Here is a 57671-nt window from a genome sequence, read left to right on the forward strand (position 1 = left end):
GGAGCATTCTCTTTAATTTCTATGGCTACGGGTACATTTTTTGCCCGCATACGAACGATGGTCAATCCTCCTTCATTAGTGAGGATGGCACTCCTACGCTGTCCTTCAAAATAGGAGTTAAGTAACATAATAGGCCATCCGGGAGCTGACTTGTCTGTGTCAATTCCATACTCTCCTCCGTAAATGGCTATATTCTCCAAATGGTTTCCGGCATCGACAATACCCGCACGGCCTTTTCCCACATGAATGGTTACGTTGGAAATAGAGCAGTGCTGTGCAAAATGTGCGCGAATGGCAGAGGCATTGGGATTTCCGTCTTCAATACGAATATCTACGTTCATCATTGAACTGTAGAAAGTCCCTGCATTGGCATCGCCTATACGGCCTCCCGGACGGTAGCCGCCGCCGATAAACCAAAAAAGGTATTTCCCTTTTGCAGTTTCCCGGGTAACTTCTTGAAAACCGGGTGCTTGCTTGGCAAGGACAAAAACCGGGCGTTTGCCGCCATAACCAATGATACGAACACCTGAGGGGATGTAAATCGTCTTGCTGAGTTTATACACTCCTTCGGGGATAAAGAGGATACCGCAACCATTTTCTTTCTGTTTGGTTCGGTTCAATGCTTCTTGCAAAGCATCGGAAACATCCATACGCCCGTCAGTTTTCACATTAAAATTCTCGGGAGTGAAATATATAGCTGCCTCATCCACCGGTCGGTCGGTAAAGACCGACCGGGGATTTTGAGCAGATATTCCTACTGAGAGGATAATCATGAGAAGAAGAGTCAATGTTTTTATTCGGTTCATGTTGTGTAAGGGGTTAGATTACAAAGGATAACGTTTGATACTTACTGTCATCTTACCGCTACCGTCAACGCTGTTCACGTAGATGTATGCAGCCCATTTACCGTCGGCAGTCTTCATAAATGCACTATCGTCCTTTTTCAGGTTCAGTACATAGTTCATGGCTCCGCCTAAATCCAGCGTCTCGAAGTCTATATCGTCCACGTAAACAGCCGGATTGCTTCCTTTCAACTGGGCATCATGCACATTGGCACGTTGTTCCATGGGGGTGCTGTTGGTGGCACCCGAGGGGACAATACCACTGATGGCGATGAATTTCGGGTCCGTTGCAGGAGATACGAAAGAGTGTGCATAGTCAAAATCATTCAGTTTGGCCTGGTAGTTATAGATGAAATCAATCTTGCCGGACAAGTTCAGAGCGTTTACTTCCTCTTTGGTATAAGCCTTCATGTCTTCGATAGAGAAGTAGCAGGCACCTTCGTTCTCCAATTCGATAAGACGTTTCATGTCCATCTTGGAGATTTTGTAATTAGGGGTTTTGTAAGACACTCGGTCGCCTGTACTGGAAACGGCAGTAAAGGTAATGCTGAATGTTTTGCCTTTTGCATCTTCGGGCACTACGAAGTTATAGCGTAGTGTGGCGGCAATGAGGTCTGTCTGGGTGGTTCCGATGGCAATGGTCGGGTTGATGTAATGCGCATCGACTTTCTCCATCAGGTTGGCTGTAGAAATGCTACCGTCGGTAGATGCGTCTTTAACGGTTTGGATAGGCACATCTTCACCGGCACCATAATGTACACCGTTAACATCCATTCCGGTCTGTGCTGTGAACCAGGAGTGCAGCTCAAATCCCGTACCGGTTGCTCCGGTAATGGAGGCAACTGCTTCAGCCTTATTTATTCTTCCATTAGTGGTTCCCATGGCATAGGCAAACTCTATTTTTTCTCCGGCTATGGCAGGAGAAACCGTCTTCTTTATCATGTCATTTTTAATGGCAGATTCATCGTCATCGCTACATGCGAAGCAAGAGAGAGCGATGAAGGGCAGCATTGCATATTTCAATAGTTTCATAACAATATTCTGTTTCTTAGAAGTTTATACTGATCGATTATTCTCCTTGCAAAGTGATAGTGACCGTATAGGTCTTCTTCACTTGACGATTACCGGAAATTACAGTGTACTGGCGGGGTTGGCTGAAATCAGTCCACACTCCCATAGTCGGAGTTACGATACAATCTTTGGCAGTACCACATTCTGGCTTCAGTTTCTTGATGTTGGTACCAAATTTAGCTATCCCCGTAATGGTGTTGTTTTCGTCATCGATGGTAACACCGCTTATCAATACGTCCCTATCATCCGGTCCTCTCAATATGAGGGAAGAGATGTAACATTCTTCACTGTCAGTAACCAGCAAACCATTATCATCTACCGGATAATCATTGCATGATTGGGACAAAAGACATACTATGACAAGAGTCAATATTTTATATAGGTTTTTCATACGATTCTTTTTGTATTTAATGAACTTTATGGTAATTGCTTATCTCCACGGAGTATTCTGAGTCAGATTCGGGTTGCGGTTTCTTTCGTTTTCTGGAATCTGGTAGATATAATTCTTTTGGAAATTGAGTTCGGGTGCATTCTTGAATTCATCACGTATGCGTGTGCCATTTGTATCATACAAGGTTAAACCGTCACTGTTTGCCTCTCCCCATATGTCATGGATTTTTCTCCAGCGGCGAATATCGAATGGACGCATACCTTCAGTGGCCAGTTCCACAATACGTTCTTGCTCAATGGCATTGAAGAATGCTTCGGAATTGGCATACTTGTCGGGTGTTAAAGCCGGCAGGTTGCCACGGCTGCGAATCTTATTCAGCAAGGCTACACATTCGCTGGTAGGACCGGACGTTTCGTTGACAGCTTCGGCATACATCAGATACACATCGGCCAAACGCATCAGATAGAAATCCTGCGGACCATCTGTACGCTCCCAACCGGCTTCCTGGCGTATCCATTTACGGAAGATATAACCGGTTTGATTGCTGGCATCATTATTGATGAAACCGTTGGCCTCATTTCTTTCACCGAACATCCAGGTATATTCGTCACCCATTGTCAGGCCGTCCGTTGTAATTTTCTTGTAAGACTCACCATCCCACATGATGGTCGATTTCATACGCCAGTCACGATTCTCATAGCTGGCACGGTTACGCGCTCCATTAGGGAGTGTAGCATCTTTAGACAAGATAAGCTCATCACAGAAATCACCGGTGACAGTTGATTGGTAACGGTTTGCCAAGCGGACAGTAGGCATAATCCAGCATTGTGCATTACCGGTGGTACGGGTACCGAAGTCGCGCAACAAACTTTCACCCTGGCCGAGAGAAGGACCGCCATAAGTAATGGAGAAGATGATTTCCGAACAATTTTCATTATAATATTGGAACAGCTCTCTATAGTTGGGTTTGTCTTCAGTGCCGGGATTACCATCACCAAAGATTGTCAGGCCATAATTGTTGATTACTTTGCTGAAGTCTGAAGCAGCGGCGGCATAATAGGTTTGGGCTACACTGCTGCTCGGCTCGAAGCCTTCCAGTTCGGGCCATCCGTTTTTGTTCCAACAAGCATAGTACAATTCTATTTTTGCTTTAAAGCCCAGTGCGGCAACTTGCGTGGCACGTCCGTACTTATCACCATAGCTTACGGGGAGCTTTTCAGATGCATTCTGTAAGTCGGTGATTAGTTCAGGAATGATGGTAGCAATAGGGGTGCGTACCAATGAGCATGCTTCATCATTGCCGCTGAGTACGTGGCGATAGTAAGGAACATCACCCCAGTTTTGAACCAAACGGAAATAGGCCAATGCACGCAGGAAGTAATTCTCGGCATTGATAGCCTCCAAAGATGCTTTGGTTACGGCATTCTGTTCTGCTTGAATCATTTGCTCTACATACTGAATGGTGTAGTTGGCACGGTTGATAACCCGGTATGCATTGTTCCACATACTGGAAAATCCGCTGCCCGGCGTTCCGGGTCCCCATGAAGAAATATCACCGATACTCTTACCGCGAGTATTTTGGAATTCGCCATGCCCGTCGTAGTAGTAATCAGTTGCAAACAAAGTCCGCACTGCGTTGTAAACACCGTAGGTAGAGGACAAGGCATCATCTGTACTTGTCCAAAAGAGGTCCGAAGATACTTCTGTTGTAGCAGGACGGTTCAGCAGGTCATCTATACAAGAAGATGTTAAACCGACCAGTCCGGCTAATGCTATATACTTAATATATTTCATATTCTTTCTTATTTGTTGAGTTATCAGAATTCTATATTCAAACCGATTGAGTAGGTTTTAACCAATGGGTATAGGTCGTTTCCATGAGGCTTTTCAGGGTCGATACCTTTCCAGGGAGTTAAAGTGAAGAGGTTCTCACCGGATAAGTAGATACGTGCACGGTTGAAACCGATTCTCTGCATATAACGTTCGGGAACGGTATAACCAACCTGTAAGTTCTTCAAACGGAAATAGTTGGTATTATAAGCCCAGTATGTACTTTCTTCACGGTTCTTGTTACCGCCGCTACCATTCAGCAGACGGGGTAGGGAGGCACCACGATTGTCTAACGACCAAGAATCACTCCAATGGAATTGTTGGAATGCATAACGGTTATCCGGTATCTTGGTATTGTTCAAATCATCCAACCATACATCAGAACGTCCGTAGTTACCCTGGAACAAAGCCTGGATATCAAAACCCTGGTAGGCTCCGGTCAAAGTAATACCGAATTGTCCCATCGGGGTATCGCGGTATTTGTCGGTGTATGCTTTCTTATCAAGGTCACTGATTTTACCGTCACCATTCAAGTCTTTGAGGATAATGTCACCCGGTGCGTTGTAGGCATCTCCTTGATAGGGTGCATTGTAGAGTTGATTCCAGCTTTGCACCAAACCCGGATAAGCTTCATATATATAGAGGAAGTGGTAAGGCATGTCGAGCATAATCCACCCACGGTTCAGATAGTCACCCCATTTCTCCAGCTTATTTACGTTATAAGAAGCGTTTACATTGACGCTGTATTCGAATTTGCGAATACTGGACTGCCAGTTCAGATTCACTTCAATACCGCGGTTACGCAGGTCGGCCACATTGATATTCGGTGCCGAATAACCGGTTAATAACGAAGATATGCTGGAACCACGAATCATACCGGTGGTGAAACGGTCGTACCAGTCGAGTTCCGCAGTCAGTCGGTTGTTGAAGAATCCTAAGTCCAAACCTATATTGATGACACGGGTTTCTTCCCAAGAAAGGTCTTGGTTAATCATCTTATTGGCACTGAATCCGGTTGCAAGACCGTTGTTTCCAACAATATAATTGGTAGTTCCCATTGTTTCTTTTTGTTCGTAACGTCCTACTCCGGAGTTATTACCCAGAGAACCGTAAGAAGCACGGAACTTGGCATTACTGATTGCTTTCTTCAACGGGGCGAAGAAGGCTTCTTCCGAAACACGCCAACCTACAGCAGCTGATGGGAAGAAACCCCATTGATGTCCTTTGGCAAAGCGGGAAGAACCGTCGGAACGGAAGTTGAATTCAAACAAGTATTTATCAAATAATGTATAGTTGACGCGGCCTATGAAAGAACGCAAACCTTCGGATTCGGATTTACCGTCGTTGGTCTGTACTTCCTTGGAAGCTGCATCCAGTTCTTCAAGGCTGTTGTGCAAACGGTTCTTACGTCCTGCACCCATGTTGCGTTGGAACCAGTATTCTTCGGCTGCATTGAACATGGCGGAAATATGATGCCCTTTGAAGATTTCCTTTTCATAAGTGATACGTCCTTGGAACAAAGTCTTATGACCTTCGTTATTGGAATTGCTGATGATATCACCTGTATCCGGCATGGTGCGGGCTATACTGTTGGTCTGGAAGTTCATCTGGTTCACCACATTCTGGATGCTTTTGCTGAACTGGTTATAATAGCGCAAAGCGTAACTGACGTTCAACTTCAAATCCTTAAGCGGTTCCCATTCCAAGTAAGCGTTTCCATTAAATTCTTTGCGGGAAGTATTTGTGCGATAAGCTTCGTATTCGGCAACAGCATTACCGGCAGAAGCAGATTCTCCATAAGCCATGGCACCGCCGTATTCACCTGTTTCAGGATGCTTGTTCAAAATACCGGAGATGACATATTTTAAACCTGCAGTTTCCAAACCTGCGCCGCGAGGTGTCTGGCGCTCTGACCAGCTACCATCTGTTCTGATACCTATTTTTACGTTATCACGAACCTTATAATCCACGTTCAAACGCATGTTATAACGGCTGTAGTCATTGTGGATTTGCAGACCTTCCTGGTCCATGATGCCGAGTGAAGTATAGAAATTTATCTTATCGTTGCCGCCGGAGGCTGAAACCGTATGGTTCATGATGGCACCGGTACGGAACATTTCGTCATATTGGTCGGTGTTCGGAAAAAGAATAGGATCTACCAAGCCCATGGCCATCCATTGCTCTACCGTACCCTGCTGGAAACTGGTCGATTTGTTACCTGTGGCAGCAGAGCGCATCTGCATGGTCAGTGCACGGCTATAGTCGGCTAAATAGTCGTAAAACTCTACGGGGCTTGATAAGGCATAAGAACCATTATAAGTCACTTTGGATTTGGCTTCTTTAGAACCGCCTTTGGTGGTAATCAAGATAACACCGTTGGCTGCACGCGAACCGTAAACGGCTGACGAAGCTGCATCTTTTAAGACTGAGATGCTTTCAATATCGTTCATATTAATACGATTGATATCTACATCCGGCATCCCGTCCACTACAATCAATGGGTCAGAATTGTTGATGGAACCCAAACCGCGTACTTTCAGCGAAGCACCGTCTCCACCTGCAAAACCGGTTGTTTGGCTCACTACCAATCCCGGCACCAAACCCGAGAGACTGGAAGATACGTTTGTGATGGAACGGCTGGCAATCTTTTCATCGACTTTTACTGCTGCAACAGAACCGGTCAGGTTTACTTTCTTCTGAGTTCCATAACCCACTACAACGACCTCATCCAGTGTTTGAGAGTCTTCCGAGAGGGTTACTACTACATTGGTTCTACCTTTCAAGGGTACTTCTTGAGTAATGTATCCGATGAAAGATACTACAAGAGTTGCATTAGATGAGGCTTCAATGTTAAAATGTCCGTCGATGTCTGTGATTGTGCCGCCGGTGCTGTCTTTTACTTTTATATTAGCACCGATAACCGCCTCTCCTGTGTTATCTTTTACTGTACCGGTAATTCTGGCATTTTGTGCCGTGACACTTCCGATACCAATAAAGAGTAATAGGAATACCAAAAAATGTTTCATATTAGACTTAATTTTGAATGAATAAATTAAAGGTTAATTTTCATGTGAAGATGATAACCTTCATCTTCTTTCTCTCTACAGAAAACAGTTGAGCTGCTTCCTATAAAGAAAGTGTATTCTCATAGGTGTTACTTCATAGGCGTCCTTTCTTTTTTAAAGTTATTAATGAGGTCTTGTTGTGAGCTATTTATATGCTTCGGTTAATTCTTTATACCATTTTTGCAAAACAAAGAATGCTTTCTTTTTCTGTCCTTTGTCAGAAACCAGTCCTTTACGGTTGAAGTCGTCTTGAATCTCGGGTACATGGCGGCGCGGTGAGCGGAAATCTTTCAATATCCACGGAGTAGTGCCGGCAAGTCCCGGAATACGTTTCAACATGTTCACGTGGCGGATATACAAATCTTCCTGATACTCCTCCGTGAAGCGTTCTTTGGGTGAGCCGTGGTGCCCGTACAAAGCACCGCCTCCGAGTTCACTGATGAATACCGGTTTCTGAGTATCGAATGTCCAGTTCACGCGGTCACATTTCTCAGAGTCGCCATCGTACCAGCCCACATACTCGTTGAAGCTGATGATATCCAATAGCTCTCCCAACGGGTCGTTTACCGTCAGAACACCCGGCTGTACTTCTTCCTTCTCCATAGCTGCGCCAATTAGGCGGACGCTATCGAGGCTTCTTGCTTTGTTTGCCAGATTAGAGAGGAACGTGAGACGCGTCTTGCTGTGCGGAGTTTCGTTGGCAATAGACCAGATGATGATGTTACAACGGTTCTTGTCGCGGGCAATCATGTCGCACAATTGTTGCTCCGCATTTTGGTAAGTATCCTTGTTCTCCCAGTGAATCGTCCAATACACGGGAATTTCGGACCATACAAGGAAGCCCATACGTTCGGCCTCGCGCACCATCTCTTCATTATGGGGATAATGGGCCAGGCGAACAAAGTTGCATCCCAGTTCCTTTGCCCAACTCAGCAATGTGTGGGCATGGTCTTTTGAGTAAGCACGACCACTGTAATAGGGAGTTTCTTCGTGGATGCTGATACCCCTGCAGAAGATTTCCTTGTCATTCAGCAATATCTTGATGCCCTCCGTGCGAATCGTGCGGAAACCTATCTCATCAGAAACCTTATCCGTTTCGGAAGCCAGGTTCACGGCATATAATTTCGGATTCTCCGGAGTCCAGAGTATAGGTTTGCTTTTTATTAGGAATGAAGCATACCCGTTGGCATCGGTCGTGACTTCTTTCTTTACTTTCAGTTCGGGAATATCCAGTGTTATCTTCTGTTCCTTGTCAGAACCTTCCAGTTGCACCCAGCCCTCAATCATGTTCTTGTCATCCTTTGCCAACTGTACGTAATAGTCGCGTATATAGGTTGCAGGCATTTCTATCAGAGTGACGGGACGGGTTATTCCACCGAAGTTCCACCAATCTGCATTGACCGTGGGCACAGCTTCGGGCAGGCGTTTGTTGTCCACCTTGACCACGAGGCTGTTCGTGCCTTCTTTCAGGAGGTTGGTAATTTCAAAGTTGAAAGGAGTAAACCCGCCGATGTGCCTTCCCAGACGTTTGCCGTTCAGCCACACGATAGCCTCGTAATTAACAGCTCCGAAGTTTAGGAAAAGGCGCTTGCCCGGCTGCAAGGAGTATTCAAAATGTTTGCGGTACCATACGGTTCCTTCATAATAATACAATTGCGGACGCTGTGTGTTCCAGTCTCCGGGAACAAACAGCAGTTTATCCGTTTCAAAGTCGTATTCCTGCAACTTGGTCTTGTCGGAATAAGTCTTGTCCTGGGCATAACCTCCGTCATAGGGTTTCAGACGGTAATCGTAGTAGCCGTTTTCAAAAGGATCTACAATTGTTTTCCACTGCCCGTCGAGGGATGTCGTCTGGCGTGCGCTGACATTCATTATCTGAGGTGCTTGCTGGGCGAAAGCCAATACCGGCATCAGCATCAAAAGAAAAGTCAGACTGTTCTTCAAGAGTGTTTTCATACTACTATATTTTGATTTAAAATTAAGAAGAACGATTTCCATGCATTCTTCTGTAGAGTAATGACAAATATACAGGTATGAGGCATTCGTATTCCGAAATCGGCTACATCATAATTACATCAAATGCCGGTTTTGACTACATCATTACTTTCTCACGAATGTTGTAAGGTGTTGGTTATAAGTACGTTTTCTTTCAAGTATGCTTCTTCTGAATAAATCTGTTAAAGATGATGTGGTGGAATACTACTTTAGAGTAAAGGAGTTATCTTTGCTTCATAAACGCAAATGTTGACCGCTATGAAAAGCAAGTCCTATTTTATACTTACCCTTTTGTTATTGCTGTCGGTGCAGTTGAATGCAGGATGGCAACGCCCGGTAACGAACTATACCCGCCATACTTATAAGGCAGGTAATCAAAACTGGATGTTACAGCAACACGATAACGGTTGGATGTATGTGGCCAATAGTAACGGTTTACTCGAATTTGACGGTGCAAGCTGGAATCTTTACCCTATACGTAATGCAAAGGCGCGGGCCATGAGAATAGGGAATGACGGACGGATTTATATCGGTGGAATCGGGTGGTTCGGTTATTTCACTCCAAACAGGCTGGGCGGATTGGACTATACATGCCTTTCGGATAATTTGCCCCCGAATTCAATAGTTGGCGTGATATGGAACATATTGCAGGATAAAGAGAGAATCTATTTCCAATCAGACCGTAGTTTGTTCTACTGGGAAAATAATAAGTTGGAATACTTGGAGTATCCGGGTGAGATTTATACGTCGGCCATTTTATATAATAAGTTCTATATCGGTGCGGCCGAGGGAGTTCTGGTGATGGATGGAAAGAAGTTCAGTTTGGTGCCGGGTTCGGAGATGCTGGGCAGGGTATCGGGACTATTACCCTATAGTGGCAAGATTCTGATAGCCACCCGTTACAACGGCCTTTTTATCTATGATGGCGAGACGGTGCAGAAGTTCAATAGTGTTGCAGATAGCTTTATGCAGCACAATCGTGTGTTTTGTGCTGCTCTTAACCAGTCTTTGCTGGCACTTGGCTCTGTGCAGGATGGGGTTTGTTTGCTTGATTTGGAAAAGGATGAAATGAATGTGATTTCCATTAATAGTGGATTGCAGAACAAAACAGTGCTCAGTATGTCTTTCGATGCGCTGAACAACCTTTGGTTGGGGCTGGATAATGGCATTGACTGTGTACATTTGAGTTCGCCCGTTTCTTCTCTATATGGTAATAAACCGGTCATTGGGTCCGGATATTCTTCTATCGTTTATCAGGGTAAGTTGTATCTGGCTTCCAATCAAGGCCTTTATACAACACTACCATCCACTGAACTGAACAAAGAGATACCGATGACTTTTGTTCCCGGAACCGGTGGACAGATGTGGTCTTTCCTAAACTATGACGGTAAGCTGTTCTGTGCTTCGGACAACGGTGTCTTTGTGATAGACGGCGATAAGATGGAGCATTTGGATGGTATAAAAGGTGTCAGGAGCCTTGTCCCTTTGAACGGTCGCCCGGATGTGCTGATTGCGGGTACTTATGGTAAATATAGTGGGTTGCATTTACTGAAAAAAGTGGCCGGGCGTTGGCAGCCTGCTTTCCGGCTTAAGAATTTCACTTATGCTGCAAAAAGCCTAATGGCTGAAAGTTCGGGTAATGCGTTATGGGTGACAAATAAGGACAGAGGTGTCTGCCGCTTGATTCTGTCGGATGATTTGCAGGAAGTGGTAAGTTTGAAAAAGTATAACCATAGCGCTTTCCCTTCCGGTTATGATATATTTCTGACGCAGGTAAACAGTGAAACAGTTGCAGTGTCACATTACGGGTTGTGGCGCTACAATCAAGCCACGGATAGTCTGGAAGAATATCATGAGTTGGAAAATATGTTGGACGGGAAAGCCGCTTACAGTTATCTCACCATGGATATGGCCCATAATATATGGTACGTTTCAGGTGAAGCTCTCAAGTTGTTGCGCTACGATGCTGTGAAGAATACCTATTCAAAATTGCCTCATGACACATTCTTGAAGGGCTCTTTGATAGAGAACTATGAGCATGTAAATGTATATGACGGGCAAGCTGTGGTGGGAACGGAAGAAGGTTTTTCCCTGGTACGCTTTTCATCGACGGCTGTGGGTAAGGAAAAGCTATCTCTACAGATACGCCGTGTATATCTCACAGGACGACGCGACTCATTGATTTACGGGCGTAGCTATCATTACACAGATTCTCTTGTCACTATTCCCTATAAACACAACTCCCTCCGCATAGAGTATAATGTGAACAGTAACGATGCATCCCAATCGGCTCTTTTTTCCTATCGCTTGAGCGAGGGGAGCGAAAGGGGAGAATGGAACGAGTACAGTGAGAATACTATTAAAGAATTTACGGGTCTGCATGAAGGTAAGTATGTGTTTAGCGTAAAATTGATGACCGATAAAGACCAGGAGTTGGTAATGACTTCGTTCTCATTTGAAATCTTGCCCCCTTGGTATCGCACCTGGTGGAGCTACTTGATATATGCAGTCGCTGTGGGTTTACTACTATATTATATAGCCTATCGCATAGCTGTCAGCCGGAAGCATCTGTTGATGCAAAAAGAGCTGGAGCTCTACAGGCAGAAACAAGAATTCAAGAAAGAGAGTGAATTGAAAGACCAGAAGATTGACTCACTGAAAGAGGAGAACTTGCAGGCAGAGTTAAGCCATAAATCAGAAGAACTAATCCGTACTACCTTGAATATTGTGCGCAAGAATGAGATGCTGATGGGTATCAAGAAAGAAGTATTAGGCATTTCCCATTCCATCAGTGAAGAAAACTTGGTTTCCCTCCGGCGTAAAACACTTCGGTTACTGGGACAGATTGAAACGAATATTGAGCACGATGACGACTTGCAGGCTTTCCAAAGCACCTTTGACTCTGTGTACCACGACTTCTTCAGAAAACTCGAAGAGGCATATCCCGAATTGAACAACAAGGATAAACTGCTCTGTGCATATATCAAGATGAACCTGCTCTCCAAAGAGATAGCTCCCTTGCTGAACATCTCTCTGCGCGGAGTGGAAATCAGCCGTTATCGCCTTCGGAAAAAGCTGGGCCTGGAAGAAGGGGAGAACCTGGCGGAGTTCTTGCAGAGGTTCAATAAGTGATGCGAAGCAGGGGTTGAATACTCCCCGAATCCCCTAAAGGGGAGGTGGATACTTCGTACCTCTGTGTTCAATCCCGCTACGAAATGAGCACAATGATATTTTGATTTGTTGTAATTTATCAAGGTTTTGACTGTGCTTTTTGTAACTTCTTGATTATCAATATTATTCTGGTGTGCTGCATTCACTATACGACTGAATTAGGTTCAGTATGCTACTGTTTCTTGAATCTGTGTTGTTTGTAAATAATGCAGATTGCTATTCGGCTCTTTTCCCGGTTCATAACGGGGCAGAAATGAAGTAAATGATATACCGCAAGGCGCTTGTTGCCTTGTCAACTTGTCCCCTCGTGATACTAACATTTATCTCAAACCCGTTTAGAAATGAACTAATTCAACCCCTAATTCCCATAAGTAACCTACAACATCAACAAACTCTCCGGCCCCATATTGAACAGCAAATCTACAATGCTCAGGTTAGGCAGAAAGCCGTGCTTCTCCTGAAAGACCTGGTAATAGGGTTTGGGAGAGAACTCCGGGTCTTCCAGTCGGAAGTCTTTCTTCGGATGGATGCGTTCGCGGAAATCCGCTTCATTCGGAGTGAATTCAGTCCGGTATTCGGTGGTGCGTGCCATATCGGGCTGTATGTCTATCAGAGAACAGATAAGATGGCAAAGTTTTTCGTTGAAATCGACTAAAAACTCATACTTCTTTTCATAGAAAGGGCGGAAGTCGTCTTTATAATATTCAAAGAAAGGAGTGTGGTTGTAGGCAGATTCAAGCGCATTCCAGTGCAGATGCTGCCAGTTACCGTGGTCGGAGATACGGATATCGCGCATCGGGCATTTTAGGCTATCCGGCTTTACGGTAGGGATGGAAAGTGCCAACTCGCCGTCCGGTGCGGCAATGGTGCAGCGGTTGCGGTAAGTCTGCTTCATATAGTGGTCATGCTGTTCGATGAATACTTTATCGTATGCCAGCAATTTGGTATAATATTCTATGGGAGCCAAATAGGCGGAAGAAAGAAAAACTGTTTTCATCAGTATATTTACGATTAGATGATTTGCGATTTACGATTGAAGCTACTGTTCATTGTTTGTATTTTCATTTTTATTCTTTCATTTGTTTGTCATTCCACTCTTTTCCATATCCTGCCCCATCGGTAACCGCTGAAAGGTCCTGTTCCCTTTTCTTTGGAGAACCAGATGATAGATGCCTTGCCTATGATGTGGTCTTCGGGGACGAAACCGAAAAGGCGGGAGTCCGAAAGATTGATGGCATTGTTGGCACCTACCCAGTAGTAGTCTTTGGTAAAATAGCAGTGTTGCACGGGCTTGCCTTCCACATAAAGGGTGTCGTTCTTGATTTCGGCCTGTTTCTTTTCGTGAAGTACCAGGGTATTTCGCAACAAAGTCTTGTTCCACGGATATACGCGTATGGCTTTGCCTTTGCTGGGGATTATCAGAGGTTTCAGCATCTCCATGGAGTCTTCCTTGACAATCGGTTCTATCCAGCAATTCCCGTTCATGGCTTGTTCCAACAAGTAGTGTTCATAACGGCTGAAACTGCGTATATTCTTTATTGAGTCCTGCCCCAATAGTTTGTTGGGAGCGATGGAAAGGATGGAAAGCAATGAATCCAACTGTCGTTCCCGTTGCCTGGGGTAAGAATAAAGGAACTTCTGGTCGGGTGCATTCTTTTCGGAAGGAATCACTGAAAAAAGCGAATCTATCAGCAAGGTATCTCCGGGAGTACCGATGCAATGGCTGATAAAGACTTCCCGTCGGTCAATCACGGGTTCTGAAAGATTGGCAGGATTGTTGAATACAAGAATATCCTCTTTCTGCACCGGACTGTCCGCCCAGCGATGATATCCCCATAACTTCATAAAAGGAAGCCGTAGACCGTAGCTCCACTTGTTTACAAGAATACATTCACCCCGGTACAGTGAGTTCTCCATACCGGAAGAAGGGATAAGATAGGAAGTTGTCACACAACCCCGGAGCAGTACTACGACGAGCACTACTCCAACCATTGCAATTGCCATCTTCCATCCTTTCATCCTGTCGTTCGAAATTAAAGAATTAAAGAGTGAAAGAAGGAAAGGCTTGAGGTCGTTTCCCCACCTCCCTCTTTAATTCTTTAACTCTTAATTCTTAATTCTTTAACTCTTTAATTCATTTAATGCCGTCCATCCACTTGAATATCCGGTTCCAGCGTATCTTACCGTCAAACCAGCCTCGGTCTTTGTCCAGTGACAACCATACTACGATAGGCTTTCCTACGACATGGTCTTCCGGCACAAAGCCCCAGTAACGGGAGTCGGCGGACTTGTCGCGGTTGTCGCCCATCATCCAGTAGTAGTCCATATTGAAGGTATAGGAGTCGGTCTTTTCACCATTGATGTAGATGCCGTCTTCCTTGACTTCCAGTTTGTTGCCTTCATAGGCAACGATGCAGCGTTCGTAGATGGGCAGGTTATCCTCGGTCAGCTTGATGGTGGCACCTTTGGCGGGAATCCAGATTGGACCGTAGTTGTTGCGGTCCCATTTGGTGTAAAGGTTCAGCGGATACATCTGTCCCGAGAACTCTCCCGGTTCGATGATAATCTTGCTGATGAGTTTCTTGTTGCCCGAAAGGGTCTCGTACATCTTTTTGGTAAGCGGAAGATGATAGACCGGTGCCAGTCTTCCTTGGGCATCCCGGCGGTCCAGTCCCATTTCAATCAGATTCTCTTCCCAGCCCAGACCGTCGGTCATCAGTGTCTGGTCCTCTTTGCTGATGCCCAGTTCACGGAACATATCATCGGTGATATAAGGACCTGTAGTCTGTACAAAGTAGTTGAACTGCATTTCTGCAGGGTTCTCGATGGCCTTGCCGTCGATGTATACCTGTCCTTTCTTGATTTGCAACGTATCGCCGGGCAGGCCTACGCAACGTTTTACATAGTTTTCACGACGGTCAACGGGGCGTATGACAATGTCACCGTACATTCTAGGATTGGAACGGATAAGATTACGTCCGGCATTGTAGTACAGGTCGTAGACAGTACGTTGCTGCTTGCGTGTCAGGCTGTCCATATTCACCTTGTTGGGATACACGCGTTTTCCTTCTTCGTAAGCAAGGGTATAGAAGTCTGTCTGCTGGAAGTTGGTGGCTACCGTGTCGCCTGCCGGGAAGTTGAACACCACAATATCGTTCAGTTTCACTTTGCCGAAGCCCGGCACACGTTTGTATTCCCATTGAGGCCATTCGATGTACGACTTGGTGTTGAATACCGGTAGTGTATGTTGTGCCAGCGGCATGGAAAGCGGCGTATTCGGTACGCGCGGGCCATAGCTCATCTTGCTGACATAAAGGAAATCGCCTACCAACAAGGATTTCTCCAGTGAGGAAGACGGTATCTGGTAATTCTGGAACACATAGATATTTACGAAGTAGACGGCTACCAGCGCAAATACGATGGCATCCACCCAACTCATGATGCTGCGTACGGCAGGATTCTCCGATTTCTTCCAGAACCCCCAGGGTATCTTCTTACTGATGTAGATGTCAAAAATGAAGGGTAGTACAATCAGTCCCAGCCAGCTTTTTACCCAAACCAGAAAGGCAAGGTAGAGCAGGGTGACTATACTGAATTTAATCCATTGGGTGCGTGTTGTTTTTCTCATGATGTTTTAGTCTTTTAAAAATGGAAACAAGTCACTCATTCCCAAAGCACCTTCGTGCTTGGCGGTATATTCGGCAGCAAGGACAGCTCCCAAGGCAAATCCCCTGCGATTCTTGGCATCGTGGGTGATAGTGATGCTGTCGGCTTCGGAGTCGTAGCGGATGCTGTGGATGCCCGGTACTTCTCCTTCGCGGATAGAACTTATGGGTAGCTCATTGGCTGCACATTCCGTAGAGCCCGAAACGGTTCCGTCGGGAGCCTGGAAAGTTCCTTCTATCCATTTGTCCTTACGGTCGAGATTCTCCAGAATACCTTCGGCAAGCGTGATGGCCGTTCCGCTCGGAGCGTCCATCTTGTGGATGTGGTGCGTTTCGCTCATTGTCACATCATAGGCAGGGAATTGGTTCATTATCTTTGCGAGGTACTTGTTGACGGCAGAGAATATGCTTACTCCCAGACTGAAGTTGGACGACCAGAACAGTGTCTTGCCGCCTTCGGTACAAAGTCTCTTCACTTCGTCTCCATGTTCCGCCATCCAGCCCGTACTGCCGGATACCAGTTTGACCCCGGCGCGGAATGCCTTCATATAGTTATTGTATGCAACCATGGGGTTGGTGAACTCTATGGCAACGTCGGCGCTCTTGAAGGCTGCCGATTCAAAGTCTTCCTGATTGTCGACATCGATGATGCTTACAATTTCGTGTCCGCGGCCAAGGGCTATTTTCTCGATTTCCTTGCCCATTTTTCCGTAGCCGATTAATGCGATTTTCATTGTTTCTATCTGTTTTTATTTAGTTTATCAACAAACTATAGGTCGCAAAGATAATCTTTTTCTTACATTTGTGCTCAACATTAACGTCTTGTTAACATGGAACAACTACTGCATTATGTTTGGAAGCACAAAATATTTCCTTTGTCATTGCTCCAGACAACCTCCGGCCGGCCGGTAGAAGTGATAGATCCCGGTTTGCCGAACATGAATGCAGGCCCCGATTTTTTTAATGCCAAACTGAAAATAGACGGTACGCTCTGGGTGGGCAACGTCGAAGTGCATACGCAGGCATCAGACTGGCTGCTCCATAGGCACGACCGTGACAAGGCGTATGATACCGTCATCCTGCACGTGGTGGGCGAATCGAATTGTGATGTGTACCGCACGAACGGTGAGCTGGTTCCCCAGATGGTGCTCACTTGCCCCGACACTGTCCGCTTGCGCTATGAAGAGCTTCGGCAGACAGAGATTTATCCTCCCTGCTATTCCATCCTTGCCTCCCTTCCAAAGCTGACCGTCCATTCCTGGCTGTCCGCTTTGCAGGTAGAGCGTTTTGAGCAGAAAGCATGCGTCATATCCCAGCGGCTCGAACGCTGCAATCATCATTGGGAAGATGTTTTCTTCATTACTCTTGCTCGTAACTTCGGCTTCGGGCTGAATGGGGATGCTTTCGAGGCATGGGCAAACCGCCTTCCATTCCGCGCCGTAGACAAGCATCGGGACAGTCTGTTTCAAGTGGAGGCTTTCTTCCTGGGGCAGGCAGGCCTGCTGGAGGAGGTCTCGGCAGAGGCAGATGATTATTATTTGATACTTCAGAAAGAGTTCCGCTACCTGCAACACAAGTTCGAGCTGCCAGCTCCCATGTCTGTTGAGCAGTGGCGGTTTCTGCGTCTTCGTCCCGATAACTTTCCACATGTACGCCTCGCCCAGCTTGCCTGTCTGTATCACAAGGAGCAGTCGCTCTTCTCGCGTGTTATGGAGGCTGAAACGCTGGAGGCGGTGAAGAAGATACTAGCTGCCAAGACTTCCGCGTATTGGGAGGAGCACTTCAATTTCAGAAAGGTTTCACCCCGGAGGGAAAAGCGGGTAGGGGACGGTGCCTTGAATCTGATTGCCATCAATACGGTCATCCCGTTTCTTTATGCTTATGGCCTGCACAAGGCCGATGACGTTTTGTGTGACCGTGCCACCCGTTTCCTTGAATCCTTGAAGGCCGAAAACAATCACGTAACCCGACTTTGGGATGGTGCCGGTTTGCCGGTATCTACCGCTGCCGATTCGCAGGCTCTGCTTCAACTTCAAAAGGAATATTGTGACAAGAAAGACTGCTTGCGTTGCCGGTTTGGTTACGAGTATCTGAAACATAGATGATAATAATTATCGCCCCATAGCCTTAGCATTTTATTACTTTTATATTATCTTTGCGCATTGAAAAATAATCCGAGTATATGAAGGCTATCCGCTTTGTTTTTTGTCTGTTTGCGGCACTCATGCTGACGACTCTCAATGGTCTGGCTGCCGAAGAGGAGGATTTCAAGACATTTCTCCAGAAATTCACGTCCAGTGCTTCATTCCAGTATTCCCGAATCAAGTTTCCTTTGAAGTCTCCCATCGCCCTCTTGAAGGATGACGGTGAGACGGAACAGACTTTTCCCTTCACCCGCGAGAAGTGGGCATTGCTAGACGAAGAAACGCTGAAGGAAGGACGTACTACCGAAGAGGAGGGAGGTACCTATATTTCTCACTTCACTGTCAATGAGCCTGCCCATAAAGAGTTCGAAGCAGGCTATGATGAATCAGAACCTTCCCTTCGTGTGGTCTTTGAACTGACGGATGGCAAGTGGTATGTCACCGACTGCTATAACGACTGGTACAACTTCGATCTCCCTATCAATGAACTGGAAGAAACTATTCAGGCGGTACAAGAGGAAAACAAGGCTTTCGAAGAACTTCATCCTTGATGAAGTGGGGGCAGAAATCCGCCTCAATCATTATTTTATCCTTCTTCTGTACGATTTATGCCCCTCTTTTTCCAAAAAGAGGGGTTTCTTTGTACCGTACTAATACATTGAAATATGCGGTTACAACTTCTTTTGATGCAACTTCTCTTATGTGTCCTCCCCGGTATGGAGATGGGCGCTTCCTGCCGGCTTACCGCCTGGGTCGTGGAGGATTCTTCCGGAAAAGTGGAAATTACATGTATCGGCGATACGATGGATATTGTATCTCCGGACGGGCTGTCCCTTTGGTATAAGGAACGGTTGACGGGAAACTATGAGATTACCTACCGGGTACAAGTGGTGGTTGAGAATGGTAGCTACGACCGTCTCAGCGACTTGAATTGTTTTTGGGGGGCCGATGACCCCCGGCATCCGGATGACTTCTTTGCCCGCAGTGCATGGCGCAACGGCGAGTTCAAGAATTACAATACGCTGGACCTTTACTATGTGGGCTACGGCGGTAATGATAATGGAACTACGCGTTTCCGTGAATACCATGGAGAGTATTATGGAGTGGACGATGCAAAGATTAAACCCATCTTGAAAGAGTATACCGATGCCGCCCACCTTTTGAAGCCCAACCATTGGTATGAAGTTAAAATCCGTGTGGAGAATGGAGCCACCACTTATGCCATGGATGGTGAAGAGCTTTTCAGCTTACCGGTTGCCGATGGCAAAGGAGACGGCTATTTCGCCTTACGGTTGTGGCAGAACCACGTACGTTTTGCAGATTTCCAAGTAGCAAATATCGATAACCTTAAATAAACAGACATGATGCAATTCAGTAAATGGAAAATAGGAGCGGTAGCGCTCGTTTGCATGTTGCTGCCGGGCAGTGTACATGCACAAATCGTGAAGAATGAGCGCTTGCTTTCTTTTGAGGAGAAGCAGGTTCCGGCGTTTGTCACTACGGCAGCTGGTTCGCAGTTGGGCATTAGCGACGAACATTATAGGGATGGCGACCACAGTTTGAGCTGGACTTTCGAGCCGGGTGCCGCACTGTCTATCAAAAAAGACTTGAAGTTTGAGAAGAAAGACCCGACGGGGAAAGACACCTATCTTTCGGCTTTCATCGTATGGGTGTACAATGAGCAGGCCCAGGACAAGCAGATTCGGTTCGAGTTCCTGAAGGATGGCAAGGTATGCACCTCTTTTCCTTTTGGCATCAACTTCACCGGTTGGCGCGGAGCATGGGTATGTTATGAACGCGATATGCAAGGCACCCCGGAAGAAGGGATGGACGAAATCCGCATTGTAGCCCCCGACGTGAAAGGGAAACTCTTTTTCGACCATCTGATTACTGCCAGCAAGGTAGATGCCCGCCAGCAGACTGCCGACTTGCAGGTACCGTTTGTAAATAAGGGAACCACCAACCACTGGCTGGTTATCTACGAACACTCCTTGTGGAAACCGGACATCCCTCTAACAGACGTGACCGAGGCGCAGAAGCAGGATATACGGGTTATGGAGAAGCGTTTCCGCGGCATGCTCTACACACCTTCCGCGCTTTCGGACAAGGAGATGCAGTCCATCCGTGAGAAGTATGATTTTTATCGGATTACCTACAAGAACGGCAAGGTAGCAGGACGTCCTATCTATTTCGTACGTCACTCCGAGGCATACGAACGTATGGTACCCGATTGGGACAAAGATATGTTCTCCAGACTGGGGATAGAGATAAGCGACTATTTCAACCTGATGAAACGCGTCGCCATCGCCTACAACAATGCGGAGGATGCGGCGCTGAAACACGAGTTGAAGCAGAAATTCATCGCCATGTACGATAACGCCACCGACCAGGGTATTGCCTACGGCAGTTGCTGGGGGAATATCCACCATTACGGATATAGTATGCGCGGTCTGTTTGTGGCTTATTTCTTGATGAAGGACGTGTTGCGTGAGGCAGGTAAGCTGGAAGAGGCGGTACGTACGCTCAACTGGTATGCCATCACCAATGAGGTATATCCCGAACCTGCCGTCAACGGTATTGATATAGATACGTTCAACACCAAGTTGCAAGGCCGCATAGCCAGCATTCTGATTATGGAGGATACACCGGAGAAACTGCAATACCTGCGTTCCTTCTCCCGTTGGCTGGACAATGGCTGCCTTCCTGCGCCGGGATTGGCCGGTTCTTTCAAGCCGGACGGTGCTTGCTTCCATCATTGCAACAATTATCCTGCCTATGCAGTGGGCGGTCTGGACGGTGCCACTAATATGATTTACTTGCTGAGTGGTACCGAGTTCCGTCTGTCCGAGCAGGCACACGAGACGGTGAAGAAAGTGCTTCTCACCATGCGTGTCTATTGCAATCTGAAGCAATGGTCTCTCTCCATGTCCGGACGCCATCCCAACGGGGGAGGAAGCCTGATACCTATCCAATATGCCACGATGGCCATTGCCGGTACGCCGGATGGCAAGCAGAAGTATGACCCCGAAATGGCTGCTGCCTATCTGCGCCTGGTTGCCTATACAGAAGCTCCGGACAAGAATGCGCCCGACTATCTGCCGAAGGCTTCTACCTGCCACGAATTGGAGATGAAGAAGTTGCTCGAAGCCCAAGGCTTCCGTCCGGAACCCGACCCGCAAGGCAATCTGGCTTTGGGTTACGGTTGTGTATCCGTACAGCGTCGCAGCAACTGGGCTGCCGTAGTACGCGGACATTCCCGTTACCTCTGGGCTGCCGAGCACTATCTCCCCGCCAACTTCTATGGCCGTTATCTGGCACATGGCAGCATGCAGATTCTTACCGGAAAACCCGATGAAATGGTTACTTTTGCCACCAGTGGCTGGCAGGAGGCCGGTTTCGACTGGAATCGTATTCCGGGTGTCACGAGCATTCATTTGCCTTTCGACCAGCTGCGTGCCCGGGTATTGAATGTCGATACCTTCTCCGGCATGGAGGAGATGCTCTATTCCGACGAAGCTTTTGCCGGCGGTTTGTCCCAAGCACATCTGAACGGTAACTTCGGTATGGTGCTGCATGAACATGATAAGTATAACGGTTCTCACCGTGCCCGCAAGTCGTTCCATTTCTTCGACGGCACCATTGTATGCCTCGGTACGGACATCGAAAACCTAAATACCGAATATCCAACGGAAACCACCGTGTTCCAGCTTGCCGCCACCACTCCCGAAACCCGTCGGTACTGGGAGGCTTATCAGAGTGACGGACGGACCTATATCGACCCCAACGGCGTGGGCTATTACATTTCCAAAGCCTCCCGTCCTGATGCCCGCTACGAGAAGAACTTCCCGCAAGTGACCGTGGGCGAGCGTAGCACCAAGCCCACTTCCGGCGACTGGGTGTCCTTGACATTACAGCATGGCAAAGCCCCGAAAGGCGCTTCCTACGAATATGCCGTGCTGCCCCGCACGGATGCCGCCGCTTTGAAGGCATTCGCCAAGAAACCCACTTACAAGATTCTCCGGCAAGACCGCAACGCCCACATTGTGCGTTCTCCGGCAGACGGTCTTACTTCTTACGTCTTGTTTGAGACTCCGCAGGCTCTGCCCGACGGCGGATTGTTGCAGAAAGCCGATACATCGTGCCTTGTCATGATACGCGAATATAAGGACAAGCTTCTGCTGACTGTTTCCCAACCCGACCTGGCCTTGTACCGTGGTCCGAGTGACGAGGCTTTCGATAAGGACGGAAAACGTATTGAGCGCAGTATCTATTCACGCCCGTGGACTGACAATGAGAGTCAGGAGATTCCCGTAACCGTTACTTTGAAGGGACAGTGGAAGGTTGCCGAGACATCCTATTGCAAGGTGTTGTCGGCAGACAAGAAGCAGACAGTGCTGCGCTTTACTTGCCGGGATGCTGCAAGTTTCGACGTGGAGCTGAAGAGATAAAGGTAAAACGTAGCTTTGCTTTTTAATCTTTTATATTTACAGAAGTATCCTGTAAAAGAGTGCTTTGCTGAGGCTTTCCGTTTCACTCGCTGAACGAACGTCATTCAGTCAGGGACTGAATGACGTTCAGTCCCTGACTCATTGTACCCCCCTTCAGAAGGTGTTCTGGATGGGGGTGGAAGGAATGTCGGAAGATAGGAGTATGGATGGTAAAAAATACGGAAATAAAGGCTTAATACATTCCGAGCAGATTGCTTACCGCCGCCTCATAATTTGCCAGCTTCGTGGTCTTGTGTATGGTCTTTCGCGCCTTGCGGTCTCCGTCCGGCAGCAGGTATTCCCAGAAGCTTTTCATTTTCGTCAGCAGTTGCGTGTCTCCTCCTTGCAGTAGCTCCCGGTAGCTGTTGAACACTTCGGTGTGCAGTTGTCCCACCTTTTTCGCCATTTCATCGGAAGAAACCGGGGTTCCTTGCTTGTATTCCAGCGCCAGGGCAGGATTGGCGAGCAGCCCACGGCCGATGACGATACCTGCCAATCGGGGGAACCGTGTGGCGATGGAACGGATATCTTCCGCGGTATGCAGGTCGCCGTTGTAGAACAGAGGATGGGTGCACTCCTTGTAGAAAGCCTCGAATCCCTCCAGGTCTACCTCCCCTTTGTATTGCTGCTTGCCCAGACGTGGGTGCAGGATGATGTGTGCGAGGGGAAGCTCGTTGAACAGCGGCAGCAGGGCAAGACACTCCTCCGCCTGCTCCCAACCCAGACGCAGCTTCACGGAGAAACGGATGTCGGGATGCCGGTCGATGGCTTCGGAGAGCAGCGCCTTCACTTCTTCGGGATAGGGCAACATGCCGGAGCCATTGTGGCGGCGCGCCAGCATAGGGAAGGGGCAACCCAGATTGATGTCCGCTTCCCGGTATCCTTTTTCGATGAAAAGGGACATTATGTGCTCCAGCTTGTCCGTATCCGGAGCAATGAGCTGGGGGATAAGATGCAGGCCCGGATTGTTCTCCGGACCGATGTCACGGGCATCTTTCCGCCGGATTTCTCCGTGCTCCATGCGTACGAAAGGAGAGTAATAGGTCTCTATGCCGCCGAATATGCGTGCATGCGCCCGCCGGTAGACGGCATCGGTATAGCCTTGCAGCGGGGCGAAGTGGATGGGTAGTATGTTCTCGTTCATGGCTGCAAAGATACACATTTTTACTTCCGGTCTAAAGTAAGCATAGCTTTTTCAATTCAAAGGAAACTCCTCTAATTCCTATAAAGGGGAGCCGTGCAGCTCTTTCCGGCTTCTTCTTTTTGCGGCATCTCGAACGATATTTGTTTGGTTTGCCCGCTTTGGGTTAGGGTTATCGTTATCTTTCCGGGGTTTTTCGATTCGCAACGTGGGTTTGCAGCATGAATTTTCTCTTCTTTTTCCTTCCACAAGAGGGCGCAAGGGGTATCTGTTGCAAGGATGTCACCATTTTCAAGTCTCAGTTCTCCTGGCTGGTAGAAGATGATTTCCGTTATTCCCAGCTTCTCGTGGCGTGCGGCTTGTATCTTTTCCGTATTGGCAAGTATCTTTATCGGCAGGTCTGCGGCATATTTTGCGACGGTTGATACGGTCGAGATTCCCGGACGTATCAGGTAGGCATATTCTCCTCGTTGCGGGCGGATACCGTGATTGGTATTCAGACTGAACAATGCTGTGTCGCAAGCTATCCGGTATTCGGCTTGGGGCAATAGATTGACGTAGGCGGTCTGTCCATGAAGCACCCAGTCTGTGGCAGTCTGCACGGAACCATTCTTCAGAGTATGTGTTTTTCCGTTCACCATGTACTGCACCTTTCCGTCGCGGTTACATTGGTTGAGGGTAGTAAATACTTCGGCTTTTCCTTCGGTGTTGCGGATGCCTGCCCCAAGACATACATATTCGTCGTCGAAGTAGAACCAGGCTTTGTGGCCTTGCAATCCGTGGCGGTCCAGCATCATGCCGCAGGCTCCGTAAAGGCTGTCGCTGACACCTCCGGCAAAGCTGTTTCCATTATTGCCGCCTTCACCCCAATCGGGGATGGGCAGGGGGGCATTGTCTTGTTCGGCGGTGATACCGGGATATTGGCGGTTATTGAATATCTTGAAGAAATTTCCGTTGTATTCTCGTCCGGTGACGAAAAGATAGTTTACTCCATTGGAGGCATAATAGTTGAATTCACCGTCACCATTGCCAGCTTCGTTGCCTACGGTACGGGTAGAGGTCATGCGAGAGCTGGTCATGTAATTGTTGCGGCGATGCACCATGTAGTCGAAGCGCCAGAACATGCGGTTTCCCGTCAGGCTGTTGTCTCCGCTGATGTGTTGCAGTGCCTGCTTCATGCTGTTGCGGGCATCGGAACTGCTTAGTTTGTAGATTCTCTCAGCCAATGTTTTTATGGCAGAAGAGTATTGGTTGCTACTGATGAACCGCCCTGCATTGTTGGGGTCGTGCTGTTTGCTGTAGAATATCCATTGTACGCCGTCGGTGAAGAGCCGTTGCAGTAATTCCAGTCCGGGGCTTTGGAAACGGGTATCCTTGCAGAGTTCCAAATAAGCTAAGGTTGAGTTTACGAACTCTTTGCCGTAACTGGTGAAGTAGAGTTGTCGCCCGTGGCCGCAATGTTGTCCGAAGAGATAGTCGGGCTGGATGCCTTCGGAAGACTGTATGGTGAGCAGTTGCGTCATCCGTTCTTTGAAGTCTTCCATTTGCGCCTCGTTTTTGGTCAGGATGCTGGCTGCAAACGAACCCATGATGATGTCGGCTCCGTTGGCTCCCGTCATGTGCGAGGGAGCTGCATGCTCGTAACTCCAGCGTAAGTATTTGATGGCCTTGTCAAAAAGTTCCGGGTTCTCATTGATTTCGCGGCTCATCAACACTACGCTGACAGAGAGCTCTTTGGGGTAGGGAATGTAGCGATACCACCAGTTCTTTGCTTGGTGGTTGGTGTCTACCCAGAAGCAGAGTGCTTTGAGATAAGATTCTTTCAGTGCTTTGTTATGATAGAGTGCGTTTTGTGGATGTTGGTAGGCACAAGCCAGGGTGATGAGGTTCTGCACATGCTTACGGGGTGAACCGTCGGTGGCATGGTAATTGAGGGTGACGAATGCACCTTCAGGAGAAAGAGATTTAATCAGTCCGTTGACGGTCTCTTTCGATGGGTTCCGGTCAAGGTACTTCTCATACATACGATTGTAGATGGTCTCAAAGTCGGAAGCATGAGCATGAATATTTGCTAATATGATGCACAAGGCAATTACTGCAATGGTTTTGATATTATGGGTTTTCATGTTGGTACTTGTTATGTTAGGGTGTTTATGAATCAGGGAAGAGCCTCGCGGTTCCTCCCTGACAAAGTTAATTGATTAAGGTCTATAAAAAAATTTTAAGGTTAGAAGTCTTGTGTTGATAGTACGTTTTTCTTCACTACTCGGTTACGACTACCGTGTATTCGCGCACCACGGAAGACTCTTGCTTGTAATTGCCGTTGGTACCTACGAAGGTAGCGGTATAGGTGCCGGGAGCGTTGTAAGTGTATTGGTAAGAGTCAAGACTTTGGGTAACATTCTTCAATCCGGTGCCTGCATCGGGGGAACATGCATTGACCACAAACAGATTGGACACCAGCCAACTGTATTTTAACTCGGTGTTGGCACTGGAACTGTGAATGAAGAAAGCATTCATATCTTTGAAATTCCAGATACCGGAGGTGTTATTGGTAACTGTACCATAGGCACGGTTAGAGGTCATACCCTTCTGGTCGCTCAGGTTGTGGCGGTGCAACATGTTGATGGGGGTAAAGCCGAACGAGTTGGCGGTGAAAGCCGTTTCCTGTCCGTTGGTCATCTTGTTCACAATCTGCATATTGCCGAAGGTGAATCTGGATTGTGTGGCCGATTTGTCTTGACCCCGGTAGCAGATGGCCACAGCGATGCGTTTGCCTAAATAGGGCTTCATGTCCACTTCAAAATCTTGTGCCTTTGGAGTAGCGGGGAAGTCGGCTGCCGGAATCAGGGTTTCCCAAGCGTGCTGTTCCACCAGTACGGAGTCTACTTCAAAGTTGCCTTTCTCCAGTCCGGGGAAGTCGGCAGACACATACATGGTCAGTATGTTTTCCGGTTTTCCATATTGTGGAGTCAGCTTGAATTTTAAAGTTGAAGTTTCTACTTCTCCTTCGTCCACTGTGGTACGTTCTCTATATTTATATTCTTTTCCGGCCTCACCGCTGTAAAATGTGAGGAAGTCCGGATCGCCGTTGAAATGGAACTCTACTGGAGTTCCACTTTTTACGGTAATGGTCTGGCCGTCGAAACTTACACCGTCTCCGGTTGCCACGTTTACATTCAGTTCGGCATCTTTAGTAAATTCACTCTCGCAGGAAGCAAGGGCGAAGGTTGCGATACTGACAGCTATCAATAGTTTATTTAGTTTCATAATATTATTCATTTATTTGGAATGATTATCCTTGTTTCACTCACTTGATTACCAACCCGGATTATTTTGGGTGATAGCTTTGTTCACAGACATTTCACTATCCGGTATCGGGAAGTAATTATAAGCATCTGTTATCTGGAAAAAAGTGTAGACACTATAATTGGGTCCTGTAGACCAATTGGCATTGGCACCTTGCAAGGCGCGGGGAGCCAGCTCATTCATGTTTTTTACATATTCACCCCAGCGGATGAGGTCGTAACGACGGGTATACTCAAAGCAAAGTTCCATAGCGCGCTCGTCTTTTACTGCCTGGCGGAAGGCCTCCTTGCTGAGACTGCCTTCTTCGTAGGGAGCGATACCGGCACGGTTACGCACGTCGTTCAAGCATTTATAAGCCAGTGTAGTGGGAGAAGCACTGACTTCGTTCTCAGCTTCGGCCACCATCAGCAATACATCCGAGTAGCGTAGCAACGGGAAGTTGATAGAGGTGTAGTTCTTGTTCTTCTTCGACCCGTAAAGCTCATATTCTCTGCGGTATTTTCCGCAAGCGCGTGAGTAATTCTTTTCGGAGTCGGCTTCACTCTTTTCGTAGTCGCCAGTCTTTTTGGCAGCGTCACCTTGACCGTAGCTATAGGATACATCCCAGTACTGGTTTTTCACCTCTTCCATTTTGCCGAACTCGAATTGGCGTCCCGTAATACCTTTCTTGCTCACGGCCTCTACATATTCGAATGGTGCAATGCTCCAGTTCATGCGGTTGATGTCGCCGTTCGCCTTGTAGAGCTCATACAGCTTAGGAGTCGACCAGAAGTAGGCATAACCGAATCCGGGGTCTTTGGCATCCAGCAGGGATTGGTCGGTAGACTGGTCTGGACATTTGATGCCTATCAGGTTTCCGATACGTCCCTCCGCTCTTACTTCGGAAGTATAGTCACCGGCGAATTCGGCTTCCCATATACTTTCATTGGCTGTAGTATTGTAGCGGTTAGAACAGAGGTCGATGAATACGTCCCAGTAGTTGGCTGTCAGGCTATGTCCTTCGCCCATTACCTTTTGTGCGTATGTGCTGGCTTGTTTGAAATAATTTTGAATGGCTGTAGCGTCTCCACTGGTGTTGTCGCGGAAGTGCTCGCCGGCACGGAATAAATAAACGCGTGCCAAGATACCCCATGCTGCGGAACGTGAAACGTGTCCTGGCTTATAACCCAGTTCTGCAGCTGTGGCAAGCCCTTCGGCACACTCGGAAATTTCAGTGGTGATGAAGTCATAGATAGTCTGCTTGTCTGTACGGGGAATATCGAGCCCGGTCACGCTATTTGTCGAAGTGGTTTTGAAAGGAACGTCTCCCCAGCCTTGTACGAGCGTAAAATAGTAGTAAGCACGCATAAAACGTGCTTCCGATGCATATTGCAGACGCAACTTGTCGGATATGTCATCCGTCTTATCTATGTTCTCCAAGAATGTATTGGCACGGTCGATACCGGTATAAAGTGTTTGCCAGAGGTTGCTGAACTGTGGTGAGCTTGAATTGGCATTATTACATGCAATGGCACCGCTGGTTTGCGGATTACGACCGCCACCGTAGTGGGACAAATCGTCGGCACCCGTCATGAACATATACTCGTTTCCGTAGAAGTTCTGTGAGGTCAGTGGAGCGTATACAGAGGTCAGGAATGAGAGAGCTTCTTCCGCATTATTAAAGTAATTGTCGGGAGTCAGCTTGGTCGGTTCTTTGTCCAGGAAATCGCAAGATGCCATTGCCAGACAAGCGAAAGATAATATAATTGTTTTTATTGTTTTCATATATATTCCAGTGTTTTAGTGGGATTAGAAACCTAAGTTGATACCGAAACTTACGGAGAGTGCACGTGGGTAAGACGAGAAGTCAAGGCCCGGAGTCAAGCCTCCGCTACGGATAGATACTTCGGGGTCGTAGCCGGAATAACCGGTAATAGTCCAAAGGTTTTGTGCAGCTACGTAAAGGCGTGCGTTGTCAATTTTATATTTTTTCAAGAAAGTCTTGGGTACGGTATAGCCCAGCGTCACAGTTTTCAGGCGCAGGAATGAAGCGTCTTCTACTACGCGTGAAGAAATCACGAGATTGGAACTTGAGTTGGTAGCTGCCGGAATATTACTGTTCGGGTTTTCCGGTGTCCAACGGTCGGTATAGCTGGCATATTGATTCAACTCACGTTTCTTCTGGAAGCCACTGTCGAAGAACAGGCGGTTGGCATTCAGTACATCGTTGCCGTAGCTCCATTGGAAGAATACGCTTAGGTCGAAGCCTTTGTATTCGAAATTATTGGTGAAACCACCGGTATGGATGGGCAGACCGCGTCCTATCATGGTACGGTCATTGGTATCTATGACGCCGTCACCGTTCAAGTCTTTGTACTTGGGCATACCGGGCTGTGTATTGCTTTCGCTTACGTAGTGGGGAATGTTACCCTTCAGCGTGTAGCTGCTGCCGCTTTTGTCAAAATCATCATATTTATAGGTACCTTCGTAGATATATCCGTAAATCATACCCATTGGTTGTCCTATTTTGGCAATATAATTGGGCTGGCTGTTGAAGTTCTGGTCAAATCTGGCGGTACTCAACAAGCTAGTCTGATTTTCGGCAAGTTCCAATACTTTATTTTTATTGAAGGAAATATTGAAATTACTGCTCCACTTGAAGTTTTTGCTGTCTATGTTCACGGTGTTCAACGTCAATTCAATACCGTCATTGCGTACTTTACCGATGTTTTTCATGGCTGTCAGATAACCTGAAGAGTAGGGAAGGGTGGCATCCAGCAACAAGTCGCGGGTAGTCTTACGGTATAGGTCGGCAGTGAAGCTGATGCGTTCATCGAAGAATCCCAGGTCAAGACCTAAGTTCCACTGTTCGGTAGTTTCCCATTTCAAATCTTCATTAGGCAGAGAGATAGGAGCTACACCGACATTTCCGTTGTTACCGTCGAAAGGATATACGGTGTTGGTCATGCTGGTGGTGGCATGGCTTTTAATCATGTCCAATAAGGCAAGGTAGTCATATTCGCCGATACGGTTGTTACCCGTAAGACCCCAGCTCAGACGGATTTTACCACTTGAAAACCATTTCTTATAATCCTTCATGAAGTCTTCTTCGGAGAAGCTCCACGCCAGTGAGCCTGAAGGGAAGTAGCCATAGCGATTCTTCTTACTGAACTTGGAGGAACCGTCTGCGCGGAACGAGGCTGTGGCATAATATTTAGACTTGTAGTTATAGTTCACACGTCCCAGATAAGACAGCATAGACCAGGAAGACAAGGTAGAGGTACTTTTGTCGAAAGTGCCTTGACTCATACCGGCCATGCCCAGTGATTCGTTGGGAATCTGCTTCATGCGTAATGAATAATATTCATAGTCAGAGTTCTGCAATGTTACACCGAGCAGTGCGTTCAAGAAGTGTTTGCTTTTGAAGTTGGTCTGATAAGTCAGGATGTTTTCGTTCAGCCATGTCAGACGTTGTTGGCGTACTACTTCTGCATTCACTTTGTCGGTAGAAGTAGGACCACCGTAGCGGGTCTTGGAATTATTGAAGGTGTCGGTGTGACGGTTGTCGTAAGTCCATCCTCCGGATACTTTTAGCTTTAATCCCTTGATAAACTCGTATTCTACATAACCATTTAACTGGAGGTTGTTGACGTAGTATTTGCGGTAGGCGTTCTTCAGGTCGGCTATGGGATTGAAACGATAGTCATTTGATGCATCCACATCGTCATCCACGAGGTCGTTCAATAAAGAATCGAGAGACTTGCCGGGATAGTTAACCGGGCGGTATCCCCATACGCTATAGAAAAGGTTGTTCATACCAGAGTAAGAACTTGAGGAAGGAGATGAACCACTCTGGATGGAACGAGAGAAGTTGGAGTTGAAGTTTATGGTCAGCTTACCGCGTTTTACCAAAGTATTCAGACGGCTTTGCAGGCGCTCGTAATTGGAGTTGAGCAGGATACCATCTTGGTCGTAATAAGAAAGGGATGCATTGTAGCGTATACCTTCCGAACCGCCGGACAGACGAACATTATGATTTTGCTGCCATGCTGTGCGGAAAATTTCGTCTTGATAGTTGTTTTGGGCAATACCCCGGTAGTCGTCCAGTGTCCATTGGTGACCTTCGTATAGAGGGAGGTATTTTTCGATGGCACGGGTGGGATCTACTTCGAGTTGCAGTTTTACGTAGTCGTAAGCATCCATCATGTCCAGCTTTTTGGTAACGGTGGAGATACCGAAGCTGCCGTCATAGCTGAGCTGTGGTTTGCCAACTTTTCCCTGCTTGGTGGTGATGATAATGACACCGTTGGCACCACGCGCACCGTAGATGGCTGTGGCCGATGCATCTTTCAAAACATCAGTCGATTCGATGTCGCTCGGGTTGATAGCAGCCGCCACGCGTGCATCTTCCACCGGGAAGCCGTCGATGATATAAAGTGGGGTATTGTCTTGTGTTAGCGAGTTGTTACCACGGATAGTGATGGTCATCGTACCACCGGGCATGCCTTCACCTGAGCTTACGTTTACACCGGCGATACGACCGCCCAATGTCTGGTCGAAAGATGCAGAAGGAGTCTTGAGCAAGTCACTCATGTTGACTTTGGATACAGAACCGGTCAAGTCTTTCTTACGGACTTCCTGGTATCCCACAACAACCACTTCATCCAATGCCTGGGCATCTTCTTCCAATGTGATATTGAATGTCCGTTGGTCACCTACTTTGATGTCTTGGGTCTTGTATCCAATAAAAGAGAATTGAAGGATGTCGGAAGGTTTTACGTTGCCCAATGTAAACTTTCCTTCCAGATCTGTGGTAGTTCCGTTGGTGGTTCCTTTCACAACAACGCTGACACCGGGCAGTTCTCCCATGGCGTCGACAACTTTACCGCTTACTTGGCCTCCGGTCTGTGCGTGTATACCAAGTACACAGCAGAAGAGCATTGCAAGTAGCATAAAGGTTACTTTTTGTCTCATAAATATTAATTTAATTAGTTATTAATAAAGGTTGTTTCTTTGTTTTGTACTCACTTCAGAGTTGAATCACATCGCAAATGTAGGGGATGGAATATACAAATGCATTAGTTAATAGTTCGCAAAAAGTACGAATTCGTACAAAACTTGCGAACTATACCACTCTTGTACTTTTATTCCCTTTCACTTTGGTTCTTTGCTTCCTTCACCTCTTCCAGTAGGGCAGAGAGCGTTTTTACCTTGTCCGGATGGGCTTCTGCCACATTGTCTTTTTCGGACGGATCAATGGAAAGATTGTACAGTTGGGGCTGCGGGGCGTTGCCCATTTCTATTTTTGTCCAATACTCCAGTGCCGGCTTGTCGCTGGGCTCTATGTATTTCCAGTCTCCTTGGATAATGGAGAGTGTATTGTCCAGATTCTGTTGTACAATATAGTCACATCCGGCAGTATCGGTTCCCAGGAAGTTGTTGAGCTGGTCGCGGCTGTCGGGAGCGATGCCTGCTTCCAGCGGATGGTTCAGCAGGGCGGCGAATGAAGCGTATACATCAATCATGGAGAAGGGGGCTTGTTGTTTGCCGGGTTTGATGCCATTGGGCCAGCGTACAATGAAGGGAATGCGGGTACCGGCATCGAAAGCGCTGTACTTCCCACCGCGGTAGTGCTTCATGGGAGTATGGCCGTTCAGCAGTTCGCGTGCCTGGTCCTGATAGCCGTCGTCTATGACGGGACCGTTGTCACTGCAGAATACAAAAATGGTGTTGTCGGCAATGCCGAGGCTGTCCAAAGTGTGCATGATTTCACCCACGGTCCAGTCCAGCTGGAGGATGACGTCGCCACGTACGCCCAAACCACTCTTGCCGGCGAAACGCGGATGTGGCACGCGGGGAACATGTACATCTTGCGTACCCATATAAAGGAAGAAAGGTTCGTCTTTATGGGCTGTGATGAAGTTCTTAGCTTTGTCTGTAATCACGTCGGCAATGTCTTCGTCTGTCCAAAGGGCGGATTTGCCGCCGGTCATCCAGCCGATGCGGGGGATGCCGTTGATGATGGTGTTATTGTGCCCCTGGCTGGGTTTCATCTTGACGAGTTCGGGGTTTTCGAGACCGGTGGGCCAGTCACCGACCTTGTGGTCGTAGCTCACAGTGATAGGGTCGTTGGGGTCGAGACCCACTACATGTCCGTTCTCTACAAAGACGCAGGGAACGCGGTCGACGGTAGCGGGGATGATGTATTCATAGTCAAAGCCGATGTCTTGGGTGTTCGGTTTGATGGAGTGGTTGAAGTCTGTACCGCCTTTAGGACCCAGGCCGAGGTGCCACTTGCCCACTGCTGCAGTGGCGTAGCCTTCTTCCTTGAACATATCGGCCATAGTGACGCAGGCGGTATCGATGATGAGTTCGGAATTGCCCGGAGCAATGCCGGTATTCTTCTGTCGCCAGGGATACATGCCTGTCAGCAGGCCGAAGCGGGAAGGGGTGCTGGTGGAAGAAGTGGCATAAGCGTTGGTAAACTGCATGCCTTGTCCGGCAAGGCGGTCAATGTTGGGAGTGCTTACTTTGGTGGCACCGTAACAACTCAGGTCGCCGATGCCCAGGTCATCAGCAATCAGATATACTACATTGGGCTTCTGCGGAGAGTGCTCCGAAGTCTTGTCTTTAGATTGGCTTCCGCATCCCGCTATCAGGGCTGCACCGGGAAGCAGAGACCACAAGGGGGAAAAATGCTTCATAGTTCTTTGACTTTAGATTGTAATTCTGAGGTCAAAGGTAAGAGGTTTTATGGAATCGGGTGTATAAGGAAGTACAAGGGAAGGGAGAAAAAGTACAAACCGTATCATGCGATGGCTTGATGTACAATATTAAGATGTCTCTTCACTGTCTTCCGTACTTTCCTCTCCTACATTCTCTCCTTTGCGGTAGGCCAGTGGGCTGACATGGTAAATGTCCTTGAAGCATTTGGAGAAATAGCGTGAAGAACTGAAACCGATCCGGTCCGCAATTTCAGTGATATTCAGCTCCGGATTGTTGCGCAGCATTAGAGCGCCTTTCTTCAGGCGGATGGTCAGGATAAAGTCGTTCGGAGTTTGTCCGGTGATAGCCTTCAGCTTGGTGAACAGATTGGTGCGTGCCATTGCCATTTCACGGGCAAAGACGTTGACGTTGAACTCCGTATCGTCCAGATGTTGCTCGATGACTGCCATGGCACGGTCCAGAATCTCCTTGTCTATGGGGTTGGTGGCAAGCATCTGTACAAAGGCTTGCGGCTGCTTGCTGAACTTTTCCTGCAGAAGGATGCGCGAGTTCACGAGGTTGTTGCAGCGCGAAATCAATAGATTGGTGTTGAACGGCTTGGTGATATAGTCGTCCGCACCGATGCGCAGTCCCTCGATATTCTGTTCGATGGCAGTACGTGCCGTGAGCAGTACCACGGGAATATGGCAGGTGTTGAAGTCGCTCTTTATCTGTTTGCACAGTTCCGTTCCCGACATGTTGGGCATTACTACATCGCTGACTACGATATTGGGCATTTCGCTGCGCACCAGTGCGAGTCCTTCCGCTCCGTCGGCCGCAGTCAGCACTTCGTAGAAGGGCTTGAAGATACCTGCCAGCATGTCGCGGATGGAGTCGTTGTCTTCCACTATCAGGATTTTTGCATCCGGGAGTCGTTTGATGGGAGCACTCTCTTCCAGCTCCGCCTTGAGCAGGGCATCGTTTTCCGGTTTGGGAATTTCTATTTGTTGCACACTGTCTGCATTCTTATTTATTTGCTCTTCGTCAAACTGTGCGTTCCCCAATTGCAGGTTTACGATGAAGCTGCTACCTTTGCCCAGTTCGCTTTCCACACGGATGGTGCCGTGATGGAGCTCCACGATACCCTTCGTCAATGCCAGGCCGATACCCGTACCCGTCTTGCTTGCATCCGTAGAGTCCATTTGGTCTATCTGGTAGAAGCGGTCGAATATCTTGTCCACTTCCCGGGCATCTATGCCGCTGCCGGTATCGGTTACGCGGATGACGGCATTGCTGCCTTCGGTCTTGATGCTGAGGGTGATGCTGTCTTCCGCCTTGGTATGCTTGACGGCGTTGGACAGCAGGTTGTTTATCACTTTCTGCATCTGTTTTTGGTCATACCATACTTCGAGGCTGTCTGTTTCCTTCTCGAAGTAGAGGCTGATTTGTTTGGCGCTGGCATATTCCAGGAAAAGCAGATAGTTTTCGTATAGGAAGTTCACGATGTTGTGTGGACTTACCTTTATCTTCATGTGCCCTTGTTCCTGCTTGCGGAAGTCGAGCAGCTCGGTGATGAGTTCCCGTAGCTGTATGCTGTTCTTGTAGATGCCCAGTACCTTGTTATATATGGCAGGCGTGAAGTTCTGGAGTTGCATCAGCGTTTCCACTTGGGCCACGATGAGTGTCAGCGGGGTGCGGAATTCATGGGAAATGTTGGTGAAGAAACGTAGCTTTGACTGGTTCAGGGCCTCTACGTCACGGATGTGCTTCTGTTCGTACTTCAGTGATTCCCGCAACTTGATTCTGGACTTGTAGGTACGCACCAGATACCAGAGCAGGATTCCCGTCACTATCAGGTAGATAAGATAGGCAAGGGGAGTCTTGTAGTAGGGAGGCAACACGTGTATGGTCAGGTGGACTTGCGGACAAAGGCTCTCGTCTTTTCCGTTGGGCTTTATAATCAAGTTATAGGTTCCGGCGTTTAGGTTGGTATAGGTGATGTTGTGCAGTCCACGGGCACTGTTCCAGTCGTTGGAGAAGCCTTCCAGCTTATAGATGATGTCGTCTTTGTTGGCGGCTACATAGTTTGAAGTGGCGAACTCTATGCTGAACATGGACTGGTCAGCGTTGAGCGTAATCTCGGGGGTGCAGTACAAGGCTTGCTGCAGGATACCGGTCTCATCTCCCACTTGTATTTCCGTTCCGTTCACAATGAGGCGGGAGAGGATGATTTTGTAGGGTTTTGGTGTGAAGTTCAACTCCATTTCGTGGAAAGAAATCATTCCCTGCGTGCCTCCCAGGAATATTTCTCCGTCACGGGTCACGCAAAGGGCATTCTCATTGACGGCAGTCATTGGGAAACCGTTTTCGGCACTGTAGTTCAGGAATGCCTTTTGCCGGTAGTCGAAGATGGAGAAGCCTTCGTTGGTGATGAGCAGCAGTTTGCCGCTGGTGGGGGATTCCTGCGTCTCGTAGATGCAGTCGCTGGAAAGGCCGTTCTTCGCTTGGTCAAAGTTCTCGAAGTCGTTGCTGGCAGGGCGGTATAAGTCCAGTCCGCTGCCCGAAGTGGCGAACCACAGATTGCCTTTGCTGTCTTGGGTAATGTTGTTTACATTGTTGTTGCTGATGCTGTGTGGGTCGGCAGTATCATGGCGGTAGTTGGTCAGTTTGCCGGTATCGAAACGGTAGCTGAACACACCTTCGCCCGTGGCTGCAATCCAGAGCGTACCGTTGCTGTCGAAAGTGACATCTGCCACCATCTTGATTTTTTTGCCTTCTTTGCTGTCCTGGAACAGTTGTTGGCATTTCCCGTTGGCAGGGTCGAAGAGGCAGATTCCGTTTTGGGTGGCTATCACCAGGTGGTCTTGGTAAGGCGCGATATCGCGGATGATGTCGGAAGGCAAGGTCTCCGGATTACCTGCTTCCATGCGGTAGTGTGTGAATCGCCCCGAGCGTATGTCCAGTCTGTTCAGTCCGCCCAGATGGGTTCCTATCCAGATGATGTCTTTGGAGGCATCATAATAGAGAGCCTTGATGTTGTTATGGGAAATACTGTTGGGACCGATTTCCGGGCGGAACCATTTGAACTCACGGGTACGGCGGTTGTAATAGTTCAGTCCGCCCCCTTCGGTGCCAATCCACAGATTGCCGTCCTTGTCTTCGATGGTGCGGCCTACAACCGGATTGCTCAGCCCCTTCTTTTCGATGGGCGAATACATATAGCGGCTGTATATCTCGTACTCGGGGTTGAAGTAGTTGACGCCGCCAAAGTAGGTCCCCAGCCACAGCGTTCCTTGGTTGTCCTTTACGATGCACCAGATGGAAGAGTGTGTCAGTCCGTCGCTCTGGGCATCACTGGCAGTGTGGTTCTGGAAGAGTCCCGTACTTTTGTCATACCGGTTCAATCCGTTGAATGTCCCAATCCAGATGTTTCCCAGATTGTCTTCACAGCAGGCTCGCACGAAGTTGGAAGAGATGCTGTAAGGGTTCTTTGCGTCGTATTCAAAGATTTCGATGGTTCCGTCGGTCTTTACATGGTGCAGCCCTTCTTCCCAGCTGCCAATCCATAACTCGCCTTCGCTGTCTTGGTATATGCTGGTGATGTTGCCTTTCAGGATGGGGTGGGTCAGCTCGTTCTTGTCCAGTTGCAGGCGGTATGCTCCGTCGGTGGTCGTTCCAATCCACATTTGTCCTTTGTCCAGATGCATACAGCAGATTTCCAGACTTTTTCCGGGAAGCTGGTAATAGAGGTCAAAGTTCCCGGTCTGCTCGTTATAGCGGTAGATTTCATTCTGTTTTCCGATGAAAAGGGCCTCTTTGTAATATATGCTGTGCACATTTCCTTGCAGCAGGGTGGTGAATCTTTGGGTGGCGAGATTGAACTCGGCTACTCCTTCCGTACAGAGCAGGTAGATTTTTCCGTTACGGTTGCCGGCCATGCGCAGCACGGTGTTGCAGAAAAGGCTGTAAGGGTCGTTCTTCTGCAGCTTGTAAGTTTGTATGTCTTCTCCGTCATAACGGTTCAAGCCTTCTCGGGTTCCAATCCATAAGACACCGTTTTCATCGATGTAAAGGCTGTTCACGGAGAATTGTGACAGACCGTCGTCGGTTGTCAGATGGTTGAAGGTGATGTTCTGCGCCTGCAGGGTTGCAGCAATCATGCTTACTGAAACAAGAAGCAGCCGGATGATAAACGTTCGCACTTTTCGGGTAGTTTTTAAGGTTTCAGTTACAAATATAGGTATATTTTGTACAAGACTTCTTATTTATTAGGCAGTTTTTGCGGCTATGTTTGGATAAATGTATAATTTTGGAAGCGCGCCGAACGATACTTGTCTTTTGATAGATGGCAATCGGCGTATCTTTGTAAACAAATTAATTCATTTATTATCATGAAAGACCTTTTATCTATTGTATCTCATTTTCAAATGCAGGGTACGGTTCGTGAAATCAAGCCTTTAGGCTCAGGCCTGATTAACGATACGTACAAAGTGACCACCGTTGAGGCCGATGCGCTGGACTATGTTCTGCAACGTATCAATCATGCCATTTTCCAGAATGTAGAGATGTTACAGTCTAATATCGAGGCTGTGACCGGGCATATCCGTAAGAAGCTGGAAGAGAAAGGAGAGGCCGATGTCGAGCGTAAAGTGCTTCATTTCATCCCCACGGCCGAAGGGAAAACCTATTGGTATGACGGTGAGAACTACTGGCGTATCATGACTTTTATTCCCCGTGCCAAGACTTACGAGACGGTGAACCCCGAATATTCCTATTATGCGGGAACTGCCTTCGGTAATTTCCAGGCTATGCTTGCCGACATTCCAGATACATTGGGCGAGACAATTCCCGATTTCCACAACATGGAGTTCCGCCTGAAGCAACTCCGTGACGCTGTGGCTGCCGATGCTGCGGGACGTGTGCAGGAGGTGCGGTATTTTCTGGATGAGATAGAAAAACGCGCTGATGAAATGTGTAAGGCAGAACGTCTGTACCGTGAAGGCAGACTGCCCAAACGGGTATGCCACTGTGATACGAAAGTAAACAACATGATGTTCGACGAAGACGGTACGGTGCTTTGTGTCATCGACCTGGATACGGTGATGCCCAGCTTCATCTTCTCCGATTATGGCGATTTCCTTCGCTCAGGTGCCAACACGGGGTTGGAAGACGACAAGAATCTGGATAATGTGAACTTCAATATGGAAATATTCCAGGCATTTACCAAGGGTTATCTGGAATCGGGCAAATCCTTCTTGTTGCCGATAGAGATTGAGAATCTGCCTTATGCGGCTGCCTTGTTCCCATACATGCAGTGCGTACGCTTCCTGGCAGATTATATCAACGGTGATACTTATTATAAAATCCAGTATCCGGAGCACAATCTTGTGCGTACCAAGGCTCAGTTCAAACTGTTGCAGAGCGTGGAGGAGCATACACCGGAGATGAAAAAATTCATTGACTCATGTATCTGAAAAAGTTTTTAATGACGATAGCGGCAGCTCTTTGCATGTTGCCGCTATCTGCAATTAATCCCCAAAATAGTAAAATGAAAGAATTGAATGTAAAGAAAGTAAGTGCGGCCAATATACCGGTAGAGTCGGTTCCGGCTCTTCTGGATGAAGAGAAGGTGGCGTTTCAGCCCGTAAACACAGTGAATTGGGCTGCTTTTCCTTATACTCCCGATGTGGAATTCCGCATAGCGCATACGGAAGATGCCATTCTGCTGCATTTCAAGGTAAGGGAAGCGAGTGTACGCGCAGTTGCAGGCCACGATAACGGTCCGGTTTGGGAAGATGCGTGTGTAGAGTTCTTCTCTGTGCCTGCCGATGACGGAGTGTACTACAATATGGAGTGTAATTGTGCCGGGACTCTGCTTATTGGGGCAGGTGCCGGACGTGGAAACCGCCAGCATGCCCCGCAAGAGGTGCTCGATAAAGTACAGCGTTGGGCTTCTTTGGGACGTGAGGCTTTCGACGAAAGAGTAGGTGAGTGTGCCTGGGAAGTGGCCCTGGTCATCCCTTATTCCGCTTTCTTCCTGCATGACATCACTTCGTTGGATGGAAAGACGCTCCGTGCCAATTTTTATAAATGCGGTGACAAGCTCCAGACTCCCCATTTCCTTTCCTGGAATCCGATAGGTCTGGAGAAGCCGAACTTCCATTGCCCGGAGTTCTTCGGTACCCTGCATTTCGAGTAGTAGTAGAACAAAAAATTACTCAACCTGCCCTCACCACTATCACCGCTTTTCTGAAACTCCCTATTCATCGCCCTTTCAAGGGTGAGTGAGAGCAAATAAAAAGGGTGAGGGCAAATTTTACCCTCACCCTTCCGAGCGTACCCGGTTGCTTCCTGCTTCTTTCCCCGTCTTTTATAGGACAAGACAGACCATTGTCTACAGAAACAGTATAATAAATACCCTTTATATACTTAATCCGTTAGTTCACAACACTGAACAGTTTGTTCCAGCATTAGAGAACACTTTGTTTCAGTATAGAAAAACACTTTGTTTTCATATAATGGAACGAACTGTTTTGTTAAGGGAAACAAAGTGTTCTCTATAAGGAAACAAAATGTTTAGTTAAAGGAAACAGTTTGTTTTACTTAGCATACTGCCTGGAATGAATGTGCATCAAAAAATAGTAAAAGATAATGCAGGAACTATTGTAGAGGAATATAGAAAAGGGCACGAACTACGCAGACTTACAGAAAAGAATTTATTCATCCGTATTGTCTGCGTGATTCGTGCCCGAAGAAGGGTGTTTACTTCACGATTCCTTTGGAATTCTTGATGAAGTTGATGATATTGTGTATCTCGTCACTCATCGGTACTTGGTCTTCAATCTTCTGCAAGGCATCCTGCACGCTGAAGTTTCCCTGGTATACCAGACGGTAGGCATTTACGATATGGCGCAATACACGTTCGGTCACCTGGTGTTTGTGTTGAAGCACAGCAGCGTTGATACCGTGGTATTCTGCCGGATTACCGTTCATGATGATATAGGGCGGCACATCCTTTGATATGCGGCAGCCAGCTTGAATCAGTACCCAACTTCCAATGTGGCAGTATTGGTGCAGAATGACGTTGCTGCTCAGAATGGTGCAGTCGTCTATCTGACATTCTCCGGCTACGGTAGTCTTGATACCCAGTACACAATGGTTGCCTATCTGCACGTCGTGGCAGAGGTGTACACCATCCATCAGGTAGTTTTCATTGCCGATGCGGGTGGCGCTTCCTGCATGGGTAGCACGGCTGACAACCACGTTCTCGCGGATGTCGTTATTATCACCGATAATCAGCATGCTGTTCTCTCCCGTATAATGGAAGTCTTGCGGTTCGGCACCCAGAACGGCATTGTGATGCACCTTGTTCCCTTTTCCCATGCGGGTACCGTGCAGAATTTTTGCCCCCGACATAATAATACAGTCATCACCGATTTCCACGTTCCCTTCGATAAATGCAAAGGGCTGGATGGTTACATTCTTGCCGATTTTTGCGGCAGAATCTACATAAGCTAACGGACTTATCATAGTAATTAGCGATTAATGATTAATGATTAGTGATAAATGGTTAGTGATTAGGATTTACTATTTCATTAATCGCTAATCACTAATCACTTATCGCTCATTTTATTCTCTTCCTCCTCCAAGCGCTTGATACAGACTGATGACTGCCTGCATGCTGCTGAAGGTGTCGGATACTTCTGCAAGCTGTGCGCTGAGGTAAGACTGCTCGGCAGACAAGACTTCCAGATAGGTCGACGTGCCTAAGTTAAACAATTCTTTTGTATCTGAGGCAGCTTGGCGGGCAGAATTTACTTGAATAGTGCGTGAAACGGCTTTGTCCTTCTCCATTTGATACAGGTGCAGGGCGTTGCTCACTTCATTTCCGGCATTCAGCAGGGCGGTTTGGAACTGAATCTTAGCCTGCTCCTCTTGTGCCTTGGCTTGTTTCAGACGGGCAATGTTGGCACCGCGATAGAACAAGGGTTGCGTCAGCGAACCGATGGCGGAAGCCAGCAGTTTGCCCGGGTTGACGATACCTGCACCGGAGTTATTGGTCCAGCCTCCCGAACCGCTCAATGTAATCTGCGGGTAGAAAGCGGCACGGGCGCTGTTGGTATTATAGTAGCTGGCAGCCAGTGACATCTCGGCAGCTTTCACGTCCGGACGGTTGGATAGCAACTGCAAGGGGATACCTACTGAAAATTCCGTAGGCAGCTGTTGCTCTTCCAGTACACCGCGTGCGATGCTCTGTGCCGGTTGGTGCAACATCAGGCAGAGGGCGTTTTCGGTTTCGCGTATGCTCTGGCGTATGTCGGGCAGTGATGCCATGACTTGAGCGTAGGCAGTGCGGCTCTGCTCTACGGCAGCAGAAGTGGTTCCGTAGATGCCTGCATCTTTCATGGCTTGCACGGTCTCCAGGTTCTTTTTCAGAATCTCGACGGTGCCTTCGGTGATTTGCAGTTGGCGGTCCAGCATCAGCAGGGTGTAGTACATGTTGGCTACGCCGGCGATGACTTGCGTCTGAACGGCTTGTTCGTAGAATTGCGTCTGCTTCAAGCTAACCTTTGCTTGTCGCTTCGGGTTCAGCAGTTGACCGAAGAGGTCGACTTGCCAGCTTGCGGTGACGGGCAGGGAGTAGATTTGTGTAGCCTTTCCCTTGTCCCAGCTGCTGACGGTTCCTTGCGGAGACAAGGCAAGCATCGGAGCATAGGCAAGACGGGCAGACATCAGTGCGGCTTGTGCTTGTTTCACGTTCAAGGCGGCACTGCGCAGGTCACCGTTGTTGGTGAGTGCTTGCTCGATAAGTGTCTGCAGCTGCGGGTCTGTGAACACTTCTCTCCAAGGCAGATTACCGAAGTTGGCCGTATCTGCGGCTAATGTATCGTTCACGGACGCCGTGTCGCGATACAGTCCGGCAGTTGTCATGTCTTCGGGTCTGTCGTATGATTTGTAGATGTGGCAACTGCTCAATAAAGCAGTTGCGCACATCAGGCATATTATTTTCTTCATAATCGCTAATCGTTAATCACTATTTTGTATATTGTTCAATCTCCGGTTCTGCATCCGAGTTGTCCACATCTTCCCATTCCATCGGCTTGAATTTCTCCTGCAAGTACTGGAATGCCACGAACAGTGCGGGCACTATGAAGATTTGCAGAATCATACCGATTAACATACCGCCGATGGCAGACGTACCCAGCGTACGGTTACCGTTGGCACCCGCACCGGAAGCAAACATCAGCGGGAGCAGACCGACAATCATTGCCAACGACGTCATCAAGATAGGACGCAGACGGGCTGCGGCACCCAATACGGCTGCCCAGGTGATACTCATACCCATTCTGCGGCGTTCGAGGGCAAACTCTACAATCAAGATGGCATTCTTGGCCAACAGACCCATCAACATGATGAGGGCAATCTGCATATAGATGTCATTGGACATCGTACCCAGAATCATTTTCAGTGCCGGGATGCTGCCCAATGCGCCTATACCGCCTACAAAGAGGAAGCTACCCAGCAGACCGAACGGCACGGACAGCAATACGGATAAAGGCAGGATGTAGCTTTCGTACTGGGCACTCAGCAACAGATAAACGAATACGAAGCACAATATGAAGATGAGTCCCGTAGTGCTGCCACTCGTTTCGGCCTCTTCACGCGCCATACCTCCCAACTCATAACCGAAACCGGCAGGCAGGTTTTCCTGCGCCACTTCGGCAATGGCTTGCAGAGCCTGACCGGAAGTGTAGCCTGATGCGGGAGCCACCATCACCTTCATGGAGGTGTAGAGGTTGAAACGGCTGATGACGTCAGGACCATATACTTTCTTGATGGAGATGAACTGCGTGATAGGTGCCATCTCGTTGCCGTTGCGCACCTTGATGCTTTGCAGTGTTTCCATATTCTTGGTAGCATCAGGTTCGGCTTGTACCATTACGCGGTACATCTTACCGAAGCTGTTGAAGTTGGAAGCATACAAACCACCGTAATATCCCTGCAAGGTAGTCAAGATGTCATTGGGGCTGATGCCTGCTTTCTTACAAGCGGCAGCGTCAATGTCCAGCTGGTATTGCGGGAAGTGAGGGTTGAAGGATGTCTTGGCAGAGTTGATTTCAGGGCGTGCTTCCAGGGCTGCGTTATAGTTGTTCACCACGTCGAAGAAGTGGTTCAAATCACCACCCGTCTTGTCCTGCATGTTCAACTCGATGTCGCTTGAAGCCGAGTAACCCGGAATCATAGGCGGCGCGAAGAACAATACCTGCGCTTCCTTGATAATCTTTTGGGCGCGCATGTACAAAGTGGCGTACACAATCGTGGAGTTCTGCATCGTGGAACGTTCTTCCCAGTTCTTCAGCTTGATGATGAGTGAACCGTAGGAGGGGCCTTGACCGCCCAAGAAGCTATAACCTGAGATAACGGTACGTGACTGTACGGCAGGGTCTGCAGCAACCAAGCTGTCCACACGGTTCAAAATCTCTTGTGCGCGTTCTTGTGAAGTGCCCGGAGGCAGTGTCACAGCGCCCATGATGGTACCGGTGTCTTCGTTGGGCACCATACCGGTCGGGGTTATCTGCATGAATACGCCCAACAGTACAATAGAGCCGATAACCAGTCCTGCCGATATCCAGCGTTTCTGGATGAAGAACAGCACTTGTTTCTTATACTTGCCCAGGATACCGTTGTATGAGTCATTGAAGGATTGTTTGAACTTGTCGGTAGTCATACCTGCCAACGCCAGCACACTGATGATAATCATCAAGCTACACAGAATGGGGTGTTCGCTGAAGCTGAACAGACCGAAAATCATGCCCAGGATAGCTACCGTCACGAAGAGCAGTGTAATGCCGGGACGCATCAACCGGCCTATAGAGTCGGCATAACGTGCAATCATAATCTTGCGCGCTTCCTTGGCGGCAACGCCTACACGCTCTTTCAGACTTTCGTGTCCTCCATTATGAGGTTTCAGGAAGATGGCACACAGCGCAGGACTCAGGGTCAGGGCGTTCAGAGCCGAGAAACCGATGGCAATCGCCATGGTCAAACCGAACTGACGGTAGAAAGTACCTGCCGTACCTCCCATGAAGCTCACGGGAACGAATACGGACATCATCACCAACGTAATGGAGACGATGGCACCACCCAGTTCACTCATGGCGTCGATGGAAGCTGTACGGGCCGATTTGTAGCCCTGGTCCAGCTTGGCATGGACGCCCTCGACGACGACGATGGCATCATCGACCACAATCGCAATGGCAAGCACCATGGCCGAAAGGGTCAGCAAGTTGATACTGAAGCCAATCAGTTTCAATACGAAGAAGGTGGCAATCAACGCCACGGGAATGGCGATGGCGGGAATCAACGTGGAGCGCATATCCTGCAGGAAGATATACACTACGATGAACACCAGGATAAAGGCCTCGATCAATGTCTTGATTACCTCATGTATGGAAGCGAAGAGGAAGTCGTTGGCACTCTGTGCAATGTTTATCTTCAAGCCGGCGGGCAGTTTGCTGGAATAGTCGTCCAGTAGGGCCTCGATATCCGAGATGGTCTGCGTGGCATTACTGCCTGCCATCTGGAAAATGATACAACTCACGGCTTTATGTCCGTTTACCATATTGTTGAATCCGTATGACAGACGGCCCAGTTCCACATTTGCTACATCCTTCAGACGGAGTATTTCACCGTTCTCCAAGGCCTTGATGACAATGTTCTCGAACTCCGTAGTCTGTTGCAGACGTCCTTTGTAGCGCAGGGTATACTGGTAGGTTTGGTTACCGCGCTCACCCAACTGGCCGGGAGCCGCTTCGATGTTCTGTTCGCTCAAGGCGGCAACCACATCGTTGGGGATAAGTTTGTATTGGGCCATTACATCAGGTTTCAGCCAGATACGCATGGAGTAGTCTTGTCCCAATACCATGGCATCGCCCACACCGTTGACACGTTTCACCTCAGGGATAAGGTTGATGTTGGCGTAGTTTTCCAGGAACTCGATGTTGTACTGGTCTTTTTCATCATAGATGGAGAATACCATCAACATGGAAGTCTGGCGTTTACGGGTGGTTACACCGATTTTGGTAACTTCGGCAGGCAGCAAGCCTTGCGCCATGGAAACGCGGTTCTGTACGTTCACCGCTGCCATATCGGGGTCGGTACCTTGCTTGAAGTAGATGGAAATGTCGCCCGAACCGCTGTTGGTGGCGCTCGAACTCATATACATCATATTTTCCACACCGTTAATCTGGTCCTCCAGCGGAGCGATAACGGAGTTAAGCACCGTTTGGGCATTGGCACCTTGGTAAGTCGCACTTACCGATACGGTGGGAGGTGCAATGTCCGGGTATTGGGTGATAGGCAAGGTAGCCAGACCAATAACTCCTAAGATTACTATCAGGATGGAAATTACCGTTGATAGTACCGGACGGTTAATAAATCTATCTAATTTCATTTCATGAACAATTAAGGAATTAAAAATTGAAGAATTTTTTTATTTTTTATTCTTTCATTGAAACGCAGTCTGAATATTGCCTTCTTTCTGGTCTTTTAGGGCCTTCTGGTATTCGGCTTCCTTTTCAGCAGGCGTGATGGGCGTGATGGACTGTCCGTCCTTCAGGTTCTGTACCCCTTCGATAACGATTTTTTCGCCTGCTTTCAAACCTTCCGTCACGTAATAATACTTGCCGTCGTCTAAGCTGAACACTTTAACTTCGGTATTTTTCAGCGTGTTGTCCGGTTGCAGTACGAATACGAACTGCTTGTCCTGGATTTCGGTAGTGGCAGACTGTGGAATCATGATGACATCATGCAGCGGGTTGGGGAATACCACATTGCCGGTGCTTCCACTACGCAGCACGTTGTGCTTGTTGGGGAAGAGGGCACGCATGGTTACCGAACCGGTAGTCTGGTCAATGACTCCGCTGATTGTCTCCACGCGGCCACTGTCGGCATACATGGTTCCGTCGATGAGCTGCAACTGTACATTCGGCATCTTTTCCAGAATTTCCTTGGTGCTACCGCCTTCACGAATCTGTGACAAGAGTTGGCGTTCGGTCATGGAGAAGTAGGCGTACATTTCGGAGATGTCGGCAACGGTAGTCAGCGGGCTGGCTACGGAAGGACTAACCAAGCTACCCACGCGGTAGGGAATGCTACCTACTACACCGTCACTGGGGCTGGTTACACTGGTGTATGACAAGTTGTTCTTGGCATTGACCAATTGGGCATTGGCTTGTGCCAGTTGTGCCTTTGTCTGTGCCAGCTGGTTTTCGGCCATTTGCAAATCGTAGTCACTGATGATGTTTTTCTTGTTCAGTTCACGTTTGTTGTTTACAGTCAGTTCTTGTGTGTTTACGGCAGCTTTGGCTGTTTCAACAGCAGCTTTGGCCGAATTTACGGCTGCCTGATACTGTACGGGGTCGATACTGAACAACACTTGTCCTTTGCGCACTGTTGCGCCTTCATCCACGTGCAATTTTGTGATGAACCCACTCACCATCGGGCGGATTTCTACATCTTGTTTACCCTTGATAGTAGCAGGGTAGCTGTTTGTCAAGTTGGCAGTGGTGGTCTTTGCCTCAATCACTGCAAATTCGGGAGCTTTACCCGTTCCTTTGTCGCCTTGTCCGCAACTGCTGAGCAGTGCCAGGCAACATGCCAATAATACTAATCTACTCTTCATACTCTTTTTTGTTCTCTGTATAATTTTATATTCTTCTTTTTTTCGATTCTTGAAAGGCGTTTTTGTGTGTAATTCATGATTTAGAAATAAGGCAGGAAAAAGAAAACTGAATACTCCTATTCAGTTTTCGTCTGCAAAAATATTCTTTTCTTAGTATATAAGGTGTGAAACACTTCCTTTTTTAACTATGTTTCATACATAGATGAGAACGAAAGGACATTTTTTGATTAAAATACTGTAAAGCATACCGCTAATTGGCAGATAACCTTTATTTTTGCAGCATGTTAGAACGTAAACGCCATACTAAAATGAAGCCGCTTTTCCGCAGGTTGTTGGGGGGTGTTGCCATAGCTGCCGCACTGTATTCTTGTGCCAGTGTGGGCCGTATTGAAGGAGGACCTTATGATGAGACTCCTCCGCGTTTTATTTCCGGTACTCCCACGCCCGGCGCACTCCATCACAATAAAAATAAACTTTCCATTGAGTTCGATGAATTTATCAAGCTTGACAAGCCGAATGAGAAGATTGTAATATCCCCTCCGCAGGTGCAGCAGCCCGAAATTAAGTCTAATGGGAAGAAGGTGGTCATCACTCTGCAGGATACATTGAAACCCAATACTACTTATACATTCGATTTTGGTGATGCCATCCAGGATAATAATGAGGGGAATCCCTTGGAGAATTTCTTCTATTCTTTCTCTACGGGCGACCGTCTCGACTCTATGGCTGTGGCCGGTACAGTACTGAATGCGGCCAATCTTGAACCGGTGAAAGGAATGCTGGTCGGTCTGCATGCCAATCTGGCCGACTCCGCTTTTACCAAACTTCCTTTTGAGCGGGTGGGGCGTACGGACAGTCGTGGACGCTTCTCTATCCGTGGAGTGGCTCCCGGCAAGTATCGCATTTATGCCTTGCAGGATGCCGACCAGAATTTTGCCTATTCCCAGCCGACGGAAGTGATAGCTTTTAATGACTCTATCATCATTCCTTCCATGGAAGAGCGCATGCGCCAGGATACGACCTGGATAGACTCGCTGACAGTAGATACGATTGTAGAACGTCAATATACCCACTACCTTCCGGATGATGTTCTGCTGCGTGCTTTCAAGGAGCTTTCCTTCTCGCAACGTTTTTTGAAGGCCGAACGGTTGACTCCGGAGAAGTTTTCGCTCTATTTCACTGCTCCGGCAGACACGTTGCCTTTATTGAAAGGATTGAACTTTAATGAGGAAGATGCGTTTGTTATAGAACAGCCTACCGGCCGGAACGATACGATTCATTATTGGATAAAGGATTCTCTGCTCTATAAGCAGGATTCCCTGAAAATGAGTATCACCTATTTGTATACGGATAGCCTGAAACGATTGGTACCCCGTACCGATACTTTGAATGTGCTGGCGAAGTTGACATACGACAAGCAGCAGAAACAGAAGCAGGAAGCGAAGGAAAAGGAACAGAAAGAGCGTGAGAAGAAAAAGAAGAAGTTGAAGGAAGGTGAGGTGGAAGAGCCCGAGCCGACGGAATTCCTGGCTGTAGATGTGTATGCCCCTTCTGCAATCGATGTATATGATTATCTTACTCTGTCGTTTACGGAGCCGGTGGCAAGCATAGATACCACCGCTTTCCATCTGAAACTGAAAGTGGACTCGTTGTGGCAGGATATCCCGTTCGACTTTATGCGCGACTCTTTGGACTTGAAGCGTTATAATCTGTTTGCCGAATGGGCACCCGGCGAAAGCTATACATTTGAAGTGGATTCTGCTGCCATACGCGGGTTGTACGGGTTGTTCTCCGACAAGATAAAGAAGGACTTCAAGGCCAAGAAGCTGGAAGAGTACGGGCAGATATGTATAAGAGACATTCTTTAATGTGCATGGAGCGGACTCTCTGGCTTTTGTGGAACTACTGGACGGTCAGGACAAAGTGCTGCGCACGGTGCCGGTGGTGGATGGGAAAGCCGATTTCTATTTCCTCAATCCGGGCAAATATGGAGCGCGGCTGATAAATGATACGAATGGGAATGGCGTCTGGGATACGGGAAACTACGCCGAGAAGCGCCAGCCTGAAATGGTTTACTATTATCCGATGGTTCTGGAGCTTAAAGCGAACTTTGATTTGACCCAGGAATGGGATATTAAGGCCAAGTCCCTGGATAGGCAGAAGCCGGACGAACTAAAAAAACAAAAACCAGATGAAGACAAGAAAAAGCAAAACAGGAACAAAAATAACCGCAGTGGCAATAGCAGCCGCAACAGTGGTAGAGGCCATAGCTATTAGGCGGAAGCAATTGTTCATTCTATTGATGGTGGGAGCGGTCTGTTTGGGAACCTCCCAGTCTGTTCAGGCCCAATGTACTGCAAAGAATGAAGCTTTCCAGTCGGGCGAGCATGTCATGTACGATTTATATTTCAATTGGAAGTTCATTTGGAAGAAGGTGGGTCTGGCAAGCCTCACTACCAATGCCACGACTTACCATTCCGAGCCTGCATTTCGCTTTAACTTGCTTTGTGTAGGCAGTAAAAAGACCGATTTTTTCTTCAAGATGCGTGATACGTTGACTTGTTATGTCAGCGATAGGTTGGAGCCGCTCTACTTCCGTAAAGCGGCGGAGGAGGGAAGCCGCCATACGGTGGACGAGGCTTGGTTCTCCTACTCGGACGGACTGGCGAATGTAAAGCAGAGACGCACCTGGCACAATCCCGTGCGTGAGGCTCAGGAGATGGAATACAGTGATAGTCGCTGTATCTTCGATATGTTGAGCATTTTGGCGCAGGCGCGCTCTTATGACCCTAAAGACTACAAGGTAGGGCAGAAGATACTCTTTCCCATGGCCACGGGACGCAGGGTGGAAGAGCAGACGTTGATTTACCGCGGCAAGGAGGAGGTCAAGGCGAATAACGACACCGTTTACCGCTGCTTGGTATTCTCTTTCGTAGAGTACAAGAAAGGTAAGGAGAAGGAGGTCATCACCTTCTTCGTATCCGATGATAAGAACCACCTTCCCATTCGCTTGGACATGTATTTGAATTTCGGTTCGGCCAAGGCATTCTTCAAGAGTGTCCGGGGCAACCGCTATCCGATGACGTCTGTGGTAAGGAAAAAGTGATGTTATCCCCTTTTCTAAATACACTGGATTCGAAAGTGGCAATCAGTTTTCCCTCCTGGTTGGTGACGTCGATCTGGTAATATCCGGTGGTGCGGCCGATGTAGCGTTCGCGTGCTTCGGCATACAGTACATCGCCCGGTCCGCTGCTGCGCAGGAAGGTGATATTGGACGAAAGAGAGAAGGCCAATGTTCCGTGGGAGTTGGCTGCTGCTGCCAGTGCCAGGTCGGCAAGGGTGAAGATGGCCCCTCCTTGCGTACGGCCTCCTGCATTGAGATGCTCTGCCGTGATAACCAGGCGTGCCTTGCTGTATCCTTCCTTTATTTCTATCAGTTCTACACCTGCATTCGTGGCGAAGCGGTCGTTCTTAAAAAACTCTTGTGCGGTCATGGGGAGTAATGATTAATGTTTAGTGATTAATGATTAATGGGTGGAAAATATGTGCTTCCGGACGCAAAAGTAACGATTTTAGCCATTAATTGAATTATTTAGGCGGGTCAAATCTGTACACTTGCTCTACTTTTGCAGCAGGAAAAATCATAAACTCTTAATAAATAAATCCCTTATTATGAAAACAGTCCTCACTACATTGGGAATCTCCCTCCTTGTATTGGCAGGTTGCGCAGGGCAAAAGCAGGCTGAAAGCAACTTTATCCAAGAAAACATTGATAATGCTGTGGCTCAGGAGACAATTCAGACAGACATTATCGAAAAATCCGGTAAAATCCTTAATCCCCGTACCATTGATAAGGATGGGAACATTGTCTATGTACCTATCGACGATTGGTGTTCCGGCTTCTTCCCCGGTAATATCTGGCATATGTACGAGTTGACCGGTGACCAGAAGTGGCTGCCGCTGGCAGAGAAGTATACCGAGGATTTGGATTCGGTACAATACCTTACCTGGCACCATGATGTGGGCTTTATGATTGGCAGCAGCTACCTGAACGGATACCGTTTTGCGGGTAAGGAGGAGTACAAGCCGGTCATCATACAGACAGCCAAATCATTGTCTACCCGTTTCCGCCCTGCAGCAGGCGTACTTCAGTCATGGGATGCAGACAAGGGGTGGCAGGCTGAACGTGGCTGGAAATGTCCCGTTATCATTGATAATATGATGAACCTCGAACTGCTGTTCGAAGCTTCCAGGCTGTCCGGCGACTCCACTTTCTATAACATAGCCCGGAAGCATGCCGATACGACTATGGCTAACCATTTCCGTGAGGACAACAGCTGCTATCATGTGGTGGATTATGACCCCGAAACCGGTGAAGTCCGTAAGAGACAGACTGCACAAGGCTATGCCGACGAGTCTGCTTGGGCACGTGGACAAGCGTGGGCCTTGTACGGCTATACCATGTGCTATCGCTATACACACGATGCCAAATACCTGGAGCAGGCTGAAAAGGTCTACAACTTTATCTTCAACAACAAGAATCTTCCGGAAGACTTGGTTCCCTACTGGGATTTCGATGCCCCCAATATCCCGAATGAACCTCGCGATGCTTCGGCAGCTGCCTGCACGGCGTCCGCCCTTTACGAGCTGAGTACTTATCTGCCGGGTAAGGGATACAAGGAAACCGCCGACCGGATTATGGAAAGCCTCGCTTCTCCTTCCTACCGTGCCAAGGTGGGTACCAACGGCAACTTCATCCTGATGCACTCTGTGGGCAGTATTCCTCACGGTGCGGAGATTGATGTACCGCTGAATTATGCCGACTATTACTTCCTGGAAGGATTGATGCGTAAAAGAGACTTGGAAAAATGAAAACTCAATTAAATATTTTGTTAGGTGGTTTAGGTTTGTTCGCCTTGCAGGGCTGTAAACCCCCGCAGGCGGAACAATCCGTCCAGCCGAATGTCATTTACGTTTTTCCCGACCAATACCGTAACCAGGCGATGGAGTTCTGGGGCCAGGAAGGTTTTCGCGAGAAAGTGAACTTTCGGAATGACCCGGTGCATACCCCGCGCTTGAATGATTTTGCCCGGGAGTCGGTGGTGTTGACATCTGCCATGAGCAACTGCCCGTTGAGCAGTCCCCACCGTGGTTCTCTGTTGACGGGAATGTATCCTAATAAGAGTGGTATTCCATTGAATTGCAATTCGAGCCGTCCCATCAGCTCCCTGCGTGAGGATGCTGTGTGTGTGAGTGATGTTTTCTGCAATGCCGGATATGACTGTGCCTACTTTGGCAAACTGCATGCCGACTTTCCTACCCCCAACGACCCCGAACGTCCCGGACAGTATGTGGAAGACCGTGTACCTGCATGGGATGCCTATACGCCGAAAGAACGTCGTCATGGGTTCAATTACTGGTATTCTTACGGTACCTTTGACGAACACAAGAATCCGCATTACTGGGATACGGAAGGCCGTCGCCACGACCCGCGCGAGTGGTCACCGTTACACGAATCGGGCAAGGTGGTGTCTTATCTGAAGAACGAGGGGAATGTACGCGACCCGAAGAAACCTTTCTTCATTATGGTAGGCATGAATCCTCCCCATAGTCCGTACCGTTCTTTGGACGACTGTATGGAGGAAGATTTCAATCTCTATAAAAACCAGCCTCTGGACAGCTTGCTCGTCCGTCCGAATGCCGACTCCAAGATGCTCAAGGCAGAGAGTGCACGCTACTACTTTGCTTCTGTGACGGGTGTCGACCGTGCTTTCGGTCAGATACTCGATGCCTTGAAGGAACTCGGACTGGACAAGAATACCATTGTCGTGTTTGCCTCCGACCATGGAGAGACCATGTGCAGCCAGCATACGGAAGACCCGAAGAATTCCCCGTACTCCGAGTCCATGAACGTTCCTTTCCTGGTGCGTTTTCCCGATAAGATTAAGCCCCGCGTGGACGACTTGATGCTTTCCTCGCCGGACATCATGCCTACCTTGTTGGGTCTTGCCGGTCTTGCCGACTCCATTCCGGCCGAGGTGCAGGGACGCAACTATGCACCGCTTTTCTTCGATGAAAAGGCGGATATTGTACGTCCCACCGGCGCTCTCTACATCCAGAACCTGGACGGTGAGAAGGATGCGGAAGGTATGGTCCGTTCCTACTTCCCTTCGTCGCGCGGCTTTAAATCGGCGCGCTACACGCTGGCGCTCTACATTGACCGCGAAAACCATAAGCTGGTCAAAAGTTTGTTGTTTGACGATGAAAAGGACCCGTATCAGATGAATAACCTTTCTTTGGAAGAAAACCAAGAAGTCGTAAAAGACCTTTGCGCAGAGATGGGCAAAGTGTTGAAAGAGATTGATGATCCTTGGTATAAGGAAGGTATCTTGAAGGATATGATACCTTATTGATTGGAAATGGGTTATAGATAATCCTCCATAAATTGCTTGAACGTTTTTTGCGACCCGCTTCGACTGATAGTGAACTATTTGTCGGAGCGGGTTGTTTGATTCAGAGTGGAATAAATTACCAATACGTATTAAGTAAATGATGGAGATGAAGTATAGACTATGGGCTTGTTTGTTGTTTTTGCCGATGGTCCTTTGGGCGTCCGGGCGTCCGAAAGTGGCTGTCGTACTCAGTGGGGGTGGCGCCAAAGGGACGGCGCATATCGGTGCTCTGAAAGTAATTGAAGAAGCGGGTATCCCTATAGATTATGTGGTGGGCACTAGTATGGGGGCCATTGTGGGCGGTTTGTATTCTATCGGATATACCCCGCAGCAATTGGACAGTATGGTGAATGCCCAGAACTGGAAATTCTTGCTCTCGGATGCCCCCAATCCTAAGGATGTGTTGCTGGATGACCGGTTGAAGTCGGAGCGCTATGTACTCTCCATTCCGTTTTCTTTGAAATCTGCCGCTGTTTCGGATGCGGGTATCATAAAAGGGAAGAACCTGGCACGTTTGTTCTCCACATTGACAGAAGGTTACCAGGATTCTGTGGATTTTAGCCGTCTTCCTATTCCGTTTGCCTGCGTGTCGGAAAATCTGGTGAATGGCAGCGAAGTAGTGTTCCATGAGGGAATACTGGCCACTTCCATGCGTTCCAGCATGTCCATTCCCGGTGTGTTTGCTCCGGTAGACCTGGATGGAATGGTGTTGGTGGACGGTGGAATGGTGAATAACTATCCGGTAGATGTGGCGCTTGCCATGGGGGCCGACTACATTATCGGGGTGGATGTGCAGAGTCCGCTGCTTAAGGCTTCCGAGCTGAAATCGGTGAAAGACATCTTCGAGCAAATCATTAATCTGCAAGGAGAGAAGAAATACCGTGAGAATCTGCGTAATACCGACGTGTTGATAAAGGTGGATGTCACCGGCTATTCGGCTGCAAGTTTCACCAAAGAGGCCATCGACACTTTGATGGTGCGGGGAGAGCGTGCTGCCATGGACAGTTGGGACGGACTGCTTGCCCTGAAACGGAAGCTGGGACTTGCAGAAGATTATCAGCCTCGCCGCCCGGGACCTTTCCGCTTGCCCGGCGCGGCTGTTGATAGGGAGATTCCCGTTGATTCCCAAATAGCCGCCCCTGCTGTACGGGAGAACAAGCTGAATGTCGGTTTTCGTTTTGATACGGAAGAACTGGCGGCGTTGCAGGCAAATACGGACTTCTATTTCGGCCGGCAGCGGGAGTCGCTGGCCAGCCTCACCGCCCGTCTGGGCAAGCGTACACTGGCACGACTCGGATATAGTTATCAGTGGGACGGTGGATGGCAGGCAGGACTTGCCTATCAGTTCGACTATAAAGATATGAATATTTATAATGAAGGCAAACGGGCGCTGGATTTGACTTTTACACATCAGCTGGTCCGTATGGGGGCGGCGAAGGACTGGAACAATATCCAGGTCAGTTTGGGCATTGACTTTGATTACTACCACTATCATGATTTGCTGTCGCTCGACCCGTTGGCTTCGGCACTGTTTGAGAATTCGTCCTTATTCAGTTACTTTGCCGGACTTGTGTTCAACAACTTGAATGAGAGGAGCGCCCCTACAAAAGGCATGTCGTGGGCGGTATCCTACCATCTCTATACGGATAACCTCTTCCAGTATAAGGACAACAATCCTATTTCTGTTTTCGATGCCCGTTGGCAGGGATGTTTCTCTCCGTCGAGTAAGCTCACTGTCACTCCTTCGTTTTATGGACGCGTATTGTCCGGAAGCGATAATTATCCTTTTGCCATCATCAATATGGTGGGAGGGACCATACCGGGGCGCTATATGCCACAGCAGATACCGTTTACGGGTATCAACCGTGCGGAACTGTCACAGGCCGCATTGCTGGTTGCAGGGCTGAACCTCAGACAGCGTATCTTGAAAAACCAGTATATATCAGTGATGGGCAGTTATGGGCGAAACTCCGGGAAGTTTCATCAGATTCTTGACTCTTCCGAATCGGTTGATATGGCAGGGGTAGGCATCGGCTATATGTACAAGAGTTTTCTGGGACCAGTGGAGATACAATTGAATTGGTCCAACCAGACGAAGAAAGTAGGGTGGTATGCCGGGTTCGGATTCGTATTCTAACAGGGATGTATCAAAATACACAATCACCATAGGATTATACAGATTTTATTTTTCAGTTAAAAGAACAGAAGAACAAGAGAGAGAAATATGTTCTTTTGTTCTTCTGTCTAAAACTTACCCCAATCTGTATGATTCTGTGGTGAGTTATGATACCTTCGTTATTTATTCAGCTTCCATTCGCTTCCGTCCTTACCGTCCTTAATCTCGAAACCGAGCGCGGTGAGTTCATTGCGGATTTTGTCGGATGTAGCCCAATCTTTGTTGGCTTTTGCCTTTGAACGCTCTTCCAATAGCATGTCCACTACCTTGCCGAAGGCAGCTTCACGCTCTTCGTTGGAGGTGTTGTCTTCTTGTAATCCTAAGATGTCGAAGCAGAAGAGGTGGAAGGTTTCCTTCAATTCTTTCAGGTCTTCGGCTGTGATGGAATCGTTTCCAGCTAGGATATTGTTTACCATCTTGGCGCCGTCGAAGAGGTGGGCGATGACAATCGGTGAGTTCAAGTCATCATTCATGGCTTCGTAACACTTGGCACGCAGGGATTTCACGTCTATGGTGGAGGTTGCAGCAGGGGTAATCTTGTCCAGTCCATGTACAGCATCCATCAGTCTTGCCAATCCCTTTTCGGCGGCTTGCAGAGCTTCGTTGCTGAAGTCTACCGTACTGCGGTAGTGGGCTTGCAGGGTGAAGAAGCGGATGGTCATTGGGCTGTAGGCTTGCTCCAGCATGGGGTGTGTGCCTTTGAAGAGCTCTTCCAATGTGATGAAGTTACCGTAAGACTTACCCATTTTCTGTCCGTTCACGGTCAGCATGTTGTTGTGCATCCAATAATGTACCATATCTTCCCCTTGGGAAGCTACGGATTGTGCAATCTCGCATTCGTGATGCGGGAAGATAAGGTCCATGCCGCCACCATGAATGTCGAAGTGCTCGCCCAAGTATTTCTTTCCCATGGCTGTACATTCGGCGTGCCAGCCGGGGAAGCCGTCGCTCCACGGGGAAGGCCAACGCATGATGTGTTCCGGTTGCGCACATTTCCAGAGGGCAAAGTCTGCGGGGTTGTGCTTCTCGCTCTGTCCGTCCAGTTCGCGGGTGGTGTTGAGAACATCATCCAGGTTGCGTCCGGAGAGCTTGCCGTAGTGATGGTCCTTATTGTATTTTTCTACATCGAAATAAACGGAACCTTCACTTTCGTAGGCATATCCGTTCTTCAATATCTCCTTTACAAGTTCTATCTGTTCGATGATGTGGCCGCTGGCATGTGGCTCGATACTGGGAGACAGCACATTCAATGCATCCATCGCCTTATGATAGCGGTTGATGTAGTACTGTGCCACTTCCATTGGTTCCAGTTGTTCCAGACGGGCTTTTTTCGCAATCTTGTCTTCACCTTCGTCGGCATCGTGCTCCAGATGGCCCACGTCGGTAATGTTGCGGACATAGCGCACCTTGTAGCCGATGTGCGTCAGGTAGCGGAACAGCAGGTCGAAAGTGATGGCAGGGCGTGCATGTCCCAAGTGCGGGTCACCGTACACGGTCGGTCCGCAGACATACATGCCTACATGCGGTGCATGCAGCGGTACGAACAGCTCTTTTTTTCTATTTA

At 48.2% G+C, this 57671-nt stretch carries 34 protein-coding genes and 1 pseudogene (1 of these 35 running past the window's edge); 12 read left to right on the forward strand and 23 right to left on the reverse strand.

Going from position 1 to position 57671, the window contains the following annotated elements; translation table 11 throughout:
• The 6 genes from ABUA47_RS02370 to ABUA47_RS02395 all read right to left on the reverse strand — a co-directional run.
• A partial coding sequence (locus ABUA47_RS02370; RefSeq protein ID WP_349831412.1) for a glycosyl hydrolase family 28-related protein occupies positions 1-806 on the reverse strand: 806 nt, incomplete at its 3' end.
• Between the two features lie 18 nt (positions 807-824).
• On the reverse strand, positions 825-1874 hold the full coding sequence (locus ABUA47_RS02375; RefSeq protein ID WP_009037427.1) for a DUF4466 family protein: 1050 nt from the start codon (positions 1872-1874) through the stop codon (positions 825-827).
• A 37-nt stretch (positions 1875-1911) separates the two neighbouring features.
• On the reverse strand, positions 1912-2304 hold the full coding sequence (locus tag ABUA47_RS02380) for a hypothetical protein (protein WP_005833867.1): 393 nt from the start codon (positions 2302-2304) through the stop codon (positions 1912-1914).
• Positions 2305-2343: 39 nt separating this feature from the next.
• Positions 2344-4098 (reverse strand): RagB/SusD family nutrient uptake outer membrane protein, encoded by a 1755-nt coding sequence (locus ABUA47_RS02385; RefSeq protein WP_035447618.1) that lies wholly within the window; start codon positions 4096-4098, stop codon positions 2344-2346.
• Positions 4099-4121: 23 nt separating this feature from the next.
• Positions 4122-7160, reverse strand: coding sequence for a SusC/RagA family TonB-linked outer membrane protein (locus ABUA47_RS02390; protein WP_035447620.1), 3039 nt, complete (start codon positions 7158-7160; stop codon positions 4122-4124).
• Positions 7161-7343: 183 nt separating this feature from the next.
• Complete coding sequence (locus tag ABUA47_RS02395; protein WP_035447623.1) at positions 7344-9155, reverse strand: glycoside hydrolase family 2 protein; 1812 nt, start codon at positions 9153-9155, stop codon at positions 7344-7346.
• 285 nt (positions 9156-9440) lie between these two features.
• Between ABUA47_RS02395 and ABUA47_RS02400 the strand changes: the two genes are divergently transcribed.
• A complete protein-coding gene (locus tag ABUA47_RS02400; protein ID WP_035447626.1) occupies positions 9441-12326 on the forward strand; it encodes a hypothetical protein in 2886 nt (961 codons plus the stop codon).
• 415 nt (positions 12327-12741) lie between these two features.
• Here ABUA47_RS02400 and ABUA47_RS02405 read toward each other — a convergent pair whose 3' ends face one another.
• From ABUA47_RS02405 to dapB, 4 genes are all read right to left on the reverse strand, one after another.
• Positions 12742-13362 (reverse strand): WbqC family protein, encoded by a 621-nt coding sequence (locus tag ABUA47_RS02405; protein ID WP_035447629.1) that lies wholly within the window; start codon positions 13360-13362, stop codon positions 12742-12744.
• An 89-nt stretch (positions 13363-13451) separates the two neighbouring features.
• The gene (locus ABUA47_RS02410) at positions 13452-14384 is read right to left on the reverse strand and encodes a S26 family signal peptidase (protein WP_035447632.1); all 933 of its coding nucleotides are present in this window, start codon (positions 14382-14384) and stop codon (positions 13452-13454) included.
• Positions 14385-14499: 115 nt separating this feature from the next.
• Positions 14500-15993 (reverse strand): signal peptidase I, encoded by a 1494-nt coding sequence (gene lepB / locus ABUA47_RS02415; RefSeq protein WP_035447635.1) that lies wholly within the window; start codon positions 15991-15993, stop codon positions 14500-14502.
• A gap of 6 nt (positions 15994-15999) precedes the next feature.
• Complete coding sequence (gene dapB, locus ABUA47_RS02420) at positions 16000-16764, reverse strand: 4-hydroxy-tetrahydrodipicolinate reductase (protein ID WP_005833852.1); 765 nt, start codon at positions 16762-16764, stop codon at positions 16000-16002.
• Positions 16765-16860: 96 nt separating this feature from the next.
• Here dapB and ABUA47_RS02425 point away from each other — a divergent pair, with 96 nt between their 5' ends.
• From ABUA47_RS02425 to ABUA47_RS02440, 4 genes are all read left to right on the forward strand, one after another.
• Positions 16861-18135: a DUF2851 family protein gene (locus tag ABUA47_RS02425; protein WP_005826054.1), complete on the forward strand. Its 1275-nt coding sequence runs from the start codon at positions 16861-16863 to the stop codon at positions 18133-18135.
• A gap of 77 nt (positions 18136-18212) precedes the next feature.
• Positions 18213-18725, forward strand: a complete 513-nt coding sequence (locus ABUA47_RS02430) for a hypothetical protein (protein ID WP_005826053.1) — start codon at positions 18213-18215, stop codon at positions 18723-18725.
• Between the two features lie 114 nt (positions 18726-18839).
• A complete protein-coding gene (locus tag ABUA47_RS02435) occupies positions 18840-19529 on the forward strand; it encodes a DUF6250 domain-containing protein (RefSeq protein ID WP_005826049.1) in 690 nt (229 codons plus the stop codon).
• A 6-nt stretch (positions 19530-19535) separates the two neighbouring features.
• Positions 19536-22622 carry a chondroitinase family polysaccharide lyase gene (locus tag ABUA47_RS02440; RefSeq protein ID WP_349831414.1) on the forward strand — a complete coding sequence of 1029 codons (3087 nt, stop codon included), beginning with the start codon at positions 19536-19538 and terminating at the stop codon, positions 22620-22622.
• 232 nt (positions 22623-22854) lie between these two features.
• On the opposite strand, the gene ABUA47_RS02445 is transcribed toward ABUA47_RS02440, so the two are convergent.
• The 7 genes from ABUA47_RS02445 to ABUA47_RS02475 all read right to left on the reverse strand — a co-directional run bounded on the left by ABUA47_RS02445 (position 22855) and on the right by ABUA47_RS02475 (position 37997).
• Positions 22855-23823 carry a tRNA-dihydrouridine synthase family protein gene (locus tag ABUA47_RS02445; protein ID WP_035447641.1) on the reverse strand — a complete coding sequence of 323 codons (969 nt, stop codon included), beginning with the start codon at positions 23821-23823 and terminating at the stop codon, positions 22855-22857.
• A 53-nt stretch (positions 23824-23876) separates the two neighbouring features.
• Positions 23877-25928 carry a polysaccharide lyase family 8 super-sandwich domain-containing protein gene (locus ABUA47_RS02450; RefSeq protein ID WP_035447643.1) on the reverse strand — a complete coding sequence of 684 codons (2052 nt, stop codon included), beginning with the start codon at positions 25926-25928 and terminating at the stop codon, positions 23877-23879.
• Between the two features lie 136 nt (positions 25929-26064).
• The gene (locus ABUA47_RS02455) at positions 26065-27072 is read right to left on the reverse strand and encodes a DUF5017 domain-containing protein (protein WP_035447847.1); all 1008 of its coding nucleotides are present in this window, start codon (positions 27070-27072) and stop codon (positions 26065-26067) included.
• A 48-nt stretch (positions 27073-27120) separates the two neighbouring features.
• Positions 27121-28875, reverse strand: a complete 1755-nt coding sequence (locus tag ABUA47_RS02460; RefSeq protein ID WP_035447648.1) for a RagB/SusD family nutrient uptake outer membrane protein — start codon at positions 28873-28875, stop codon at positions 27121-27123.
• 24 nt (positions 28876-28899) lie between these two features.
• Complete coding sequence (locus ABUA47_RS02465; protein ID WP_230583260.1) at positions 28900-32043, reverse strand: SusC/RagA family TonB-linked outer membrane protein; 3144 nt, start codon at positions 32041-32043, stop codon at positions 28900-28902.
• Positions 32044-32234: 191 nt separating this feature from the next.
• Positions 32235-33794, reverse strand: coding sequence for a sulfatase family protein (locus ABUA47_RS02470; RefSeq protein WP_035447652.1), 1560 nt, complete (start codon positions 33792-33794; stop codon positions 32235-32237).
• Between the two features lie 129 nt (positions 33795-33923).
• Positions 33924-37997, reverse strand: coding sequence for a two-component regulator propeller domain-containing protein (locus tag ABUA47_RS02475; RefSeq protein WP_349831415.1), 4074 nt, complete (start codon positions 37995-37997; stop codon positions 33924-33926).
• Positions 37998-38186: 189 nt separating this feature from the next.
• Here ABUA47_RS02475 and ABUA47_RS02480 point away from each other — a divergent pair, with 189 nt between their 5' ends.
• Both ABUA47_RS02480 and ABUA47_RS02485 read left to right on the forward strand, forming a co-directional pair.
• Positions 38187-39269 carry a phosphotransferase enzyme family protein gene (locus tag ABUA47_RS02480; protein ID WP_035447656.1) on the forward strand — a complete coding sequence of 361 codons (1083 nt, stop codon included), beginning with the start codon at positions 38187-38189 and terminating at the stop codon, positions 39267-39269.
• Positions 39260-39994 (forward strand): carbohydrate-binding family 9-like protein, encoded by a 735-nt coding sequence (locus ABUA47_RS02485; protein ID WP_005826029.1) that lies wholly within the window; start codon positions 39260-39262, stop codon positions 39992-39994. The genes ABUA47_RS02480 and ABUA47_RS02485 overlap by 10 nt, the downstream gene beginning before the upstream one ends.
• A 563-nt stretch (positions 39995-40557) precedes the next feature.
• On the opposite strand, the gene lpxA is transcribed toward ABUA47_RS02485, so the two are convergent.
• The 4 genes from lpxA to ABUA47_RS02505 form a co-directional block, all read right to left on the reverse strand.
• A complete protein-coding gene (gene lpxA, locus ABUA47_RS02490; RefSeq protein ID WP_005833833.1) occupies positions 40558-41325 on the reverse strand; it encodes an acyl-ACP--UDP-N-acetylglucosamine O-acyltransferase in 768 nt (255 codons plus the stop codon).
• A gap of 99 nt (positions 41326-41424) precedes the next feature.
• Positions 41425-42810, reverse strand: a complete 1386-nt coding sequence (locus ABUA47_RS02495; RefSeq protein ID WP_005826021.1) for a TolC family protein — start codon at positions 42808-42810, stop codon at positions 41425-41427.
• Between the two features lie 19 nt (positions 42811-42829).
• Positions 42830-46249 carry an efflux RND transporter permease subunit gene (locus ABUA47_RS02500; RefSeq protein ID WP_005833831.1) on the reverse strand — a complete coding sequence of 1140 codons (3420 nt, stop codon included), beginning with the start codon at positions 46247-46249 and terminating at the stop codon, positions 42830-42832.
• 54 nt (positions 46250-46303) lie between these two features.
• The gene (locus ABUA47_RS02505) at positions 46304-47479 is read right to left on the reverse strand and encodes an efflux RND transporter periplasmic adaptor subunit (protein WP_005833830.1); all 1176 of its coding nucleotides are present in this window, start codon (positions 47477-47479) and stop codon (positions 46304-46306) included.
• A 281-nt stretch (positions 47480-47760) separates the two neighbouring features.
• Between ABUA47_RS02505 and ABUA47_RS02510 the strand changes: the two are divergent.
• Together ABUA47_RS02510 and ABUA47_RS02515 are read left to right on the forward strand one after the other, a co-directional pair.
• Positions 47761-49756: pseudogene (locus ABUA47_RS02510) on the forward strand (Ig-like domain-containing domain).
• Positions 49671-50585, forward strand: coding sequence for a DUF3108 domain-containing protein (locus ABUA47_RS02515; RefSeq protein WP_080545834.1), 915 nt, complete (start codon positions 49671-49673; stop codon positions 50583-50585). Before ABUA47_RS02510 ends, ABUA47_RS02515 begins: the two are co-directional and overlap by 86 nt.
• Here the strand turns inward: ABUA47_RS02515 and ABUA47_RS02520 are convergent.
• Entirely contained in the window at positions 50530-50973 is a 444-nt protein-coding gene (locus tag ABUA47_RS02520) for a PaaI family thioesterase (protein WP_005826009.1), read from the reverse strand. The two genes, ABUA47_RS02515 and ABUA47_RS02520, sit on opposite strands and share 56 nt — an antisense overlap.
• Positions 50974-51151: 178 nt before the next feature.
• Here ABUA47_RS02520 and ABUA47_RS02525 point away from each other — a divergent pair, with 178 nt between their 5' ends.
• From ABUA47_RS02525 to ABUA47_RS02535, 3 genes are all read left to right on the forward strand, one after another.
• Positions 51152-52351: a glycoside hydrolase family 88 protein gene (locus tag ABUA47_RS02525; protein WP_035447660.1), complete on the forward strand. Its 1200-nt coding sequence runs from the start codon at positions 51152-51154 to the stop codon at positions 52349-52351.
• Entirely contained in the window at positions 52348-53892 is a 1545-nt protein-coding gene (locus ABUA47_RS02530) for a sulfatase (protein ID WP_035447663.1), read from the forward strand. The genes ABUA47_RS02525 and ABUA47_RS02530 overlap by 4 nt, the downstream gene beginning before the upstream one ends.
• 145 nt (positions 53893-54037) lie before the next feature.
• Positions 54038-56068 (forward strand): patatin-like phospholipase family protein, encoded by a 2031-nt coding sequence (locus ABUA47_RS02535; RefSeq protein ID WP_035447849.1) that lies wholly within the window; start codon positions 54038-54040, stop codon positions 56066-56068.
• Positions 56069-56226: 158 nt separating this feature from the next.
• Here the strand turns inward: ABUA47_RS02535 and cysS are convergent, their stop codons facing one another.
• A protein-coding gene (cysS, locus tag ABUA47_RS02540) for a cysteine--tRNA ligase (protein ID WP_035447664.1) crosses the window boundary here: on the reverse strand, positions 56227-57671 show its 3' portion. 31 nt of this gene lie beyond the right edge of the window; only the last 1445 of its 1476 coding nucleotides appear in the window; the start codon falls outside the window, past its right edge; its stop codon occupies positions 56227-56229.

The sequence above is a fragment of the Bacteroides sp. RTP31139st1_H2_RTP31139_211217 genome, from assembly GCF_040227615.1.
Lineage (GTDB): Bacteria > Bacteroidota > Bacteroidia > Bacteroidales > Bacteroidaceae > Bacteroides > Bacteroides uniformis.

What these genes read in the sequence shown, in the direction of transcription:
- ABUA47_RS02385 (WP_035447618.1), bottom strand. Translation starts at nt 4,098, where the DNA reads ATGAAATATATTAAGTATATAGCATTAGCCGGACTGGTCGGTTTAACA.
- ABUA47_RS02380 (WP_005833867.1), bottom strand. Translation starts at nt 2,304, where the DNA reads ATGAAAAACCTATATAAAATATTGACTCTTGTCATAGTATGTCTTTTG.
- ABUA47_RS02400 (WP_035447626.1), top strand. Translation starts at nt 9,441, where the DNA reads ATGTTGACCGCTATGAAAAGCAAGTCCTATTTTATACTTACCCTTTTG.
- ABUA47_RS02440 (WP_349831414.1), top strand. Translation starts at nt 19,536, where the DNA reads ATGATGCAATTCAGTAAATGGAAAATAGGAGCGGTAGCGCTCGTTTGC.
- ABUA47_RS02375 (WP_009037427.1), bottom strand. Translation starts at nt 1,874, where the DNA reads ATGAAACTATTGAAATATGCAATGCTGCCCTTCATCGCTCTCTCTTGC.
- ABUA47_RS02500 (WP_005833831.1), bottom strand. Translation starts at nt 46,249, where the DNA reads ATGAAATTAGATAGATTTATTAACCGTCCGGTACTATCAACGGTAATT.
- ABUA47_RS02455 (WP_035447847.1), bottom strand. Translation starts at nt 27,072, where the DNA reads ATGAAACTAAATAAACTATTGATAGCTGTCAGTATCGCAACCTTCGCC.
- ABUA47_RS02435 (WP_005826049.1), top strand. Translation starts at nt 18,840, where the DNA reads ATGCGGTTACAACTTCTTTTGATGCAACTTCTCTTATGTGTCCTCCCC.
- ABUA47_RS02470 (WP_035447652.1), bottom strand. Translation starts at nt 33,794, where the DNA reads ATGAAGCATTTTTCCCCCTTGTGGTCTCTGCTTCCCGGTGCAGCCCTG.
- ABUA47_RS02530 (WP_035447663.1), top strand. Translation starts at nt 52,348, where the DNA reads ATGAAAACTCAATTAAATATTTTGTTAGGTGGTTTAGGTTTGTTCGCC.
- ABUA47_RS02465 (WP_230583260.1), bottom strand. Translation starts at nt 32,043, where the DNA reads ATGCTACTTGCAATGCTCTTCTGCTGTGTACTTGGTATACACGCACAG.
- ABUA47_RS02480 (WP_035447656.1), top strand. Translation starts at nt 38,187, where the DNA reads ATGAAAGACCTTTTATCTATTGTATCTCATTTTCAAATGCAGGGTACG.
- ABUA47_RS02495 (WP_005826021.1), bottom strand. Translation starts at nt 42,810, where the DNA reads ATGAAGAAAATAATATGCCTGATGTGCGCAACTGCTTTATTGAGCAGT.
- lpxA (WP_005833833.1), bottom strand. Translation starts at nt 41,325, where the DNA reads ATGATAAGTCCGTTAGCTTATGTAGATTCTGCCGCAAAAATCGGCAAG.
- ABUA47_RS02535 (WP_035447849.1), top strand. Translation starts at nt 54,038, where the DNA reads ATGAAGTATAGACTATGGGCTTGTTTGTTGTTTTTGCCGATGGTCCTT.
- ABUA47_RS02515 (WP_080545834.1), top strand. Translation starts at nt 49,671, where the DNA reads ATGAAGACAAGAAAAAGCAAAACAGGAACAAAAATAACCGCAGTGGCA.
- ABUA47_RS02405 (WP_035447629.1), bottom strand. Translation starts at nt 13,362, where the DNA reads ATGAAAACAGTTTTTCTTTCTTCCGCCTATTTGGCTCCCATAGAATAT.
- lepB (WP_035447635.1), bottom strand. Translation starts at nt 15,993, where the DNA reads ATGAGAAAAACAACACGCACCCAATGGATTAAATTCAGTATAGTCACC.
- ABUA47_RS02430 (WP_005826053.1), top strand. Translation starts at nt 18,213, where the DNA reads ATGAAGGCTATCCGCTTTGTTTTTTGTCTGTTTGCGGCACTCATGCTG.
- ABUA47_RS02450 (WP_035447643.1), bottom strand. Translation starts at nt 25,928, where the DNA reads ATGAAAACCCATAATATCAAAACCATTGCAGTAATTGCCTTGTGCATC.
- ABUA47_RS02390 (WP_035447620.1), bottom strand. Translation starts at nt 7,160, where the DNA reads ATGAAACATTTTTTGGTATTCCTATTACTCTTTATTGGTATCGGAAGT.
- ABUA47_RS02445 (WP_035447641.1), bottom strand. Translation starts at nt 23,823, where the DNA reads ATGTGTATCTTTGCAGCCATGAACGAGAACATACTACCCATCCACTTC.
- ABUA47_RS02425 (WP_005826054.1), top strand. Translation starts at nt 16,861, where the DNA reads ATGGAACAACTACTGCATTATGTTTGGAAGCACAAAATATTTCCTTTG.
- ABUA47_RS02460 (WP_035447648.1), bottom strand. Translation starts at nt 28,875, where the DNA reads ATGAAAACAATAAAAACAATTATATTATCTTTCGCTTGTCTGGCAATG.
- ABUA47_RS02485 (WP_005826029.1), top strand. Translation starts at nt 39,260, where the DNA reads ATGTATCTGAAAAAGTTTTTAATGACGATAGCGGCAGCTCTTTGCATG.
- ABUA47_RS02525 (WP_035447660.1), top strand. Translation starts at nt 51,152, where the DNA reads ATGAAAACAGTCCTCACTACATTGGGAATCTCCCTCCTTGTATTGGCA.
- ABUA47_RS02505 (WP_005833830.1), bottom strand. Translation starts at nt 47,479, where the DNA reads ATGAAGAGTAGATTAGTATTATTGGCATGTTGCCTGGCACTGCTCAGC.
- dapB (WP_005833852.1), bottom strand. Translation starts at nt 16,764, where the DNA reads ATGAAAATCGCATTAATCGGCTACGGAAAAATGGGCAAGGAAATCGAG.
- ABUA47_RS02395 (WP_035447623.1), bottom strand. Translation starts at nt 9,155, where the DNA reads ATGAAAACACTCTTGAAGAACAGTCTGACTTTTCTTTTGATGCTGATG.
- ABUA47_RS02520 (WP_005826009.1), bottom strand. Translation starts at nt 50,973, where the DNA reads ATGACCGCACAAGAGTTTTTTAAGAACGACCGCTTCGCCACGAATGCA.
- ABUA47_RS02410 (WP_035447632.1), bottom strand. Translation starts at nt 14,384, where the DNA reads ATGAAAGGATGGAAGATGGCAATTGCAATGGTTGGAGTAGTGCTCGTC.